General features: G+C 55.0%; 54 protein-coding genes and 3 pseudogenes. 32 read left to right on the forward strand and 25 right to left on the reverse strand.

The window, feature by feature from the left end:
• Positions 1-96: 96 nt before the first annotated feature.
• A complete protein-coding gene (locus tag ACR0AU_RS14805; protein ID WP_170733493.1) occupies positions 97-501 on the reverse strand; it encodes a DUF4345 domain-containing protein in 405 nt (134 codons plus the stop codon).
• Positions 502-529: 28 nt separating this feature from the next.
• Positions 530-1,357, reverse strand: coding sequence for an NmrA family NAD(P)-binding protein (locus ACR0AU_RS14810; protein ID WP_170733494.1), 828 nt, complete (start codon positions 1,355-1,357; stop codon positions 530-532).
• A 137-nt stretch (positions 1,358-1,494) separates the two neighbouring features.
• On the opposite strand from ACR0AU_RS14810, the gene ACR0AU_RS14815 reads away from it, so the two are divergent.
• Entirely contained in the window at positions 1,495-2,502 is a 1,008-nt protein-coding gene (locus ACR0AU_RS14815) for an AraC family transcriptional regulator (protein WP_170733495.1), read from the forward strand.
• Here ACR0AU_RS14815 and ACR0AU_RS14820 read toward each other — a convergent pair.
• Together ACR0AU_RS14820 and ACR0AU_RS14825 are read right to left on the reverse strand one after the other, a co-directional pair.
• A complete protein-coding gene (locus ACR0AU_RS14820) occupies positions 2,469-2,942 on the reverse strand; it encodes a GNAT family N-acetyltransferase (RefSeq protein WP_170733510.1) in 474 nt (157 codons plus the stop codon). The genes ACR0AU_RS14815 and ACR0AU_RS14820 overlap by 34 nt on opposite strands.
• 66 nt (positions 2,943-3,008) lie before the next feature.
• Positions 3,009-3,656 carry a class I SAM-dependent methyltransferase gene (locus tag ACR0AU_RS14825; RefSeq protein ID WP_170733496.1) on the reverse strand — a complete coding sequence of 216 codons (648 nt, stop codon included), beginning with the start codon at positions 3,654-3,656 and terminating at the stop codon, positions 3,009-3,011.
• A gap of 96 nt (positions 3,657-3,752) precedes the next feature.
• On the opposite strand from ACR0AU_RS14825, the gene ACR0AU_RS14830 reads away from it, so the two are divergent.
• On the forward strand, positions 3,753-4,076 hold the full coding sequence (locus ACR0AU_RS14830) for a LysR family transcriptional regulator (protein ID WP_480795850.1): 324 nt from the start codon (positions 3,753-3,755) through the stop codon (positions 4,074-4,076).
• Here ACR0AU_RS14830 and ACR0AU_RS14835 read toward each other — a convergent pair.
• Positions 4,058-4,765: pseudogene (locus tag ACR0AU_RS14835) on the reverse strand (IS6 family transposase). The gene ACR0AU_RS14830 and the pseudogene ACR0AU_RS14835 sit on opposite strands and share 19 nt — an antisense overlap.
• A 63-nt stretch (positions 4,766-4,828) precedes the next feature.
• Between ACR0AU_RS14835 and ACR0AU_RS14840 the strand changes: the two are divergent.
• The 4 genes from ACR0AU_RS14840 to ACR0AU_RS14855 all read left to right on the forward strand — a co-directional run bounded on the left by ACR0AU_RS14840 (position 4,829) and on the right by ACR0AU_RS14855 (position 7,700).
• Positions 4,829-4,966, forward strand: a complete 138-nt coding sequence (locus ACR0AU_RS14840; protein WP_480795851.1) for a hypothetical protein — start codon at positions 4,829-4,831, stop codon at positions 4,964-4,966.
• Between the two features lie 15 nt (positions 4,967-4,981).
• Positions 4,982-5,734 carry an ABC transporter permease gene (locus tag ACR0AU_RS14845; RefSeq protein WP_480795852.1) on the forward strand — a complete coding sequence of 251 codons (753 nt, stop codon included), beginning with the start codon at positions 4,982-4,984 and terminating at the stop codon, positions 5,732-5,734.
• Between the two features lie 82 nt (positions 5,735-5,816).
• Positions 5,817-6,773 carry a substrate-binding domain-containing protein gene (locus tag ACR0AU_RS14850; RefSeq protein WP_480795853.1) on the forward strand — a complete coding sequence of 319 codons (957 nt, stop codon included), beginning with the start codon at positions 5,817-5,819 and terminating at the stop codon, positions 6,771-6,773.
• Positions 6,774-6,932: 159 nt separating this feature from the next.
• A complete protein-coding gene (locus ACR0AU_RS14855; protein ID WP_480795854.1) occupies positions 6,933-7,700 on the forward strand; it encodes an IclR family transcriptional regulator in 768 nt (255 codons plus the stop codon).
• A gap of 64 nt (positions 7,701-7,764) precedes the next feature.
• Here the strand turns inward: ACR0AU_RS14855 and ACR0AU_RS14860 are convergent, their stop codons facing one another.
• The 4 genes from ACR0AU_RS14860 to ACR0AU_RS14875 are packed head-to-tail and all read right to left on the reverse strand — an operon-like array spanning position 7,765 to position 12,882.
• Complete coding sequence (locus ACR0AU_RS14860) at positions 7,765-8,709, reverse strand: ABC transporter substrate-binding protein (protein ID WP_170694956.1); 945 nt, start codon at positions 8,707-8,709, stop codon at positions 7,765-7,767.
• 47 nt (positions 8,710-8,756) lie between these two features.
• Positions 8,757-9,764: an ABC transporter permease gene (locus ACR0AU_RS14865; protein ID WP_480795855.1), complete on the reverse strand. Its 1,008-nt coding sequence runs from the start codon at positions 9,762-9,764 to the stop codon at positions 8,757-8,759.
• Complete coding sequence (locus tag ACR0AU_RS14870) at positions 9,761-11,287, reverse strand: sugar ABC transporter ATP-binding protein (RefSeq protein ID WP_480795856.1); 1,527 nt, start codon at positions 11,285-11,287, stop codon at positions 9,761-9,763. The genes ACR0AU_RS14865 and ACR0AU_RS14870 overlap by 4 nt, the downstream gene beginning before the upstream one ends.
• A 41-nt stretch (positions 11,288-11,328) precedes the next feature.
• Positions 11,329-12,882 (reverse strand): UxaA family hydrolase, encoded by a 1,554-nt coding sequence (locus tag ACR0AU_RS14875; RefSeq protein ID WP_480795857.1) that lies wholly within the window; start codon positions 12,880-12,882, stop codon positions 11,329-11,331.
• 84 nt (positions 12,883-12,966) lie between these two features.
• Here ACR0AU_RS14875 and ACR0AU_RS14880 point away from each other — a divergent pair, with 84 nt between their 5' ends.
• From ACR0AU_RS14880 to ACR0AU_RS14915, 8 genes are read left to right on the forward strand one after another with little or no spacing between them, the layout of a single operon-like run.
• The gene (locus ACR0AU_RS14880; protein WP_480795858.1) at positions 12,967-13,704 is read left to right on the forward strand and encodes a GntR family transcriptional regulator; all 738 of its coding nucleotides are present in this window, start codon (positions 12,967-12,969) and stop codon (positions 13,702-13,704) included.
• Positions 13,701-14,753: an aldo/keto reductase gene (locus tag ACR0AU_RS14885; protein WP_480795859.1), complete on the forward strand. Its 1,053-nt coding sequence runs from the start codon at positions 13,701-13,703 to the stop codon at positions 14,751-14,753. Before ACR0AU_RS14880 ends, ACR0AU_RS14885 begins: the two co-directional genes overlap by 4 nt.
• Positions 14,743-15,171: an RbsD/FucU family protein gene (locus ACR0AU_RS14890; protein ID WP_480795860.1), complete on the forward strand. Its 429-nt coding sequence runs from the start codon at positions 14,743-14,745 to the stop codon at positions 15,169-15,171. The genes ACR0AU_RS14885 and ACR0AU_RS14890 overlap by 11 nt, the downstream gene beginning before the upstream one ends.
• Positions 15,168-16,049 (forward strand): amidohydrolase family protein, encoded by an 882-nt coding sequence (locus ACR0AU_RS14895; RefSeq protein WP_480795861.1) that lies wholly within the window; start codon positions 15,168-15,170, stop codon positions 16,047-16,049. Before ACR0AU_RS14890 ends, ACR0AU_RS14895 begins: the two co-directional genes overlap by 4 nt.
• Positions 16,000-17,112, forward strand: a complete 1,113-nt coding sequence (locus ACR0AU_RS14900; protein ID WP_480795862.1) for a fumarylacetoacetate hydrolase family protein — start codon at positions 16,000-16,002, stop codon at positions 17,110-17,112. The genes ACR0AU_RS14895 and ACR0AU_RS14900 overlap by 50 nt, the downstream gene beginning before the upstream one ends.
• A 12-nt stretch (positions 17,113-17,124) precedes the next feature.
• Positions 17,125-18,627: an aldehyde dehydrogenase (NADP(+)) gene (locus tag ACR0AU_RS14905; RefSeq protein ID WP_480795863.1), complete on the forward strand. Its 1,503-nt coding sequence runs from the start codon at positions 17,125-17,127 to the stop codon at positions 18,625-18,627.
• Between the two features lie 8 nt (positions 18,628-18,635).
• A complete protein-coding gene (locus ACR0AU_RS14910) occupies positions 18,636-19,391 on the forward strand; it encodes an SDR family oxidoreductase (protein ID WP_480795864.1) in 756 nt (251 codons plus the stop codon).
• 18 nt (positions 19,392-19,409) lie between these two features.
• Entirely contained in the window at positions 19,410-20,252 is an 843-nt protein-coding gene (locus ACR0AU_RS14915; RefSeq protein WP_480795865.1) for a fumarylacetoacetate hydrolase family protein, read from the forward strand.
• 174 nt (positions 20,253-20,426) lie between these two features.
• On the opposite strand, the pseudogene ACR0AU_RS14920 reads toward ACR0AU_RS14915, so the two are convergent.
• Together ACR0AU_RS14920 and ACR0AU_RS14925 are read right to left on the reverse strand one after the other, a co-directional pair.
• Positions 20,427-21,134 (reverse strand): annotated as a pseudogene (locus tag ACR0AU_RS14920) (IS6 family transposase).
• 412 nt (positions 21,135-21,546) lie between these two features.
• Complete coding sequence (locus tag ACR0AU_RS14925; RefSeq protein WP_480795866.1) at positions 21,547-23,214, reverse strand: tetratricopeptide repeat protein; 1,668 nt, start codon at positions 23,212-23,214, stop codon at positions 21,547-21,549.
• 439 nt (positions 23,215-23,653) lie between these two features.
• Here ACR0AU_RS14925 and ACR0AU_RS14930 point away from each other — a divergent pair, with 439 nt between their 5' ends.
• On the forward strand, positions 23,654-24,151 hold the full coding sequence (locus ACR0AU_RS14930; RefSeq protein WP_480795867.1) for a hypothetical protein: 498 nt from the start codon (positions 23,654-23,656) through the stop codon (positions 24,149-24,151).
• A 236-nt stretch (positions 24,152-24,387) separates the two neighbouring features.
• Here the strand turns inward: ACR0AU_RS14930 and ACR0AU_RS14935 are convergent, their stop codons facing one another.
• Positions 24,388-25,266 (reverse strand): LysR family transcriptional regulator, encoded by an 879-nt coding sequence (locus tag ACR0AU_RS14935; protein ID WP_480795868.1) that lies wholly within the window; start codon positions 25,264-25,266, stop codon positions 24,388-24,390.
• Between the two features lie 166 nt (positions 25,267-25,432).
• Here ACR0AU_RS14935 and ACR0AU_RS14940 point away from each other — a divergent pair, with 166 nt between their 5' ends.
• From ACR0AU_RS14940 to ACR0AU_RS14965, 6 genes are all read left to right on the forward strand, one after another.
• A complete protein-coding gene (locus ACR0AU_RS14940) occupies positions 25,433-26,047 on the forward strand; it encodes a nitroreductase family protein (protein WP_480795869.1) in 615 nt (204 codons plus the stop codon).
• A gap of 9 nt (positions 26,048-26,056) precedes the next feature.
• Positions 26,057-27,025, forward strand: a complete 969-nt coding sequence (locus ACR0AU_RS14945; protein ID WP_480795870.1) for a DMT family transporter — start codon at positions 26,057-26,059, stop codon at positions 27,023-27,025.
• A 46-nt stretch (positions 27,026-27,071) separates the two neighbouring features.
• Positions 27,072-28,145: a DoxX family membrane protein gene (locus ACR0AU_RS14950; RefSeq protein ID WP_480795871.1), complete on the forward strand. Its 1,074-nt coding sequence runs from the start codon at positions 27,072-27,074 to the stop codon at positions 28,143-28,145.
• A 46-nt stretch (positions 28,146-28,191) separates the two neighbouring features.
• The gene (locus tag ACR0AU_RS14955; RefSeq protein ID WP_480795872.1) at positions 28,192-28,680 is read left to right on the forward strand and encodes a hypothetical protein; all 489 of its coding nucleotides are present in this window, start codon (positions 28,192-28,194) and stop codon (positions 28,678-28,680) included.
• 241 nt (positions 28,681-28,921) lie between these two features.
• Complete coding sequence (locus tag ACR0AU_RS14960; RefSeq protein WP_480795873.1) at positions 28,922-29,353, forward strand: carboxymuconolactone decarboxylase family protein; 432 nt, start codon at positions 28,922-28,924, stop codon at positions 29,351-29,353.
• Positions 29,337-30,239 carry a sigma-70 family RNA polymerase sigma factor gene (locus ACR0AU_RS14965; protein ID WP_480795874.1) on the forward strand — a complete coding sequence of 301 codons (903 nt, stop codon included), beginning with the start codon at positions 29,337-29,339 and terminating at the stop codon, positions 30,237-30,239. Before ACR0AU_RS14960 ends, ACR0AU_RS14965 begins: the two co-directional genes overlap by 17 nt.
• Positions 30,240-30,408: 169 nt before the next feature.
• On the opposite strand, the gene ACR0AU_RS14970 is transcribed toward ACR0AU_RS14965, so the two are convergent.
• Positions 30,409-30,690 (reverse strand): winged helix-turn-helix transcriptional regulator, encoded by a 282-nt coding sequence (locus ACR0AU_RS14970; protein WP_113788289.1) that lies wholly within the window; start codon positions 30,688-30,690, stop codon positions 30,409-30,411.
• 125 nt (positions 30,691-30,815) lie between these two features.
• Between ACR0AU_RS14970 and ACR0AU_RS14975 the strand changes: the two genes are divergently transcribed.
• Complete coding sequence (locus ACR0AU_RS14975; RefSeq protein ID WP_480795875.1) at positions 30,816-31,736, forward strand: SMP-30/gluconolactonase/LRE family protein; 921 nt, start codon at positions 30,816-30,818, stop codon at positions 31,734-31,736.
• Positions 31,737-31,827: 91 nt separating this feature from the next.
• On the opposite strand, the gene ACR0AU_RS14980 is transcribed toward ACR0AU_RS14975, so the two are convergent.
• From ACR0AU_RS14980 to ACR0AU_RS15015, 8 genes are all read right to left on the reverse strand, one after another.
• Positions 31,828-31,986 (reverse strand): hypothetical protein, encoded by a 159-nt coding sequence (locus ACR0AU_RS14980; protein WP_480795876.1) that lies wholly within the window; start codon positions 31,984-31,986, stop codon positions 31,828-31,830.
• Positions 31,987-32,028: 42 nt separating this feature from the next.
• On the reverse strand, positions 32,029-33,375 hold the full coding sequence (locus tag ACR0AU_RS14985; protein ID WP_480795877.1) for a dihydrolipoyl dehydrogenase family protein: 1,347 nt from the start codon (positions 33,373-33,375) through the stop codon (positions 32,029-32,031).
• Between the two features lie 270 nt (positions 33,376-33,645).
• A complete protein-coding gene (locus tag ACR0AU_RS14990) occupies positions 33,646-34,305 on the reverse strand; it encodes an FMN-dependent NADH-azoreductase (RefSeq protein WP_480795878.1) in 660 nt (219 codons plus the stop codon).
• Between the two features lie 31 nt (positions 34,306-34,336).
• The gene (locus ACR0AU_RS14995; protein WP_480795879.1) at positions 34,337-34,516 is read right to left on the reverse strand and encodes a hypothetical protein; all 180 of its coding nucleotides are present in this window, start codon (positions 34,514-34,516) and stop codon (positions 34,337-34,339) included.
• A gap of 97 nt (positions 34,517-34,613) precedes the next feature.
• Positions 34,614-35,540, reverse strand: coding sequence for a transcriptional regulator GcvA (gcvA, locus tag ACR0AU_RS15000; protein ID WP_480795880.1), 927 nt, complete (start codon positions 35,538-35,540; stop codon positions 34,614-34,616).
• A 517-nt stretch (positions 35,541-36,057) separates the two neighbouring features.
• Entirely contained in the window at positions 36,058-36,645 is a 588-nt protein-coding gene (locus ACR0AU_RS15005) for a hypothetical protein (RefSeq protein ID WP_480795881.1), read from the reverse strand.
• The gene (locus ACR0AU_RS15010) at positions 36,633-37,340 is read right to left on the reverse strand and encodes an IS6 family transposase (RefSeq protein WP_480795882.1); all 708 of its coding nucleotides are present in this window, start codon (positions 37,338-37,340) and stop codon (positions 36,633-36,635) included. The genes ACR0AU_RS15005 and ACR0AU_RS15010 overlap by 13 nt, the downstream gene beginning before the upstream one ends.
• A 41-nt stretch (positions 37,341-37,381) precedes the next feature.
• The gene (locus tag ACR0AU_RS15015; RefSeq protein ID WP_480795883.1) at positions 37,382-38,935 is read right to left on the reverse strand and encodes an adenylate/guanylate cyclase domain-containing protein; all 1,554 of its coding nucleotides are present in this window, start codon (positions 38,933-38,935) and stop codon (positions 37,382-37,384) included.
• Between the two features lie 313 nt (positions 38,936-39,248).
• Here ACR0AU_RS15015 and ACR0AU_RS15020 point away from each other — a divergent pair, with 313 nt between their 5' ends.
• Positions 39,249-40,586, forward strand: coding sequence for an adenylate/guanylate cyclase domain-containing protein (locus ACR0AU_RS15020; protein WP_170802298.1), 1,338 nt, complete (start codon positions 39,249-39,251; stop codon positions 40,584-40,586).
• 313 nt (positions 40,587-40,899) lie between these two features.
• Here ACR0AU_RS15020 and ACR0AU_RS15025 read toward each other — a convergent pair.
• Positions 40,900-41,605: pseudogene (locus tag ACR0AU_RS15025) on the reverse strand (IS6 family transposase).
• A 267-nt stretch (positions 41,606-41,872) separates the two neighbouring features.
• The gene (locus ACR0AU_RS15030) at positions 41,873-42,358 is read right to left on the reverse strand and encodes a hypothetical protein (protein WP_480620923.1); all 486 of its coding nucleotides are present in this window, start codon (positions 42,356-42,358) and stop codon (positions 41,873-41,875) included.
• Positions 42,359-42,627: 269 nt separating this feature from the next.
• On the opposite strand from ACR0AU_RS15030, the gene ACR0AU_RS15035 reads away from it, so the two are divergent.
• From ACR0AU_RS15035 to ACR0AU_RS15070, 8 genes are all read left to right on the forward strand, one after another.
• Positions 42,628-43,074 (forward strand): universal stress protein, encoded by a 447-nt coding sequence (locus ACR0AU_RS15035; protein ID WP_058283451.1) that lies wholly within the window; start codon positions 42,628-42,630, stop codon positions 43,072-43,074.
• A 349-nt stretch (positions 43,075-43,423) separates the two neighbouring features.
• A complete protein-coding gene (locus ACR0AU_RS15040; RefSeq protein WP_058283450.1) occupies positions 43,424-44,209 on the forward strand; it encodes a formate/nitrite transporter family protein in 786 nt (261 codons plus the stop codon).
• Between the two features lie 296 nt (positions 44,210-44,505).
• Positions 44,506-45,045 carry a SnoaL-like domain-containing protein gene (locus tag ACR0AU_RS15045; RefSeq protein WP_480795884.1) on the forward strand — a complete coding sequence of 180 codons (540 nt, stop codon included), beginning with the start codon at positions 44,506-44,508 and terminating at the stop codon, positions 45,043-45,045.
• Positions 45,046-45,392: 347 nt separating this feature from the next.
• Positions 45,393-46,388: an HlyD family secretion protein gene (locus tag ACR0AU_RS15050; RefSeq protein ID WP_058283448.1), complete on the forward strand. Its 996-nt coding sequence runs from the start codon at positions 45,393-45,395 to the stop codon at positions 46,386-46,388.
• Positions 46,385-49,081: a ribosome-associated ATPase/putative transporter RbbA gene (gene rbbA / locus ACR0AU_RS15055; RefSeq protein ID WP_480795885.1), complete on the forward strand. Its 2,697-nt coding sequence runs from the start codon at positions 46,385-46,387 to the stop codon at positions 49,079-49,081. The genes ACR0AU_RS15050 and rbbA overlap by 4 nt, the downstream gene beginning before the upstream one ends.
• On the forward strand, positions 49,082-50,200 hold the full coding sequence (locus tag ACR0AU_RS15060; RefSeq protein WP_480795886.1) for an ABC transporter permease: 1,119 nt from the start codon (positions 49,082-49,084) through the stop codon (positions 50,198-50,200).
• Positions 50,201-50,396: 196 nt separating this feature from the next.
• Positions 50,397-50,897: an Hsp20/alpha crystallin family protein gene (locus tag ACR0AU_RS15065; RefSeq protein WP_425078531.1), complete on the forward strand. Its 501-nt coding sequence runs from the start codon at positions 50,397-50,399 to the stop codon at positions 50,895-50,897.
• A gap of 150 nt (positions 50,898-51,047) precedes the next feature.
• Positions 51,048-52,622: a trypsin-like peptidase domain-containing protein gene (locus ACR0AU_RS15070; RefSeq protein WP_480686168.1), complete on the forward strand. Its 1,575-nt coding sequence runs from the start codon at positions 51,048-51,050 to the stop codon at positions 52,620-52,622.
• A 9-nt stretch (positions 52,623-52,631) separates the two neighbouring features.
• Here the strand turns inward: ACR0AU_RS15070 and ACR0AU_RS15075 are convergent, their stop codons facing one another.
• Positions 52,632-54,248, reverse strand: a complete 1,617-nt coding sequence (locus tag ACR0AU_RS15075; RefSeq protein WP_480795887.1) for an MFS transporter — start codon at positions 54,246-54,248, stop codon at positions 52,632-52,634.
• Positions 54,249-54,296: 48 nt separating this feature from the next.
• Positions 54,297-55,517: an APC family permease gene (locus ACR0AU_RS15080; RefSeq protein ID WP_480795888.1), complete on the reverse strand. Its 1,221-nt coding sequence runs from the start codon at positions 55,515-55,517 to the stop codon at positions 54,297-54,299.
• 263 nt (positions 55,518-55,780) lie between these two features.
• Between ACR0AU_RS15080 and ACR0AU_RS15085 the strand changes: the two genes are divergently transcribed.
• On the forward strand, positions 55,781-56,251 hold the full coding sequence (locus tag ACR0AU_RS15085) for a c-type cytochrome (RefSeq protein ID WP_082643718.1): 471 nt from the start codon (positions 55,781-55,783) through the stop codon (positions 56,249-56,251).
• Positions 56,252-56,366: the final 115 nt, after the last annotated feature.

Raw genomic sequence — 56,366 nt, forward strand, 5'->3', positions numbered from 1 at the left:
ACCAACAGGCTGAGAGGAACATCCCAAGCGGCTTTTGCCATCGCTCATCGGCAGTTCCAACGTCGACTTTTTCAACACTATCCGGACAAAGCCGTCTTAGGCCGGCGCTGCAGATTTCGCATTTCCACCGACAACCCACAAACACAACACCGCAAGCAAAACCTCTATCGCAAATGCGGCAAGAATGTTATCGGATGGCCAACCATCGAGGACGAAACTGATTGTTCTGCCCACGGCGAAAGCTGAGAAAACCGTAGCCCCAAGCAAGGCTGAGGCCTGGACCAACTTTTGGTAAAATGCTCCGCCTAAAATGATCAGGCCAAGTACCGAGAGGTTGGCAGCAGGTGCACGCAACTCACTCATCAGGTTTGGCTGCGGCGAGAGTACGATGCCGTAGTTGGCGTAGAAAGACTGTGGGTCCAGAGTGATGGCCAGACCTACGGCGAATGCAGTTAATCCGGACATGCCCAAGATAAGTCTGCCTCTAATTTCAAGTTTCATGTTTGTCTCCAATGTCCCTTGGCCTGGCTTATGCGGCTTTGGTCCACGCGCCAGACATTTCAGCTTTGTTTGCGAAGTCGGCGAAGTCGCGTGGCGCGCGTCCAAGCGCACGCTGGACCCCGTCCGCGAGGTTCGCATTGCGCCCGTCCAGCGTTTCACGCGCGATGTCCGTAATCACATCAGCCATCATCTCGCCATTCGCATGCGCGATTTCCGCGTGGAAGTCTTCGAATGAAATTGGCAGGTATTGCACAGTCCTGCCCATGGCGCGCGAAATCTCTGCGGCCATGTCGGCAAACGTCATGAGACGTGGTCCCGTGACCTCGTACAGTTCGCCATCGTGTCCTTCTTCTGTCAAAGCAGCTACGGCAACATCGGCGATGTCGTCCACGTCGATGATTGGTTCGCGTACATCGCCGGCGGGCATCGGCAAGACACCTGCCATGACCGGACCAAGCAATGCCCCTTCAGAGAAGTTTTGCGCAAACCATGCAGCACGAACGATAGTGAACGGAACTCCGGAATTGCGTACGACTGCTTCCGCTCGTTCCGCATGCAACTCGCCACGCCCGGTTAGCAGCACAAGACGCCGTAGTCCCTTTTCACGAGCCAATGCTGTGAACGCTTCGACTTGCTCAACCGCGCCTGGAAAAGCGATGTCAGGAAAGTAAGAAATATAAGCGGACGAGACGCCTTCCAGGATTGCGGGCCAGCTCTGCGGTTGGTCCCAGTCAAATGGCGTTTCACTGTTCCGCGATGCGCGCCGGACTGCCTGCCCTTTTTTTTCCAGACGTGTCGCGATCCGCGATCCGGTTTTGCCTGTTGCGCCAAGTACAAGAATGGGCTGCTGTATCATTGGTCATCTCCATGAGTTCACTTGATGGCCCGAAATTAGGCAATAAATAGAGATGTTCTATTCTTCAGAATCCGGAATTCTTATTCGATCGTCCAAAGTAAATAGACGAAGAGCTAAATTTCAGCCAAGGTCCCCACATGAACAAGGTTGAACCGCATGTCCCTGACCCAGATGCACTGGCACAGCCGATCGGCGATCCGCTGGGGGAAATCCTTCATTTACTTAAATTGACAGGTACATTCTATTGCCAGTCTCGCTTGACTGCACCGTGGGGCGTATCGATACCGGGATTTCCCGGCGTACTGAGCTTTGCGGTCATCACACACGGGCGGTGCTTGATGAAGGTCGGTGACGATGACCCGTTCGAGGTCGAAAAAGGCGATCTGGTCTTGATGACCAACGGAGCACCGGTCGGTTTCTTTAGCTCAGAAGACACGCCGCTTTTGTCGCTGGAGGAATTGCCCATTCGCAAGGTAACCGAGCTTTATGAAACACTGGAAAACGGCGGCGGCGGCGCGGAGACGGGCATCATGTACGGCTTGGTCCGAATAGATCACGCCGCCAGTGATATGTTGATGTGCTTGCTTCCGGATGTACTCAAAATCGACCCTTGGGAGGAGGACGCCGGAAGCTGGTTACAGGCAACTTTGCAATTCATCGCAAAAGAGGCGCGGGAATTGAGACCGGGCGGCGAAACCGTGATCACGCGACTGGCCGATGTGGTTGTCATTGAGGCCATTCGTCGTTGGCTGAACAGCGCACCCGATGCAGATCGAGGCTGGTTAAAAGCTGCGCGAGACCCGCAGATCGGGCGCACGATAGTCGCAATTCACCGTACGCCTGCTGCGGCTTGGACAGTCGAGTCTCTCGCGGAGGTTGCTGGTATGTCCAGATCCGCTTTCGCGGCACGGTTCACTGAGTTGGTAGGCGTTCCAGCAATACAGTATCTTGCAACGTGGCGTATGCACCTGGCCAGTGAAAGGTTGGTGTCCACCGATCAACCTATCTCGCAGATTGCTTCTGACATCGGATACTTGTCAGAGCCTGCGTTCAACAAAGCCTTCAAACGGGTATTTGGCGCACCACCGGGAAAAATCAGGAAGAACAGAGTTCACTCCGTATCCCGGCGAAACTTGAGAAACTGAGCATCTTCGTATTCGATCTCGCCGATGTGTTTGGCAACGAGTTTCCGGAGTGCACCCAGGTTTTTTCTACTTGGTGGCAGCAGAAACGTGACAAAGGGGATACGTTTGTCAGCGATCGCAAAGTCGATTGCCATTTTGGAAATCCGTTTCCCAAGTCCAAAGGCGTCGGGCCGCAAAACCAACCCAAAATCCCACTCGCCACCTTCTTTTTGAAAGCCCCCCCAACCAACATACCGGCCGCCTGACAAAAACGCCCAATGTCCAAGACCGTCCCGCGCCCAGTAGCCTTCCTTTTTGGCGATAAATTCTCTTGCGACCTCAACATTCCATTTGAACGTCAAAAGCGGCATATGCTCTGCTACCCGGGGGTCGGACATATGAACCGAAATGTCATTCGGGTCGATTTCCGAAAGGCGCGCAAATGAAATCCCATCTTTCATCATTGTACTCATTTGATGGCCCGAGATGTCCCTTGCATGCAAAGTAATTCTGGCGCGAATACTGTTTCACAGCTTTCTCGCGACAATGTACCGGCTCGGCAACAACCCGGCTTGATCCGCTGTCTCAACGATATCGAAGCCCGCACGTTCAATAGCGTGCTGGAGTTCAGCAACGGATACAAAATTTACGAACGGAGCTTTCCCGAGCGCCTGCATAATCGGGATCGCTATTCGGCTGATTATGCCATATTTGAACCCTCCACTCTCTGGAGCGCAGACGGTCTTGGAAATGAATACCCCACCGGGTTTTGCAAGGGTCGCAATGTGTTCGAGTGCATGGCCCATATCGGGTACAAGGTGCAGTAGATTATGTGCGAGGACAGCGTCGTAAGAACCGTCGTCAGGATCGTGCTGTAGAACCTCGGCCACTTTGAACGTGACATTCTCCAACTCTTCTTCAGCGAGTTTCTCGTTTGCGATTTCGATCATCCCCGGTGCGAGATCGGAGGCGGTGACTTGAGCCACATGCGGTGCCAGTAGCAACGCGGTTGACCCCGTTCCACACCCGATTTCCAACACACTGTCTTCGGCTTGCAGGTAGGACTTTGAACGTTCGAGCGTGTTCAGATACCCTTCCATGTTCCGGATAGGATCAGCCGCATATCTGCGCGAAATCTTGCTCCAGAACTCGGCATCATTGGACAATGCAGCCATCTTTGATCTCTCTTTCAAACTTTTCACAGCGGCCAGTAAATTAAAACGCGATTCTATGGAATTGCCAGATATTGCAGAACTGTTATGCATTAATGCATGAATTGGAACGCTATCAATTTCGATTGGAACCAGGCTCGGTCCTTTCTTGCAACGGCAGAAGAAGGTTCGTTTTCCGCGGCAGCGCGCGTGCTTGGGCAGACCCAACCAACCGTCGGTCGGCAAGTCGCCGCGCTGGAACAGGCGCTCGGCGTCATCTTGTTTGAAAGGGTTGGCAAGTCGCTTAATCTGACAAACGCTGGTGCTGAGCTGTTGGTACATGTCAGTGAAATGGCAATTGTTGCGAACAGGGGTGCTGTCAGACGAATTCGAACCAGTCTCAGTTTGCTGCGGAAACCGCGAACCTATCCGGAACAAAGTTGACGCCACTCGCTAAGAGCGGCGCTTCGTGTCAACTTGAAGGTGTCTCGGCTGGTCAGCGATCTTTCCTAGTTGAAGTGGTTGTAGACGGAGAAATGGACGGAGGCGAATTTCTGTCGACTTCGCATGCGCCTGAAACGTTGCATCGCGCGTTCGCGTCGTCGAAACGGCTGGTGCGAGTTCTCGACGCGGTTGTTGAGCCACCTTCCCGTCTTTTGTGTTTCGAGCGCGCCCATTTCTCTGAACGCAGCTCGATACGACGCGAAGCGATCGGTGACCACTTCGTCAACTTTACCGTGCCGCTTCATCAATTTCCTGAGGAATTTCAACGCCGCCTGCTTGTTTCGGCGTTTGGTAACGATTGCTTCCAGCACTTCGCCCTCATGATCGACGGCCCGCCAGAGGTAGTGTCTCTTGCCATTCACCTTCACGAAAACCTCATCCACGTGCCACTTCCATTTGGAGTATGCTCTCAATTGCTGAACACGCTTTCTTCGGATCTCAGAGGCAAACATCGGGCCAAATCTGTTCCACCAATACCGGACAGTTTCGTGACTCACGTCGATGCCTCGCTCGTGCAACAAATCTTCGACGTTCCGAAGCGAGAGCGGGAAACGGATGTACAACATCACTGTAAGGCGGATGATATCGGGACTGGTTTTGAAGTACTTGAAAGAGGCAGGTCTGGTCATGGACAGTAGCTACGTATCCGCCCTGCCCGTCTCAAGCCAAGTTCTTCTGACAAGACCCTTTTTGTGACCATCGCGGCCCTGATCTATTTCGTGCAAAGCAACCTGAACCGCACTTCTGAAACAGCAGCGACAACAAGCGCGCCGTCGCGGATGCTGAGCCGTCTGATCGCGGCTGCAATCGCAATTGGCGTGATGGTCTGACTTGCCGGACAGGTCATGCCGAAATTCGGTGTTATGGCCGTGCTGATCGTGGTGCCTTGCATCGGGGCCGTCATGGGCACGGTGAACGGAGCGCTGATCGTCTATGGCCGTCTGCAACCCTTTATCGTGACGCTGGCGATGATGGTGGGTGCGCTGGGTCTGGCGCGCGTCATTGCCGAGCAAGATACGGCTGTTTACCCGGTCTATACCGGCAGCAATGCGACGGAAAATTTCGAAGTGCTGCGTGTGTTGCTGTGGGGCGTCCTGCCCGTACCCGGGCTTTTCTTCCTTGGCGTCCTGTTGGTCTTTTTCCTGATCACGCGGTTCACCACCTTTGGCAGCTACCTGATGGCAATCGGCGGCAATGAAGAGGCCGCGCGTCTGGCGGGCATCAATGTGGGTCGCAAAAAAATCATCGCCTACGCGCTGGCCGGGGGCCTGTCTGCACTGGCTGGAGTGCTTTATGTGGCGCAATTCCGGCAGGGTAAACCGGATGCCGGATTGGGATTGGAACTGGATGCGATCGCAGCCGTGGTGATCGGTGGTACCAGCCTCATGGGCGGTCGTGGTGCCATCATGGGGACATTCGTTGGGGTGCTGATCTTTGGCTTCCTCAGCAACATCCTGCAACTCAATAACATCGACAGCAACACGCAGCTGGTGCTCAAGGGCATCATCATCGTGGTCGCCGTCCTGCTTCAGGAAGGGCGATTTGAAGAGATCTTTGTCATGGCGAAAGAGCGCCTCGGCAGAGGGAGGAGGCTCTGACCTCAAATCTTGAAGGACCAAGGTCAGAGCAATCAGAACGCGGGAATTTGGAGAAACCCGCATCATGACTAAGGAGTAGACTATGAAAAGAAGAACATTTGGCAAGGGCCTGATGGTCGCCACCGCGCTCGCAACTTCGTTTTCGGCCTCAATGGTACTGGCGGCTGACAACTATGTGATCGGATTTTCGCAGGTAACCACTGTTGAGCCCTGGCGCGTCCAGTTCAACAAAGACCTGCGTGCCGAGGCTGACCAGCACGATAATGTCGAGCTGATCATCGCGGATGCCAACGACCGCACCGAAAAGCAGGTGGCGGATGTAGAGAACTTTATCCGTCAGGAAGTTGACGCGATCCTGATCTCGCCCAAGGAATCCGCTGGTCTGACCGGTGTGGTCGAGCAGGCAGCCGACGCGTGCATTCCGGTCTTTGTTCTGGACCGCAACGTGGACACTGACAAATTCGTTCAGTGGGTTGGCGGCGACAACGAGCTGATCGGCCGCGAAGCCGGTAAGTTCGCGCTGGACCAGCTGGGCGGTTCAGGTGCGGCCAAAGGCACCATCATTGAAATCTGGGGTGGTCTGGGCACTCAGGCCGCGCATGACCGCGCCAACGGTTTCCACGAGGCCTTTGACGGCGAAGAAGGCGTGACCTTCCTGCTCGATCAGCAGTCGGGCGATTGGAAACAAGATCAGGCGTACGACATCATGTCGACCGCCCTGCGCAACTATGAAGACATCACCATGGTTTATGGCCACTACGATCCGATGGCCTATGGCGCTTATCTGGCCGCCAAAGACGCGGGCCGCGCAGATGACATAATCTTCATTGGTGTTGACGCCCTGCCAGGTGAAGGCGTGACCTGGGTTGCCAACGGCGAACTGTCGGCCACATTCCTGTACCCAACCCCGGGCGCCGAAGGACTGCGTCAGGCTCTGAAGCACCTGAAAGGTGAAGAAGTCCCAAAGTCGGTCGTCATGGGCACCGAGGCAATCACTGCCGATAACGCGGGTGAAATCCTGAAGAAGAACGGACTGTAAAAACCGATCAGACCGGTTTCCTTTCTCCTCCCTGTCGGGGTAGCCGGTCGGACACGCAGGGGCTTGCGCCCCTGCTGTCTTTTTTGAGAAAGCTTCGAAAAAAGGTGCCGAGAATGTCCGAGCAAAAAACGAAACTCCAAAAAATACTCCGCTCCCGCTTTGGAAAAGGGATTGGATATTCTTGAGTTTCTGTCTCTGTCGGATACTGCCCCTACCCTGTCTCAGCTTGCGCAGGGAATTGGCCGTTCGAAGAACGAAATCTTCCGCATGATGATCGTGCTGGAGGAACGTGGTTACATCGATCGCCAGGAAGGTGACCTGTTCAAACTGACCGGAAAGCTTGCCCTGTTGGGTGGAGACCGAACAGATTACAGCAAACTCGCAGAATTGGCTGAACCTTACATGAACCGTTTGGCCGAAGAAATCGAACTGTCCAACCACCTTTGGATACCCAACGGCAAAGACGAGCTGATTGTGATCAACAGTGTCTCATCGTCCCAGAACTACGGTGTCACGGTGCAGGTCGGTTACACAACACCCGTGTTTCCGACTTCGGCCGGGGCGTGTTTTCTTTCAGAAATTGCCTCACGTGAAGATCGCTTGGCTTATCTTTGCAAAATAGCACCGGAGGAAAACCCGGATTCTGTGCAAGAGTTTTCCGATCAAGCGGCAGTCTGCGCCGAACAGAATTACATCTCTCTCGGCAGTCCCGAGAGCAATGCCATAAGCGAGATTTCGACACCTATCCGTCATGGCTTGGGACAATCCGTTATCGCTTCGTTGACGATTCCGCATTTCGCTTCCGCCCTGATCGACAACCGTCGCGAATTTGTCATTGATGCACTAAAAACGACAGCGGCCCAGTTGCAAGCCAGCGTAGCGACCCGAATGCCCCTGCCCCGTACGCCTTGGTATCAATTCACCTGACAATCTGCAGATGGAACCATCCGGCCGGCCCAAAAGGCAGGCCGGACAGTATGAGTGGTTGTATTTAGTCGTACAGAACGGCCGAGATCTTCGGGTCGTCGATGTTTGAGGCATCGTAGTAGTAGAAGCCTGTGTCGATCAGACCAGGAACCTCTTCCCCGTTCAAAGCCGCAACCGCTGCCTTCACCGTCTCATAACCGATGCCCACAGGGTTTTGCGTAATGGCACCCGCCATCAAGCCGCTTTTGATTGCGTCTTTCTGGGCTTTGCCGCTGTCATAACCGATGATCACCAAACCCTCGGTGCCCAGCTCCTGAACGCCATTCACAACGCCGATAGCCGAGCCCTCGTTGGTGCCGAAGATGCCATTCAGATCGGGGTTTGCTGTCAGGATCGCCTTTGTGACCTCGGTCGACTTCAGGTGGTCGCCCTGACCGTACTGAACTGTGACAACTTCGATATCCGGGTACTTCTCGGCCATGCGATTGACGAAACCGTCGCGGCGGTCGATGCCGGTTCGGCTGGTCTGGTCATGCGCGACAACCGCAACTTTACCCTTGCCGCCGATTTTTTCGGCCATCTTGTCGGCTGCAAGGCCAGCCGCCGCCAGGTTGTCTGTTGTCGCAGTTGAAAGCGGGATGTCACTGTCAACGCCACTGTCGAAGGCGATGATCGGAATGCCCTTTTCATTGGCCTGCTTCAAAAGCGGAATTGCGGCCTGACTGTCCAGAGCAGCAAACCCAATGGCTTTGGGGTTGTTGGCCAAAGCGGCAGCCAGCATGTCGATTTGGCGGTCCACCATTGTTTCGTTATCCGGACCTTCGAACGTGATGGTGACATCAAACTCGTCTGCTGCCTGTTCGGCGCCGGACTTCACCGCTTGCCAGAACTGATGTTGGAACCCTTTGGATACCAGTGGAATGTAAATCTCTTCGGCTGCCGCCATCGAGGCGGGACCTGCCAGGGTGGCTGCGCTGAGCGCACCCAGAATGAAACGACGTGTTAACATGTTTTCTCCTCCAGTTGGTCGTTTTGGTCTTTGATTTAGTTGCTTGGTCATCCCGATTTCTTGCGCCGCGCCATGTCGGCATAGACGGCCAGAATGATGATCGCGCCGGTGACAACGGTCTGCCATTCCTGCGCGACTGACAGCACGCGCAATCCGTTGGTCAGTACAGCCATGATCAGGGCGCCGATCAACGTGCCCAGGATCGTGCCGCGCCCACCGGACAAAGACGTGCCACCGATCACCACGGCTGCGATCGCCTCCAATTCGTATCCCAAACCCAATGCCGGTTGCGCCGAGTTCAGGCGCGAGGCGATCAGGATACCGGCGATGCCGCAGATCGCTCCGGCCAGCGCATAAATACGCATCTTCCACATGTCGGTGTTCACGCCTGACAGGCGCACCGCTTCCTCGTTAGAGCCAAGCGCAAAGGTGTAACGACCCAGAACTGTGCGCCCCAGAATGTACGAAGCCGCGATGGCCACCAGGAACAGGATCAGCACACCGTTGGGGATGGGCAGTGACGGGAAAACCTCACCGATCAGCGACCCGCGCGAGATCTGGTCAAAGCCCGGCGTGTCATTGAAGTAGATTGGCCGTGTCCCAGAGATCACCAGCGACAGGCCTTTGAGAATCAGCATCATCCCAAGTGTGGCGATGAAGGGCGGGATTTTCATCTTGGCGACGAAAGTACCGGAGCAAAGCCCGCAGAATGCTCCAGCTGCAATGGCTGCGGCCACGCCTAACAGCAACGACATTCCCAAATATGTCAGCACCACGCCGGCGATCACCGCGCAAAAGGTCATCAGTGTGCCGACAGACAGGTCGATCCCACCGGTGATGATAACCAGTGTCGCGGCGACGGCCAGAACGCCATTGACCGATGTCGCCTGTAGGATGGCAATCATGTTCGACGTCTGCATGAAGTTGGGTGAAGCAATGGAAAAACCGATTAGCAGAACGATCAAACTGGCAAAGGCCAACAGCTTTTGATACGCGCCGCTGTCCGCAAGACCCGAGAGTGGCTTTTTCTTTTCGATGTCGGTTGCTGTGGTCATTGGACTGTCCCTGTTACCTGCATCGCCGCTGCACGTTGCGTGGCCAGATGCATGATGTCTTCCTGAGTGGTGTCTTTTCCGCCGGGCAAAATGCCGGTCAGCCGCCCTTCGCACATCACCGCGATGCGATGGCTGAGGCGCATGATTTCGGGCAGTTCAGACGAGATCACGATGATCGTCTTGCCCTGCCCTGCCAGTTCTTCCAGCAACTTGTAAATCTCGGATTTCGCGCCGACGTCGATACCGCGGGTCGGTTCGTCAAAGATCAGAATATCGCAGTCGCGCAGCAGCCATTTGGCGATGACAACCTTCTGCTGATTGCCGCCTGACAGTAGGCGAACCTCCTGCACATCCGATGGCGTTCTAATGCCCAATTGCTGGATGTAGCTTTTGGCGGTGTCGCTGATTTCACCATCGTGCAGAACCCCGCCTGCGCCGGTGAATAGGTCCATCGAGGCAAGCGCGATGTTGTCGCGTACATTCATACCAGTGGCGAGACCGAAATGCTTTCGGTCCTCGGACAAGTATCCAATCCCCGCTTTGACGGCGTCGGTGGGTGATTTGATCGACACCACCTGACCATGTACCCGGATTTCGCCGCAATCCTTGGGATCGGCCCCGAAGATAGCCCGTGCAACCTCTGTACGACCTGCGCCCATCAGACCGGCAAAGCCCAGAATTTCACCCTTTTGGACCGAGAAACTGACGTCCTGAATTTCGTTGCTCCGGCTCAGCCCGGTGACTTGCAAAGACATCTCCGCATCACCCAGGTCGGGCACGTCCAGCGGTTCTTCCTTGACCTCTCGGCCCACCATCATGGCGATGATCTGGCTGATCGGGGTTTCAGCAGCCCCAACTGTTCCGACATATTCCCCATCGCGCATAACCGTCACGCGATCCGAGATCTGCTTCAGCTCGTCCATCTTGTGGCTAATGTAAACGATGCCTACACCTTCAGCCTTAAGGCGGCGGATGATCACGAACAGCTCAGCAATCTCGGCGTCATTCAGGGCCGCTGTTGGCTCGTCCATGATGAGCACCTTGGACCGAAAGGACAGTGCCTTGGCGATCTCGACCATTTGCTGTTTTGCGATGGTCAGGCTGCCAACCAACGCCTTGGGATCAAGGCTGAGGTTCATCGAAGCAAAGATTTCGGCAGTCTGCGCATTCAGCGCCGCCTCGTCCAAACGGCCAAAGCTCTTACGCGGTTCGCGTCCGATAAAAATGTTCTGGGCTACAGTCAGGTCGTTCATCAGGCTCAGTTCCTGATGGATGATCCCAATACCTAGATCCTGCGCCTCGCGCGGGGTGGTCGGGCTGGCCTCGTACCCTTCGATCTTCAGCGTACCGCCATCGCGCTGGTAAATACCCGAGAGGATTTTCATCAGCGTGCTTTTACCGGCGCCGTTCTCGCCCATCAGTGCGTGAACTTCACCCGGTTCCAGATCGAACTGCACGGATTTCAGCGCGTGCACGCCGGGGAAGAACTTATCAATCCCCTCCATTTCGACCAATTTGTTCATTTTTCCTTCCATTTGCCCCTCTCCCCTTGGGACTGACGCGACTACATCACCGCGCCGATTTGCCAGGGGACGAATTCAACGCCCCCAAAGCCAAGTTCCTCGCTTTTGGTTTTTTCTCCCGAGGCTACGCGGATGAGCATTTCGAACAGCTCTTCGCCTTTTGCCTCGATGCTGACCCCGTCGGTCACGATGTCACCGCAGTTCAGATCCATGTCTTCGGCCATGCGGGCATACATTTCGGAGTTCGTGGCCAGCTTGATACAGGGTGTTGGTTGGTACCCTGAAACCGAGCCGCGCCCGGTGGTGAACACGATCAGGTTCGCGCCCGAGGCGACTTGGCCGGTGACAGAACATGGATCAAAACCGGGACTATCCATGAAAACGAACCCGTGTTTGTCCACTGTCTCACCAAATTTATAGACGTCGCGCAGAGGGGCTGTGCCCCCTTTGGCGACCGCCCCCAGTGATTTCTCCAGAATCGTCGTGAGGCCCCCGCGCTTGTTACCAGGGCTTGGATTGTTGTCCATCTCACCGCCGTTGCGAGCGGTATAGTTCTCCCACCAGTGGATGCGCTCGATCAGCTTTTCACCAACTTCGACCGTTTCGGCCCGCCGCGTCAGCAGATGCTCCGCCCCGTAAATTTCCGAGGTCTCCGACAGGATCGTTGTTCCGCCATGGCGCACCAGCAAGTCTGAGGCATATCCCAAAGCCGGGTTCGCCGTGATCCCCGAATATCCGTCCGAGCCGCCGCATTGCATGCCGACCGTAATGGCATTGATCGGAGCCGGAGCGCGTTCGGCTTGATTGGCCAGTTCGGCGATGCCTCGCAGTTCTTTGAGCCCCCGCTCGATTGTGCGCCGCGTTCCGCCCTCGTTTTGAATAGTCATGTAGCGCAGGGCACCGTCAGCGCGGATTGGACGACCGCCAACAAGGTCTGCGACCTGCATGACCTCACACCCAAGCCCAATCAGCAGAATACCCCCGAAATTCGGATGCTGTGCGTACCCGGACAGAGTTCGGAACAGGGTGGCATAGCCTTCATCCTTGCCGGACATTCCGCAGCCGGTCCCATGCACAATCGGCACCACACCATCGACGTTGGGGAAGTTGTCCAGTAGTCCAGATTTTTCCGTCGCCTCAGCGATGAAACGTGCCACCGACCCCGAACAGTTCACGGTGGTCAGAATGCCGATGTAGTTTCGGGTTCCCACCTTACCGTCGGTGCGATGGTATCCGTCAAATGTCCGCTCGTCAGTCAGAGCAGGCAGCGGCGCATTCGCGCTGGCATGTGCATAGTCCTGCTGATGCGCACCCATACCAAGGTTGTGCACGTGGATATGTTCGCCCGGCGCGATATCGCAATTGGCCTGTCCGATGATCTGGCCATAGCGAACAACATTTTCGCCAGCCCGGATTGATGACATCGCAATTTTGTGACCGCGGGAAACGGATGCAGCCAACGGCACCGGAACATACGCCGGTTGTTCACCCGCCTGCAGGTCGCGCAAAGCAATGACGATATTGTCCTGCGGATTAAGCTTCACGACGTCGCGCGTCGCCTCTTCCAAAACATCCATGCCGCCGTGTGCTTGCATCTCTTCCCCGCTTGCTTGGCCAATGTTGCTAAATCCAAAATCACCACTTGTCAACTAACATGTTAGAATGCTAAATTGCTTAGCATGAGCAAACACCAAGATATTGATGCTGCGCTGCTGCCCGAGATCACGACGATCGAAGGGCCGCTGACTCAACGGGTCCACCACTCTTTGAAACAGGCGATTCTCTCGCTTGATTTTCCTCCCGGGGCGAATCTCCGGAAGGCCGCAGTGTGCGAGAGATTGGGCGTATCTCGAGCACCTGTTGCCGACGCGATCGCGCGTCTGGCCTCTGAAGGGCTGGTGGATGTGGTGCCGCAATCCGGCACCCGCGTGTCCTATTTTTCAATGGATGAAATTCGCGAAGGCGTTTTCCTGCGTGAAGCGCTTGAGCTTGCAACCGTCGCCAAGGTCGCGCGCGATCCGACCGACGATCAGCGCAAACGGTTGAGCCGCAACATGCGTTTGCAGGAACTGCTGATCGAAGATGACGACATCCCCGGCTTTTATCAGGCAGACGAAGAGTTCCACGGCTTACTGATGGAGTTCACCGGTTTCCGCCGTCTTGCGGACGTTGCGCAAACCGTATCGTTGCAGGTCAGCCGCGCCCGTATGTTGCTGCTGCCGACACCCGGTCGAATAGCTGAGACTTTGGCCGAACACCGGGCGATTTTCGAAGCAATCAACAATCGCGACGAACAGGCTGCGCAGGACGCCATGCGCACCCACCTTGGGCAGTTGATGCCGCGTATCGAGCAGCTGGAACAGCAACAGCCCCATTTGTTCAACCTTACTCCACAGTCGAATAGCGAGGCAGGATGACCGTTTCCCAGACAGAATTACTGAACAACCGAACCACGCGGCCCGTTCCCCTGACCCGCATGGGGTTCGGCGGAGCGCCGTTGGGGAACCTGTACCGCAAAGTCTCGGACGAGGACGCGCAGGCTGCATTGCAAGCCGCCTATGACGCAGGCATCCGTTTTTTCGACACCGCGCCGCAATACGGGCTTGGCCGGTCAGAGCATCGGTTTGGGCAGGCGATCAACCGGTTCGGTCGCAAGAACATTCAGCTTTCGACCAAAATCGGGCGTTTATTACTGGATTGCAAACCGCCTGAAGTGACACCCGAAGCCTTTGTCGATGTGCCGCAGAAACGGATTGTGTTCGACTATACCTATGACGGGGTCATGCGGTCTTACGAGGCCAGCCGCGACAGGATCGGCGTTGCCAATTCTGACATTCTTCTGGTCCATGATGTCTGTGTCTTCAGCCAGGGCAGTCAGGAAATGTCGGACGCCAAGGTGCGCGAGCTTTTTGATGGTGGGGGTTACAAAGCGCTAACCGAACTGCGCGACGCAGGCGAGATCGCTGCAATCGGCGCGGGCGTAAACGAATGGCAGGTTTGCGAAAGGCTGCTTGGACTGGGGGATTTCGACGGGTTCCTGCTGGCCGGGCGCTATACGCTGCTGGAGCAGGAAGCGCTCGACAGTTTTCTGCCACTCTGTGAGCAGCGCGATGTCGGGATTATCCTCGGGGGGCCTTACAATTCAGGCATTCTCGCCACCGGAGCTGTACCCGGCGCCAAGTACAATTATGCAGACGCACCAAAAGACATTTTGGAACGGGTCCGTAAGATCGAAGCGGTTTGCGCGGCCCACAACACTCCGCTGATTGCGGCAGCGCTGCAATTTGTTCTGGGGCATCCATGCGTCAAAACAGTGGTGCCCGGGGCCGTCAACGCAGCAGAAGTCCAGTCCAATGTAGCATTGATGGAGCGCGACATTCCCCCCAGCCTGTGGTCGGACCTGCGATCCGAAGGCCTGATCCGACCCGACGCGCCACTGCCAAGCGAGACAGCTGATGCTGCGTAACATCGACCCGATCCTGTCGCCGGAGCTTCTATTTACCCTCAGGGCCATGGGCCACGGAGATGAGATTGTTATCGCAGATGCAAATTTTCCGGGCGCCAGCATGGGACCAGACTGCATCCGGGCCGATGGGTCTACGGCCAGTGAAATGTTGAAGGCCGTACTTTCTGTGATGCCTTTGGATACGTTCGTTCCTGATCCGGCGTTGACCATGCAGGTTGTTGGCGACCCGGAGGCGGTGCCTGACTCAGTCGCGGACTTTCAGCGCATCATCGACACGTCCGCCGACAACTCTGCCAAGGTGCTGGGCTTGGAACGGTTTGCATTCTACGACCGTGCGGCCAACGCCTTTGCAATCGTTCAGACCGGCGAGCGCAGGCTTTATGGCAACATCATCCTGAAAAAGGGTGTGATCGAATGAGGATCGACGCGCATCAGCATTTCTGGGCTTTGGCGCGCGGCGACTATGGCTGGCTGACGCCTGATCTGGACGCAATCTACCGGGATTTCACCCCGGACGATCTAATGCCCCTGCTAAAAGCTGCCGAGATTGACGGCACGGTCCTTGTCCAAGCGGCCCCTACTGTGGCTGAGACCGAATACATGCTCTCTCTGGCCGACCAGAATGCGTTCATCAAAGGTGTTGTCGGTTGGGTCAATTTTGAAGCCGATGATGTTGGCGCGCAAATTGCTGCTTTGGCCGCCCACCCGGCACTGGTTGGCCTTCGCCCGATGATACAGGACATCGCTGACCCTTTTTGGATGCTCGGCGACACGCTGACACCAGCTTTTAAGGCTGTCCAACGGCATGACCTTACATTCGATGCGTTGACCCTGCCCCAACATCTGGGCCCGCTCAGGCAACTTCTTGAACGTCACCCCGATATGCGCGCTGTCATCGACCATGGATCGAAACCGTTGATCAAAGACGCAATCCTGTATGATTGGGCTGACAACATGGCGGCCTTGGCTCGGGATACAAACGCATGGTGCAAGCTGTCCGGCCTCGTGACCGAAGCTGCCGCAGATTGGACGATCGAAGACCTGCGCCCCTATGTGGATCACCTGCTGAACACCTTCGGCCCGTCGCGTCTAATCTGGGGCAGCGATTGGCCGGTTTGCACCGTGGCCAGTAGCTACGAGCGCTGGTGTGAAACCACCGACACGCTCCTGAACCAGCTGGGCAACGACGAACGCCAGGCGATCATGGGTGGCAATGCCACGCGCGCGTATAACCTCAGGGAAAAAAATGACCATACCTACATTGGAACCAAACGGGCTGTGGCTCGGCCGTCTTGAGCGCGCGGGGGTTGGGCCCAGCGTGGTAACCCTGCGCAATGGGCAGGTTGTCGATATTACGTCAAAAACGGCACCAACCGTCCGGGACATTCTGGAACGCGAAGACGCGGCAGACTATGTGCGCAATGCACAAGGTGAAGAAATCGGTCCTTTTGACGCCGACCACCAATGGCTCGCGCCGTGCGACCTGCAGGCGGTTAAAGCCTGCGGTGTCACATTTGCGGGCTCAATGGTCGAGCGCGTGATCGAGGAACAGGCCGCAGGCGATCCTGCCAAGGCCGATGCGATCCGCACGCGCATCGGAGACCGGATTGGAGACAGCCTCTCGAACATTGTACCGGGATCGAACGCGGCCGCAGAGGTCAAAGAAGCACTGATCACCGAAGGTCTCTGGAGCCAGTATCTGGAGGTTGGGATCGGCCCCGATGCCGAGGTGTTTTCAAAGGCGCAGGTCCTTTCGTCCGTCGGGTTCGGCGCAGATATCGGGCTTCACCCGATCTCGACCTGGAACAATCCCGAGCCCGAAGTTGTTCTGGCCGTGACCTCAAAGGGCGAGATCAAGGGCGCAACATTGGGCAATGATGTGAACCTGCGCGATGTTGAAGGGCGTTCGGCCTTGTTGCTAAGCAAAGCCAAGGACAACAATGCCTCTTGCGCGATCGGGCCAATGATCCGGTTGTTCGATGATGGGTTCACTCTGGTTGATGTACGTCTGGCTGAACTGACGCTGACCGTCACCGGACCAGATGGGTTTGTTCTGAACGGCAGCTCATCGATGGCCCAGATCAGCCGCGATCCTGCTAATCTTGTGAAGCAGACCATCGGACGTCACCACCAATATCCTGACGGGCTGATGCTGTTTCTCGGCACGCTATTCGCCCCAACCCAGGACCGGGATACGCCGGGCGGTGGATTCACGCACAAACTTGGCGACGTTGTCACCATCGCCAATGCACAACTTGGGGCACTGACAAACACAGTGCGCCTGTCGACAGAATGCCCCGAATGGACCTTCGGGGCGTCACACCTGATGCGAAACCTCGCCCGTCGCGGCCTGCTGTAAGTGAGAACGAACATGTTGACTGGAAAACACCTGATCGCCGGCGAATGGGTCGGCGCAGATGCGACTTTTGCATCCGAACCTGCGCATGGACCAAGCCATGACTTTTCTGTGGGGACAGCGACATTGGTAAATAACGCAGTAGAAGCGGCCGAGGCAGCGTTTGCCACTTTCGGGTGGTCCTCGCGCGCCGAGCGCGCCGCACTTCTGCGCAAAATCGCGGAGGAGATTGACGCGCGTGGAGATGCCATTACCGAGATTGGTACTCAGGAAACCGGCTTGCCCGAGGCGCGCCTGCAGGGGGAACGTGGCCGTACCGTCGGCCAGCTGCGTCTCTTCGCCGATCACATCGAAGTGGGTAATTATCTGGACATGCGCCATGACCCGGCGATGCCGGATCGCGCACCCTTGCCCCGCCCCGACTTGCGCATGATCCAGCGCCCGCTGGGTCCTGTTGCGGTGTTCGGCGCGTCGAACTTCCCATTGGCCTTCTCGGTTGCTGGGGGCGATACCGCCGCGGCAATGGCCGCAGGATGTCCGGTTGTCGTTAAAGGCCATTCGGCCCATCCCGGCACGGGCGAGATCGTGGCGCAGGCCATCGACGCCGCCATCAAGGCGACCGGAGTTCATCCCGGAGTGTTTTCACTGGTTCAAGGCGGCAAACGGGACGTGGGCACGCGTCTGGTGCAACATCCTCTGATCCGGGCCGTAGGTTTCACTGGCAGCCTTGGAGGTGGACGCGCATTGTTCGATTTGTGCGCGCAGCGGGATGAACCCATTCCGTTCTTTGGCGAGCTGGGCTCGGTCAATCCAATGTTTATCTTGCCGCAGGCAGCAGCCGCGCGAGGGGCCGAGATCGGCACAGGTTGGGCCGCTTCGCTGACGATGGGCGCCGGTCAGTTCTGCACCAATCCCGGCATTGCCGTTATCATTGATGGGCCCGATGCCGAGGCGTTTCAGTCCGCAGCTGAAACCGGGTTGTCTTCGGCGGCTGACCAGACAATGCTGACCGATGGAATTGCGGCAGCCTATCGCGACGGCGTTTCGCGTATCGCCGCCGGAACAGGTGTTTCCAAGATCATGGGCACCAGTTGCGAGACACGCGATGCCGCGCCATACTTGTTCGCTGTTTCCGGCGATGACTGGCTGGCCGACCACAAGCTGCAGGAAGAGGTTTTCGGACCATTGGGCATTATCGTGCGCGTGAATGACACCTCTCAGATGCAACAGATCGCGCGCACCGTCGAAGGGCAACTGACCTGCACACTGTATCTGGACGCAGGCGACAAACCCGAAGCTCAGGCGCTGCTTCCGCTGCTGGAACGAAAGGCGGGACGTCTGCTGGCCAACAGCTTCCCAACCGGCGTCGAAGTCTGCGACAGCATGGTCCACGGCGGCCCCTACCCCGCCTCAACCAACTTTGGCGCGACCTCCGTGGGCACATTGTCGATCCGCCGTTTCTTGCGGCCGGTTTGCTATCAGGACATTCCAACCGACCTTCTGCCCGAGAACCTGTGAGGCAACCAATGACGACATTCGAACCATCCAACCGGCTTGCGGGCAAAACCGCTCTGATCACAGCTGCCGGGCAAGGCATTGGCCGAGCAACCGCTGAATTGTTTGTAGCCGAAGGCGCGCGCGTGATCGCCAGCGACATCAACGATGCTTCGCTTGCAGAATTAGGCGGTATCGCGGGTATCGAGCCACTCAAGCTGGACGTAACAGACAATGAGGCTGTGACCGCCGCTGTGGTCGACCTGCCGAAACTGGACGTTCTGTTTAACTGTGCGGGCTATGTTGCGGGAGGCTCAATCCTTGTGTGCAGCGAAAAGGACTGGGACTTCAGTTTCGACCTCAACGTCAAAGCCATGTTCAGACTGATCCGCCTAACCCTTCCGGGAATGCTGGAAGCAGGCGGTGGATCAATCATCAACATGTCGTCGGTCGCATCATCCATGAAGGGCGTGCCGAACCGATTTGCATATTGCGCATCAAAGGCAGCGGTCATTGGCCTGACCAAATCCGTGGCCGCCGATTTCGTAACTCAAGGCATCCGATGTAACGCGATTTGTCCCGGAACCGTCGACAGCCCCAGCCTGCATGACAGGCTGCGCGCCACTGGTGACTATGAACAAGCAATGACGGATTTCATTGCCCGTCAACCGATGGGTCGTATTGGTACAGCGGAAGAAATCGCAGAACTGGCTCTGTATTTAGCCAGTGATGCAAGCAAATACACGTCGGGTCAGCCTTTTGCCATTGATGGCGGCTGGACGATCTGAGCAGGAAGGAACCTTACAATGAAACTGCTACGTTATGGCGCCAAGGGCGCTGAAAAACCCGGTATTTTGGCGTCGGACGGCTCAGTTCGTGACCTTTCCGGCGTTATCGATGACATCTCGGGCGACACACTTGGCGAAACAGTTCTTGAGAAATTGCGGGCAACAGATGCGGACAGCCTACAGGTGGTAGATGGAGATCCACGCATCGGTCCTTGTGTTGGCAATGTCGGAAAATTCATCTGCATAGGTCTGAACTTTGCCGATCACGCTGCGGAAAGCGGTATGGAACTACCCGTTGAGCCAGTAATTTTCTTCAAGGCCACCTCGGCCATCATCGGTCCCAATGACACGGTCGAAATCCCGCGCGGATCGGTCAAAACCGACTGGGAGGTAGAGCTGGGCGTTGTCATAGGCAAAGAGGCCAAATACGTATCCGAGACCGAAGCCATGGACCACGTCGCCGGTTACTGCGTTGTGAACGATTTGTCAGAACGTGACTTTCAGCTTCATCGCTCGGGCCAATGGGTCAAAGGAAAGTCCGCGGACACCTTCGGCCCAATTGGCCCATGGCTGGTGACAAAAGACGAGGTCCCTGACCCGCAAAACCTGCCGATGTATCTTGAGGTAAACGGGCACCGCTATCAGGATGGGTCAACCAAAACGATGCATTTTGGGGTGGCAACCGTCATTTCGCATCTGTCGCAGTTTATGTCGCTGCAACCCGGGGACGTGATTTCGACAGGAACACCGCCTGGCGTGGGTATGGGGCAAGAACCTCAGACTTATCTGAAGCCAGGCGATACAATGGAACTGGGGATTGAGGGGCTGGGCGTACAGCGACAGGATGTCATCGCTGGATAGTGGAACCTCAGCCATTGCCTGCTGTATCTCGACGCCACAGGTTACGGCAGCGACAACCGAAGTGAATTCGACAAGAGCACCATCCCGCATCAACTTGACGAGGCGCCCGTGATGCCTTGAGGGTGCTGTCAGACAAATTCGAACCAGTCTCAGTTTGCCGCGGAAACCGCGAACCTATCCGGAACAAAGTTGACGCCACTCGGCGAGAGCGGCGGTGCGTGTCAGCTTGAAGGTATCTCTGCTGCTTAGCGATCTTTCCTGGTTGAAGTGGTTGTAAACGGAGGAATGGACGGAGGCGAATTTCTGCAAACTTCGCATGCGCCTGAAACGTTGCATCGCGCGCTCACGTCGTCGAAACGGCAGGTGCGAATTCTCGACGCGGTTGTTGAGCCACCTGCCCGTTTGCTGTTTTTCGAATGCACCCAGTTCTCTGAGCGCGGCTCTGTATGAGGCGAAGCGATCCGTGACGACGGTTTCCGCTTTGCCGTGTCGCTTCATTAACTTCTTGAGGAATTTCAGTGCTGCAGCCTTGTTTCGGCGTTTGGTGACAACGGCTTCCAGCACCTCGCCTTCATGATCAACAGCCCGCCAAAGATAATGCCGCTTGCCATTCACCTTCACGAAAACCTCGTCCACGTGCCACTTCCATTTGGAGAACGCGCGCAGCTGCTGAACACGCTTTCTTCGGATCTCAGAAGCAAACACTGGACCAAATCAGTTCCACCAATATCGGACAGTTTCGTGGCTCACGTCGATACCTCGCTCGTGCAACAAGTCTTCGACATTCCGAAGCGAGAGCGGGAAGCGGATGTACAGCATCACCGCAAGGCGGATGATCTCGGGGCTGGTTTTGAAGTATTTGAAAGAGGCAGATTTGGTCATGGACAAAAGCTACGAAAGCCCCCTGCCCGTCTCAACCCAAGTTCTTCTGACAAGACCATCCAGACGATTTCTACGATGAGTTGTTTGGTTGGAAACGCCAAACTGAGAGCAACCGTGATGATGTAACTCATTCCATTATGCGAGCCGATGCCAATGTCGGTTTGCACCACACAGCAGTTGTCGATCCATGGAGCCCAATTTGGGTTCCCTCTGTTCGGGTTCACTCTGAGTTTCTGCTGACGGGACGTGCCGCTAACATCTGAAAGGATCTTCCTGAGGGAAACGAAGATCCATGAATGACTATGCGGTCTTCAATGAATGTCTCTGTCATCGAGGGTGTTTTTCATTCGGCAGACAGGTTGCGGCAGCCCGTCGTTGCCAAGTTTTTAGCACGCGAAAACTTGGAACTGTATTATTCCGGCCATTCAGACAGAATGATCTTGTAGCTGGGGCTGTTTCGGTAGTCTGGGAACGCTTCTTCGATACTCGAAAAAGCAGAATTCGACGCCTCAACTTTTCCTAGACGCTCCAACGCAAGAGCCTCATGAATGCGACCCGGAAGAAATTGGGGATTTCTTGTCACCGTTCTCCGAAAATTAGACAGGGCTGTCTCGTAGTCGCCAAGCGCAAAGTAAGCCCGCCCGAGCGCCAGAGTGTAAGTTACGCTATAATTTGGATTTAGTTCAATCGCACGGTTGATTACGTTCAGAGCCCCTTCACCGTCTGATGCCGCGGAAAGAATCATTGATTTCCACAACAGTGCATCGGCAAAGCTCGGCTCCAGGGTGATGGCAGTTTCTACTGTTTTTTGCGCCTCGGAAAGTTCGCTGTGCCATCTCAGCGCCCAGGCAAGGTTCGCATAAGCCATTGGGAGGCGTTCATCGATCTTGATTGCTTTGTTCGCGTGGTCGACGGCACGATCGATTGTCTCGCGTTTGGAAGAGTTGATACCGCTGAGAAACGCAAATGTCAGCGCGCGGGCCTTCCAGGCATACGCCTCTGCGTAATCCGGGTCTGTATCAATGGCAGCCTGGAACAACGCGATGGCTTCGGTAACGCGCGCTGCATCAAGATGCCAAAATCGCTCCTGCCCGCGCAGGTATAGATCATGGGCCTCGACGCTGGCGGTGTTTCTATGTCCCAACCGTTCTTCTTCGGCATCGGTCAGAGCCACTTCCAAGGCACTTACGATCTGAGCGGTCACCTCGTCCTGAACATCGAATACGTCCGAAACGCCCCGATCAAATCGAGCGGCCCAGATGTGGCCCTCGGAGGCGACATCAATCAGCTGGGCCGTAATTCTCAACCTGTCGCCTTGCCTGCGCACGCTGCCCTCCAGAACGTAACGGACGTTTAGTTCGTCTCCGATCTCTCTGATGGTCACCTGCTTGCCCTTATAAACAAAAGTAGAATGTCGAGCGATGACGCGAAGCCCGGATATCACTGACAAATCCGTAATAATATCCTCGGTGATGCCGTCGCTGAAATACTCCTGCTCAGGGTCTGTACTCATGTTGTCAAACGGAAGAACCGCAACCGAATGATCGGCTGATGGAAGAGGTGAAGGCATTTCCCCAGCGTCCTGACTGAGCGCTGACCAAAGGAGAAAAGACACTCCACAAAGGACAGCAACAATAGCCAAGCGCATAAGATGTCGCGAAACGTTGAAAATACCTTTTCGATCAGAACGCCCATTCTGGTCCGGATCCTTTTTCAGACGTGTCGAGACAACCGGCACGTATCCACCCTTCGGCAAATCTATGAGGATCGGGTCGTTTTTGCCCTTCGTCGCATAATAGTCGGCAATCTTGGATCGCAACCGCCCGGCTTCGACCCGGACGATTGCATCCGTGGCCGGGTCAAAATCCTGTCCTCGATCAAAGACATCTATGCCGATGGAGAATTGGTTTAGGTCAGCATCCTTGCCTGCAAGTGACTGCTCAACAATGTATCGCAGGAATCTATTTTGCCGGTCGGCCTGCGCGAATGCCTTGAAGTCGAGAATGCGCTCCAGCTGCTCCCGAACTTCGTTGATGTCGATATTGTCAGAATTCGCGATCCGAGCCCCCTGACCTTCCACTCAGACAAACTATACCCCTCCAGTTGTCATGTGTCTAACGACGCCCCTCGTCGTTTCGACAGGTAGTCGATACCACTATCGACGCCTGTAAGGCATTATTTTTGAAAACTTATTGTGAGCGTTACATCGACTGGTAACCCCACGATAACTGTTACGTACTTCCGGGTTTCGGATTTTGTCCGCACCTTAAACCCAATCCAGTCAATGCATAGGAAAGGGTGACCAAATGACAGAAGCGTTTACTCGCACACGCAAGTTTCTAAAGCAGGTCGGATCCTTTCTTTCCGATTGGGACGAGGCCATCCACGCAGACCCTAAAGATCATTTGCTGTTTCGTATTCAGCAAATGGAAAGGCGTCTCGACAATTTGGAAGCGTCCGAAACCGCTCGCGCTGAACCAATCAACGTCAGGTGAGCCAAGCCAGAAAGGAACCAAAAAATGTCCGTTGACCAGATTTTCCTGTTGCAGTTCGCTCTCAGCATAGTGGTCTGTACCCTTGTCGCGATCCGAATTTCTCCGGCATTGAACAAACTTGAGTGGTCAGATGCCATGTTCTGGCTGACAGTTCCTCATGCGCTCCGGCATCTAGGGCTGGTTTTCCTTGTTCCCGGTGTGGTCGCGGAATCGATGCCCGGTGGGTTCGCAGCGGAGGCAGGCTACGGAGATCTGAGTTCGGCCGTTGCCGGCATATTGACTCTGATCGCTCTATGGCGAGGTTGGATTGTCGCTGTACCATTGTTGTGGGCGTTGAACATTGTAGGCGTCTTTGACCTTATGAACGCGCTGAGGCAGCTTGAGGCCGTTCCGCATTTCAACGCGGCCTGGTACATCCCGACCTTTGTGGTCCCGGTGCTTCTGGTCACACACGCGATGATGATTATTCGGCTGATCCGTCACGCGGCTGGGTCTCGATTGAGCGCTGGCCAGCCACAGTAAGGAAATCTACTGTATCGGTGAAACCAGGAAAAGGACGTGCATCCGTCAGGATGCGCGTCCCAGCCTGGGCCTGCCTTCCGACTTTGCTGGAACTTAGCCTGATTGAATGCGCCCGATTTAGCTCCAATGGTGAGGACGCAACGATGCCTCCTGAACAATTCCGTCCGTCAACGCAGCGCGGTCCACGACTAGCAGTGAAGTGGGTCAGCGCATTCGCGCGCCAGAAGCGGGCGCTTCTATCCCTGAAGCTCTTCAACAAGAAACTCGAGAAACACCCGGACCTTCGACATTACGTAGCGCCGGGAGGGATAAACGGCGTAGAGTCCGGTTTCGTTCGGTGTCCAGTCGTCCAGAGCCGTACGCAGCCGTCCCGCGGCCAGATCTTCCGCGACATACATTCGAGGGACAAGGCTCAGACCGAACCCAGTGCAGAGAGCATCCCGGACCGCAAGACTGGAGGACACCTTGTAGCGACCGCGAACGGGGACTTTGACAGTTCTCTTACCCTGCATAAACGTCCATTGAACGGCATGGTCCGACAAGGTGAACTGGACGCAATTGTGCAACGCCAGATCCTCAGGTCGGGTTGGACAACCGTGCTGTTCGAAGTAAGACGGAGCCGCGCAGACGACGTGATCCATGATCATGAGCTTTCGCGCAATCAGTCCCGAATCTTCAAGATTGTCGCTCCCGCGCAGAGCGACATCAAACCCTTCTTCCACCAGATTGACTCGCCGGTCATTCAACCTCAGATCAAGCGTCAGATCGGGATAACGGTTGAGAAACTTCGGGATTTTTTCCGACAGGCCGATCAGCGTTACCGTAACCGGAGCGCTGACGCGCAACACGCCCGAAGGCGTATCCTGAATGGCCTGAAGTGTTGCGTCGGCTTCTTTCAAATCATCCAAGACTTGAACGACTCGCTCGAAGTAAAGCGTTCCGGCCTCGGTGAGACTCATGCGCCGGGTCGTGCGATTGATCAGACGCGCCGAAAGATGCCCCTCCAACTCGCCGACATTCTTACTGATGGCAGCAGGAGACAGGTTCAGCTTGCGCGCCGCTGCGGCGAAACTGCCGAGTTCGACCACGGTTCGAAACACGGTGAGGGCGGTCATTCGATCCATTATTATTCACTAACGATGAATTATGTATTCATCAATGGATATATTCTCCACCAAGTTATGCCGATGTATCTCCTGAGGCAGTAAGTTTGCGCAGCTGACGTCATCCACGGAACCACTGTCGGACGGAACGTCGGCGCAAAGGTAAAGGAGCCCCGCTATGCAGACCGCCAGAACCGCTGACCACCCCATTGACCCACGCTTTCTTGAACGCTGGTCCCCACGTGCCTATGACGCAAATCCCATGCCCAATGCTGACCTTCTGACCATCCTTGAAGCTGGCCGTTGGGCACCCTCGGCATTCAATGTCCAGCCCTGGCGGTTTCTGTATGCCCATCGCAACGACAAACATTGGACGGATTTCTTGTCGGTGCTGGACGCAGAAAACCGTCAATGGGCCGGATCGGCGTCGGCGCTGATCTTTCTGATCTCGGACAAGGTGATGCGCGCCGAAGAAAATCGGCCCGAGATGATCTCGAAATACCACAGCTTCGATGCTGGGTCCGCCTGGATGCAAATCGCGCTTCAAGCAACCGCGCTTGGCTACGCCGCCCATGCCATGGCGGGCCTCAATTTCGAACATGCGACCACAGTTCTGGGTTTGCCAGACCGGTTTCGACTGGAGGTGGGGATCACCATCGGTCGCGCCGCCGAGGCCCATCGCCTTCCACACGATCTGCGTGTGCGCGAGGTGCCGAGCAACCGGTATCCGCTTGAGCAGATCTCCTACCCCGGTCCCTACCCCGCCAGCTTTACCGCATTCGCAGCAGAATAGGAGGTTGCCATGTCCTTCGACCCAAACGCATCCGTCAAACCAGCGCTAGTCAGAGCCGATCTGCATGTTCACGGCCTGATGCTGGTTGCGACATTCCTGGTCGCGACGTCCTTTCCGGTTGTTGCCGCCATCACGGACAGTCTGGATAGTGTTGTGCTGACTTTTGTGCGGTTCGCTCTTGCGACATTGCTATTCGCTCCGCTGGTGGTGTGGCGCTTCGGCATCGTCCGTCCCAGCCTGCGCGACCTGTCGCGCTACAGTTTGCTCAGCCTTCTGCTGGTCACGTTTTTCTGGTGCATGTTTGCATCATTGCGGATGACAACACCCCTGAACACCGCAGCCATCTTTTCCCTGAGCCCCGTCATTACCGCGGGATTCGCGGCGATCCTGTTGAGAGAACGGGTGACCCTGCCCGCGCGTGTCGCACTGCCCGTCGGGGCAGCTGGTGCGATCTGGGTGATATTTCGCGGTGATGTCACGGCCTTGATGGCGCTTCAGATCGGCGCGGGGGATCTCCTGTTTCTTGCAGGCACCATGGCGCTAGCCGGATACAGCACGCTGGTCAAGGTCCTGCACAGGGGCGAGCCCATGGCCCGTATGACCTTCTGGATATTGGCCACCGGATCGATCTGGCTTTTGTTAGTGTCGCTGCACCGTCTTGGCAGTGTTTCCTGGGCCGAAATCCCGATCCGCACGTTGGCGGGCATCACCTATTTGTCGGTCTTCACCACCATCGTCACCTTTTTCCTGTTTCAGTGGAGCACAACCCACATCGGTCCGACCCGTGTGATGTCCTACACCTTCCTCAACCCAACCCTGGTGCTTGTGATCGGTTTGATGGCAGGAGACACCCTTCCACCCCTGGAAACCTGGCCTGGCATACTGATGGCGATCGCAGCTACAGTCATTCTCCAATCCGACTTCACCCGATGGTTCAGGTATATGAGACGGGGCATTCGGCCTGCCGCGCCGAGTTAAGCCAATCGAAATCAACTGCTTTCCTGGGAAACGAAAGGATCGCAACATGCCAAGTGTTCAACATCGTCTTTTTGCCACGATCCAGCGGCCCGCCCGCCAGTGTCTGACCAGTCCTGACCGGAAGAAACCAAGACCACCAGCATTTGGCCTCGTTGGATTGGTGGGCCTGCTGATTGTTCCGAATGTTGCGCAAGCGCATGTCCGTTGGTTTGTCGATCCCAACAGCCCCGAGGTTGCAACATTCGAGCCTTATTCTCTATTCGACCCCGCTGTATTGATCTGGATCGCGATCGCAACTGTCTTGATTGGAACTGCAATCTTCCTCGACTCTCGGTTGCCGACGGTTCCAGTCGCCAACACCAAGTTTCGCCATGACGTCATGGAACTGATGCGAATTCTCACCGGTGTATCCTTTCTGTTGACCGCGTATGACGGCGCGCTGGTCGCTCCTCACTTGCAGGCCCAGGGCGGGTTTGGGCTGTTTCTGGTGTTTCTGCAGGCCGGGATCGGGATTCTCTTGCTCAGTAACCACTTCCTGCACCATGCCGCGATCCTGATGCTGATCCTGTTCATGGGTGTGATGATCCAGTTCGGCGTCGTTCGGTCGTTCGAATACATCAACATCGTAGGTATCGCGCTCTTCCTGCTCTTCAATTATTTCCCGACGGATGAATTGCGCGCAAAACTGAAGCCATATTCCGTAGACATGCTGCGGATATTCACCGGTCTTTCACTGATCATGCTCGGTATTTCTGAAAAGCTGCACGGTGCCGCGCTCGGCCAGGCATACCTCTCTGAATATCAGTGGAACTTCATGCAACTGCTTGGCTTCGACTGGTTCAGCGACAAGCTCTTCGTTCTTTCTGCAGGATTCATGGAAGTCGTATTCGGGATCATCTTGGTTCTGGGCGTTGTCACCCGATTGAACATCCTCGTTGTTGCCGGTCTGATGCTAATCTCCAACGCTGTGTTCATTTTGCAAAACGAACAGGACGAAGCGCTGAAGGAATTGATTGGCCACCTGCCCATCATAGCCACCGCGCTGATCCTGCTGCTGTTGGGATACGGGCAACGGCTGAAGATCACGGCGCGAAGATCTGCCAAGATCGCAGCGTCCTGATCTACAGGTCGGGTTCGTCAGCCGCACATCTGTTTCGGAGGCTACGATGAAACTACCCAGAAAACTTGAAATCCCGCTTATGTACGTCCTCTATTGGACCCTCGGTTGCCTGTTTCTTGGCATACTGTTCGCACCTGCGGTCAGAACCTTTGACGCTGATCCATCTGTGGACCGTGCGCATGACCACGCCCATCTTCACAGCCAAGTCGAGGTTGATCCAGAGAACGCACCGGAAGTGTCAATCGAAGTTGTGAAGGACGCGCTCGTCGGTTGGAATGTCTATGTCGCTGTCGAGAACTTTCGGTTTGCACCTGAGCGGGTCAACCAAGCCAACATACCAAACGAAGGCCATGCCCATCTCTATCTGAATGGCAAAAAGGTCACGCGGCTCTACGGAACCGCGTTTCACATGTCGGGATTGCAACCGGGGGAGAACGTCGTCTCGGTCAGTCTAAACGCGAACGACCATTCTGAACTGGTGTTGGGGGGCGAACCAATTGAGGCTGCATCGTTGGTCGTTGTGGGAGATGAATAAAAGGTTCTGTCGCAACGGTGTTTTTCCAACCGCTTCGGCACTTTCTTCGCCCCACGCGACATTGACACCTCAACAAGCTGTAGCGCGGCCTGTTGGGAGCCGCCACTTAAACCTGAAACTGTTAGTGACGAAAGAATAATGTCTTTCATTTCAGATGCATGGCAAAAATACGCGCCAACGCGTCACAATAGGTGGCCGTGAATCGTCATCAAAGTAGAACATCAACGATAGGAATGAGACAATGACGAGTTCAAACGCAATCAAGTATGAAACCGCAATCCCGGATGTCCTGCAAACACTCGCGGCCGTTCATGACGTTCTCGATGGCAAGGGACTTGATCCAAAGCTGCGCCATCTTCTTCGGCTGCGGGCCTCGCAGATCAATCGCTGTGGGTTCTGCGTGAAGATGCACACGATTGAGGCGCGGCAAGATGGAGAAACCAGCGATCGGCTTGACCGGGTTATTGTCTGGGACCATGTCCGGGACTTCTCTGAGGCGGAACAAGCGGCACTGGAATGGACCGAAGCTCTGACAATCCTTGACCCGAAGCTGGACTTTGGACCCATTCGCGCGAAACTGCGAAAGCACTTCTCGGATGCTGAGATCGGACTTCTCACGGCTGAGATAAGCATGATCAATCTCTGGAACCGGATCAATGTCTCCAAACACTGAGCTTGCACAGGCTGAGGTCCTCTTTTTTGAGGATCTCAGACCCCGCCTCAATGGTCTGGCTTATCGCATTTTAGGCTCGTTCAGCGACGCAGAAGATGCGGTACAGGACACATTCCTGAAATGGGCCAGCACCGATCGATCGGAAATCGAGAACACCCAAGGCTGGCTTATCTCGGCCTGTACACGTCGCTGTCTCGATATACGGCGAACAGGAGACCGGGCACGGATGGACTATGTCGGCGCCTGGTTACCTGAACCCATTCAGGTGGCGGTGCCGCCCGAGGCCGAGACGCGGGTTGAGCTGGCCTCATCCCTGTCGATGGCGTTCATGATGATGCTGGAGCGACTGACCCCAAAGGAACGCGCGGCCTACCTGCTGCACGACATCTTCGATCTCTCTTATGGCGAAATTGCGGAGACCCTGGACATATCCGAACCCGGCAGTCGAAAACTGGTGTCTCGAGCTCGTGCAAGTGTAAGCAAATCGAAGACCCGCCACGCAACACCAGAACCGCGCCAGGAAGAGTTCCTGACGGCGTTTCAATCAGCCGTGGAGACCGGCGAGCTCGGTCCTTTGGCCCGAATGCTGGCTCAGGATGCAAGGTTGAGCACCGACGGTGGTGGCAAAGTGGCGGCGATACGCGACCCGATTGTCGGTTGCGATGCGATTTGCGATTTCGTCTCTCGCAAATTGCGGCGCTATTGGGCAGAGCTTGGCTGGACGCGGGCAGATCTGAATGGGTCGCGCGGCGTTCTGATCAAGGTTGACGGGCAAACAAGCTCGGCTGTCTCTGCAACCTTTGACGAGGCTGGGTTCGTTCAGGAAATTCTGATCGTGCGCAACCCCGACAAGCTGCACAACCTAAATTCGGTGCAGGTTCACTAATCCAATCAGCCGCTCATGGCCCGAAGGAGACATCTGGCAGACCACTTGGATGCAGCGGTCGAACCCGCAAAGCAGCTGTTCGCTGTATCTGCACGAACTCAGCGGTGACAGAGAGCTGGATCGCAGGACAAACCGAACCTTCAATCTATGATTCTGAGCGTCCGCTCTCCTATTCCTGAGCGTGTAAGTGTTTTGCCCATTCCTTACTGAAGTCTCCGAGTGGGCAAAGATGATCATAGAGGTGTTGTCCCAGATCAGTCGACGCATATCCTTCAGCAACGCGATGAACAAATCCCGCCGCTTGAAGCTCTTTCAGTCGGGTGTTGAGTGCCGCAGGTGAGATTGTTTCGCATTCTTCTTGCAGCTTTCGGAATGTGCATGGGCCAGCCTCGCTCAACGTCCAAAGGACTCCCATAGCCCAGTGGCGTCCAAGCAGGTCGAACAGAGCCATAATGGGTGCGCCGCTTTTTGAACCACGAACAGGCTGACCTGGTATCGGTATCTTAGTCACTTGCTATACTTTCTGTAGCAACCTATATTGCTATGTAATTTGTAGCAACCCAAGTCGATATTGCAATGACCAAGACAGACACCTACGAAATCCGTGATGATCGGTTCAAACGCAGCATCAAACTGGATGAGCCGATCGACCAAATCTGGACAGGCGGCAAATGGACAGAGGGACCGGTGTATTCTCCGACGTTCAGATGCCTGATCTGGAGCGACATTCCCAACGATCGACGGCTCCGCTGGGACGAACTGACCGGAGCAGTCGGAGACATCCGCTCAGGCCTCGGATGCTACACGAATGGCTCAACGCTCGACCGGCAAGGGCGGATCGTGGCTTGTGAGCATGGGACGCGCAGTGTCACCCGGATTGAGCATGATGGGTCGGTTACGACTCTGGCCAGTCATTTCGAGGGAAAGCGGTTCAACAGCCCCAACGATGTAGTGGTGCGATCAGATGACACGATCTGGTTCAGTGACCCAGCCTACGGAATCGAGTCTGACTACGAAGGGTTTCAGGCAGACCCAGAGCTTGACGGGGAGCATGTCTATCGTCTCGATCCGGCCACCGGCGATGTCACACAAGTGACTACTGACTTCGCCTGTCCGAATGGACTTGCATTTTCGCTGGACGAGCAAACGCTGTATATCGCTGACAGTGGTGGCACGCGTTACGCAAGCGGAGAGCATCATATCCGCGCGTTCTCCGTTAGTGCAGACGGCAAGCTCTCAGGCGGGGATGTCTTTGCTAAATGCGAAGAAGGCGTCTTTGACGGATTTCGGCTCGATACCCAAGGCCGTATCTGGACGAGCGCAAAGGACGGCGTTCATTGTTACCACCCGGATGGCACGCTGCTGGGCAAGATTTTCGTCCCAGAAGAAGTCTCGAATGTTTGCTTTGGCGGGCCCAAACGCAATCGCCTGTTCATTACCGCCTCCACAAGCGTATATGCAGTCCTCCTACCAACAACTGGCGCTTTTCTGTTCTGATGGCAGAGGCTACTATGCTGAAGGCCTTAACGGGCCGCGGATTTCGTCTTGTCCAAGGCGCATAATTGAGAGTTACCAATACCTTCGGCTCTCAGGTAATCGATGCGCGGGCGTTCATGGCTGATGACATCGACTTAACTGCGTTCTGGGCCAGCAAGGCAATACGGTATCCGTCCCGTGCAAACCGGCGGGCAACCGATGCTCCGGCTCCGTAACCTACACCTGTAATCAGACAGACTTTATCGTTCATAGTGGCTCTCCTTTGGGAAGGATCAGCTTGTATCAAGCTGCTCTAAATCAAGGATTTCATATCCGCAGCGAAGGTCGGAAACGCATAAAGCGAGGACTTGAGATCGCTGGCAGAGATGCCGTGACGCATGGCCATCGCAAAGAGATGAATCAGTTCGTCACCGTGATGGCCCAGAATATGAGCACCCAAGACTTGATCGGTACTCTTGTCGACCAAAACTTTGGACCAGGCTGCCGTTTCCGCGTAGGTCTTGGTGGAAAACCAACCGGACATATCAGACACCGTAAGTGAGACATCGAGACCCTTTTCCCGCGCTTCGGCTTCAGTCAGGCCCACGGTGCTAAGCGCTGGAATGGTGTAGACGGCGCTGGGGATCACGCTGTAATCCGGCCTTTTAGTCGGTCCATGCACGATGTTGTGGCCGACAATCTGACCCTCATACGTTGCGATGGGGGATAGTTGAGCGGAACTGGTGACAGCATCGCCCGCAACCCAGACTGAAGAGTTGGAGGTGGACCGCATCGTATCGTCGATCAGAATGCGAAGTCCGTCATGCCCGACACCGGCGACATCGAGGTTAAGCCCGTCGATATTGGCGACGCGGCCTGCGCCGTTGACGACCCGCTCGGCTAAAAGACTTTGGTTTCTGCCGTCATGTTCGAATTCAACACGCAACCCGTCGGCAGTCTTCTCGATTGCCGTCACCGATACTCCGGTTTTGACCGCTACGCCCAGTCGTTCGGTTTCCACTTGCAGAGCCGATACGGCGTCACTGTCCATACGTGGCAGCAACTGTGGCAACGCTTCAAGGATTGTCACCTGCACTCCGGCTCGCGCGTAGATATGACTGAACTCCATGGCAATGACGCCGCCGCCAATGAAGACAACTTCTTTCGGCAATGTCGCATCGGAAAGAACTTCGTCGGACGTGATCATGTGCTCGGTGCCGGGGATAGGCAGAGGCCTTGGCTTCGATCCTGTTGCGATAACGATGTCCTTGCCATGTATAATCTGACCGTCGACCTCAACCTCGTTCGGCCCGATAAAACGCGCAGTGCCTCGAAAGACATCTCCGCGTTTTTCGGCCAGCCCCTGCATGGCTTCAGGGATGAAACTAATCAGATTCTTCTCTCGCTCGATCAGTTTCGCCCAATTGAGCTTTGGCTTGCTGACGTCGATCCCGTGGATGGGTGCTTGTTCGATCTCGTGCATTGCATGGGCAGCTGCCACAAGAACTTTTTTTGGCGTGCAGCCGCGATTGGGGCAGGTCCCGCCAAAATCGCGCGCTTCGATAAAGGCAATGGATTTTCCGGCTTCATGTGCCACGGAGGAAACACCGAACCCTGCATTGCCCCCACCAATAATGATCACATCGTATGACTCGCGCATATTGTTACTCCTCTCGTTCTAATTTCCGATTGCGGGTCTTTGTCTATAGAGATCACATGGCGGAACCGAAGCATTCGGTGTGGATTTGCTCGGCGGGAACGCCTTGGCTTTCCAGGTCAGCCTGCACGTTGCCCATGAAACTGACTGGTATGCACAAAAAGTAATGCGCGTCAGATTTTTCGATCAGTCGAGCAAGCAACGCTCCGGTGAAGCGTCCCCGGGAATTGTAGTCGCGGCCATAGATATCTCCAGTTGCCGGTCTGCTAACGGTTAGGCAAGCTCACGCGCAATATGACGTGCCCGCGCCTGAGCTGAGGCAACCGAAGCTTTGTGACGCTCATCGGCAAATTCCTGATACTCGGCCGCAGCTTCGAACATGCGTTCTGCGCCCAGGTACTTGCGCAATGTGCTGATATGCGCAGAAAGGTGACCCGAGTCATTGCGAATCCCACCGTTCTCAAAGCCGAATTCGCCAGCAGATGTCAGCAGCACCAGTGTTTTTCCGGACATGATCGGTTCCAGAGGGAAGTCGCCGCGCGCCAAATTAAACGTAAATGTCTTGTTGATCCGGATGATCTGATCAAACCAAGCCTTCAGGGCTGCGGGCATGCCGTAGTTGTACATGGGCGTCGAAATCAGCAGGATGTCGGAGCGGTCGAGCTCGTCAATCAGCGCATCAGACAAGCTGACCAAAGCGTTCTGTTCAGGAGTGCGTTCCTCTTCCGCAGTGAAAACGGACGCAATCCAATCGTTGGAAATAAAGTCCGGCGGGGTCATTCCGACGTCACGCAGAATGATTTCGACGTCTGGATCAACTGTTTTCCATTCTTCTACGAAACTATCCGCCAAAGCGCGGGAAATGGAGTTATAGGCCGCAACAGGGTTGTCGGTGCGGCGTACGCTGGCGTCAATTCTCAGGATTGTGGTCATCTTGTCACCCAGTCAGTTTGCAATGAACCATTCAAAGGTGAAGCCAGGGACGCACAGGTACAAATGAAGAGAATTCTGAATAGAGTGAAATGACCTCAGCCATCTCTAATCGCCAAAAAATTTCTTCTCGAGATGAGACGCCGTCGGCAGAGACCGTGCTGTCCAGTGTTTGATTAAAACCATCGGGTTGGGAAGGGTCAAAACTTTGCATGCACAAGAACTCCTGATTAGGGGTTCAGAAACGCATGCTTCTCGGCAATTTAGAAATGACAAAAATTCAAGCGACGGATTAGATCGTTGCGGACGCGCTAATCTTCAAAAAACCTTTGACCGACGGCGCTGTCGCGAAACTCATCTGCTTGATCCAATAGCCATTCTCGGAACACACGAACGCGTGCACGATTGGCGTAAGTCTCCGGGCAGACGAGAAAATAGCTCTTGTTCTTCAATGCCGTGTCAAAGGGGGCGACCAGCATATTACGTTCCAGAAAACGCGCGGCGGCCAAAAGGCTGACCAGGGCCACGCCATGACCATCGCTTGCCGTAAGCAAGCAGATATGTTCCTCGGAATAGGTGACATAGGGCTCGACATCACCAGTCTGCAAGCCAGCCGCGTCCATCCAGCGCTCCCAACTCGGATCCGCATCAGAAAACCCGCTCCATTGGTATTCGATCAGACGAGACTTCAGAAGATCTTCGGCGGAACTCAGTGACTTCGCCTTTTCCACGCTGCAGACAGGTGCCACCCAGTCATTCAAGACCCAAGCCACATTGCTGTCAGGATAATCGCCAAAACCATACCGAATGGCCACATCCACATCGCTCGACTTGAAATCCACCAGTTGATCGCAAGACAGAACCTTTACCGAAATCTCCGGGTATTTCTCGTAAAAACTTCGCAGCCGCGGGCTAAGCCAGTTGGCGGCAAAGGACCCGGTTGTCGAGATTGTCAATGTGCCCGCAAGGTCGTCTTCCTCCAGCGCGAGAGAGGCGGCTTCGATGTTCTTGAAGGCCTTAATGATGTGGGGCGCGTAGTTGGCCCCATCTTCCGTCAGTTTCAAGGCGCGGGTCAGCCGGTGAAACAGGGGCACCCCAAGTTGATCCTCCAGCGATTTGATCTGATGGGAAATTGCAGTCGGAGTGACGCATAGTTCATCGGCGGCATCCTTGAAACTCAGATGCCGACAGGCCGCTTCGAAGGCCTGAATACTTTTCAACGACGGTATCTTCGCCATGACGCGCGGCTTTGCTCTCCTGATGTGACGCTATTTCGTCGCTCTACTCTAACCCGATTGCCAGTTGACATGTGGGCGAAATTCTCACCTGTGAGGTGAAAACATCTAATTTGAGAAGATAGAAGAACAAGGTAGAGCATTCGGTTCTTCATGTCTGAAATCTCCTGCGTGCGGACTGTGTCTGCAATGCGGACGAAGCCGCCGTAATCTCAATGGTTGTTAAGGACCGGTCGCAGCCCAAAGCGGACATGCTCAACCCAATGGCGGGTGGATAGCGGTCATTCGCCGCGCCTCTCACCAACGTCCGCAATGCAGAGCCTGCTTTTCGAAGTAATTCGACGGCAGAATTCTCCGAGACTTAATACACGGCCGGTCCTGGCCTCGCCATCACCAAAAATGCCTTTATCGGTGTGAATGCGGCGGACAAGCGGATTGGGCATTCAAACGCGGGTCTCCGGCATCAAGGGACGGACACCGATCGAGGTGATCTTCATGGTGCCACTTCTGTTAATCAGGATTAGTTGAACTCTGTCATATCCACCTTACGGCGGGCCATGGCATGGAAATTCTCCATGGTGAACTCCACCTCCTCACCGGTGGTCCAGTCAAAAAGAGAGCGTTGGACCTGCGTCAACGGGCCTTCGTAAACATGGATGGCCAGGCTTTGCTCGTCGTCTGCCGTGATCGCGTGGATCGCATCTGGACCAAGGCGCACGACGTCACCCGCCCTGACAATTTTGTTGCCGCCATGGCGCAGCTTGCCGGGTTCGCGCTTGTACAGCACCTCGACCTCGGCGCCACGATAAACGGCGATGTGCACCCCCATGCAATGTTCGTGAGGGACGAAAACCACATCTGAATTGTAGCGGCACGTCCAGATCGAAGAGGTTTCATCCTCGAACACCATCACCTCGTCTTCGTCCAATTTGGCGATGGCATCGGCCAGATCTTCTTTGCGCGACTGGCTGTCTTGCAGCGCCTCGCGAATGGCCGCGATGCGGTCTTCGGACGCAGCAACCCCGCGAATAGTCCCGACAAGGGTGCTGTCAGACGAATTCGAACCAGTCTCAGTTTGCTGTGGAAACCGCGATCCTATCCGGAACAAAGTTGACGCCACTCGACGAGAGCGGCAGTGCGTGTCAGCTTGAAGGCGTCTCGGGTGGTGAGAGATCTTTCCTGGTTGAAGTGGTTGTAAATGTAAGAATGGACGGCTGCGAATTTCTGTAAACTTCGCATGCGCCTGAAACGCTGCATTGCGCGTTCGCGTCGTCGAAACGGCAGGTGCGAATTCTCGACGCGGTTGTTGAGCCACCTGCCCGTATGCTGTTTTTCGGTCGCACCAAGCTCTCTGAGAGCAGCCTTGTAAGAAGCGAAGCGATCTGTGACGATCTCTTCGGCGCAACCATGCCGCTTCATCAATTTCCTGAGGAACTTCAGTGCCGCAGCTTTGTTTCGGCGTTTGGTGACAACGGCTTCCAGCACCTCGCCTTCGTGATCAACAGCCCGCCAAAGATAATGCCGCTCGCCATTCACCTTTACGAAAACCTCGTCCACGTGCCACTTCCATTTGGAGAACGCGCGTAGCTGCTGAACACGCTTCCGCCTGATCTCAGCAGCAAACATAGGGCCAAACCTGTTCCACCAATATCGGACAGTTTCGTGGCTCACGTCGATGCCTCGCTCGTGCAGCAGATCTTCGACATTCCGCAGCGAGAGCGGGAATCGGATGTACAGCATTACCGCTAAGCGGATGATCTCGGGACTGGTTTTGAAGTACTTAAAAGAGACAGGTCTGGTCATCCCTAAACGCTACGCAACCGCCGTGCCCCGCTCAAGCAAAGTTAATCTGACAAGACCGCGATCAGCATGAGATGACTCATTACGAAGTTTGAACGCACAGATAAGGCATTTCGGCAAGCCTTAACGGATTCTTCATAGCGCCCAAGATGGAATAGTGCACTTGCTTGAGCGAGATAGGCAGCATGGCGCAATGGATCGTGCGGGCTGAAGTCCACAGATTGAGTTGCGTGGCTGAGTGCCTCCTCGGGGCGATTCAGCAGAAACAGGTTGATGGACGCCAGCATGTGAACCGTTGCGGCGTTTGGGTTCTGCTCGAGAGCTTGTTTAAACGCAACACGCGCGCGTGGTAAATCCCGCGCCAGCATTGAGATTGAATGCGCAGCATACGCCAGTGCGATCCCGTCTGCACGATCGCTAAGTAGCACCCGTTCGGCTGCTTTTACGGCCTCCTTCGGCCCTTCGCCAATAGGCTCAAGCCCTTGGACCATGCGTTGAATATGCAACCAAGCCAACAAACCTGATGCGGACGCATATTCCGGGTCGCGACCCAGTGCGAGAGTCGTCAGCCCTATGGCCTCTCGATTGTCTTCATCCGTCAATAGATGGAAGTGCGATTGCGCTCGCAGGTAAAGTTCATAGGCTTCCAAATTATCCGTGGGTTTCGCGCGCGCGCGGTTTGTTTCGGCGTGCCGTAGCGATGGCTCAATCGCTGTAACGACTTCCAGCGTGACTTTGTCTTGAAGGTCGAAAATATCATCAAGTACGCCGTCAAAGCGTTCTGCCCAGAGATGACTGCCGTTTTCCGCATCAATCAACTGCCCAGTAATGCGGACGCGTTGACCTGCTCGTCTGACCGAGCCCTCGAGAACATAGCGCACTCCAAGTATGCGACCAACTTCGCGAATATCCGTGCTTTTGCCTTTAAAAGTGAAGGACGAATTTCGGGCCACGACCATCAACCAGCGGAAACGAGACAACTCTGTGATGATGTCTTCTGTGATTCCGTCCGCAAAGAATTCCTGTTCGGGATCATCAGACATATTGTCGAATGGAAGCACTGCAATCCCAGGTCTAGCATCCGTTTTTTGCGATAGGTTGGCTGAAGTGCCTTTAGGCCAGCACCAAACACCAATGCGGCGCGTGATGTTTTTGAGTTCCGCATGCTCACCGCCGTCGAACTTGGATGCGTCGCCTCGGTCAAGACTGTTGTGAGATGTATCCGACAACAATACCTGATCTGGCTCGGCCATTGCTTCGAGACGAGCGGCGATATTTATTCCATCCCCAAAAATGTCGTCGCCTTCGGTGACAACCTCGCCGGTATGAATGCCAATTCGAAGCTTGATACTGTCTGGTTTCTGAGCAGACTGTATTGCAATAGCGCAATCTGCAGCGTCTGATGTGGACTTAAACTCGGCGATCCAACCATCGCCCAAGCTTTTGATCATTGTCCCGCCATGGGCTTTCAGAAGCAATTGGAGCGTATCTTCACGAAATGATCGGAGCGCACTAATCGTACCTTCCCGGTCATAATCCATCAGTGCTGAGTAGCCGACAATGTCCGCCGCAAGCACCGTCGTAAGACGTCTGTCCATTCGTTCCCCCTGTTTTAAGGAACTTAACGCGACACTCGACTTCTGTCAGCCCGACAAGGTCGCCTTTTAACGTCACCTTCGGGCTCGATGCGGCCATTGACTGCACTCGGCATGAGCGGCTGCTTCGCCGGAAATGCAGACCTCCGGTTTTTACCTGATTATTACAATCCTTGCATGACGCACGTTGCGCTCAACTAAAGAGATCATTGACCGATAGGCCAATCGAACTTCAATATGATCATGCGCTGGCTCCGTCGGAACCACATTCAAAATATGGGCGGAGTATTGGCCAGAGAACGACTGGGAGGGGCGCATGACTGCCAATGTGGAGACCCTTTTCACCGAAAGCGACGGGCTATCCATCGCCTATCAAGTTTGGGGCGATGGGCCGCGCAATCTTGTGTTGGTCCCCGGAATGATTTCGCATCTGGAAGCGTCCATGGAAAATCCGGGCTACCTGCAGTGGATGACAGCTCTCAGCTCGGTGGGAAGATTGGTGACCTTCGACAAACGCGGCAACGGCATGTCAGACCGCATTCAGGGGACACCAACCCTTGAAGAGCGCGTCATGGATATAGAGGCTGTGATGGATGTCACTGAAATGACCTCAGCCACGGTCATTGCTTTCTCCGAGGGGGCTTCACTTGCCTGTGTCTATGCCGCGATGCGCCCCGAGCGCGTCGAACGTCTGGCTTTGTGCGGCGGGTACGCTCAAGGCCGTCTTACTCGTGGTTACCTGACCCCTGAAAGCCTTAAATCCGCGTTGAAACAGTTTCGAGAGAATTGGGGGAAGCTCTATAAACCTCACCCATTCTCGGCTTTTGGCCCAAGTGAGGACGATGCCGAAGCTCAGGAAGCATGGGCGCATTTCCAAAGGATGAGCGCGACCCCTATTACAGTCGCCAACCTGTTCGAATTGGCTGCCCGGATTGATATCCGGGAATTGCTGCCTTCTATTTCACAACCCACGTTGGTCATACATCGCGAATTTGAAGAACCCAACGGGGCTGATTGCGCCAAGGATTTTCTACGTTTGATGCCATCCACTAAATACAAAACCATACCCGGCCATGAGCATGTGCCATGGGAAGGCGACGTGGACAGCTATGCGGCTGCAATCGTCGAGTTTGTCACCGGCGAAGCATCGGCGACGATCCAACCCAAGCGCACCCTTGCTACCGTTCTGTTCTCAGATCTCGTCGCGTCCACCTCACAACAAGCACGTATCGGTGATGAGAATTGGCGTGACCTTATGAACCGCCACGATGACGTCTGCGCAAACCAGATCTCTCGACACGGCGGTCATCTGGTGAAATTCACCGGCGACGGCGTGCTGGCGACGTTCAGTTCTCCTACAAGTGCGCTGGCCTGCGCTGGTTCTTTACGTGAAGCATTGTCTGCAATCGACCTTAACGCACGCTTCGGCGCTCACACTGGTGAGATTGAAATTCGCGGCGAGGATATCAGCGGCCTTGGCGTGGTCATAGCTGCTCGGGTGATGGGCCAAGCCCAGGAAGGACAGGTTTTGGCCTCCGATCTCACGCGGCAACTGATGCTTGGTGCGCCGTTCGAGTTTCAAGACTGCGGTAAGCACGAGTTGAAGGGCGTTCCAAATTCTTGGAGACTGCACGCGGTCAGCCCTACGAACTAAACAACTCGGAACGCTGGCCTTGCCTACTGGTCTTTACCACGGAATCCGATTGTCGGCTTTGGGCTCGGTGCCGTCGTTCGCCAAATTGTGGTGAGTGACCGCTTTGCGTGCCGTTACCCGTGCTGCACCACCGGAATGTGAATGGAGCGGCCTTTGCGCCGATGGGCCTGTCGTTGAGTTGCTACAGAATTGGTGCATGATGGTGCTCAGTTTAACAGCCTTGGGAGATCGATGTGGTTTGGACCAGAAGAAGCTTTTTTGGTGCTGTCAGACAAATTCGAACTAGTCTCAACTAGGCCAGTAGAGCTGTCCTTCATGCCGCGCCAAGTTCGCGCCACTCGGCGAGAGCAGCGGCGCGTGTCAGCTTGAAGGTGCCTCGGCTGGTTAGAGATCGCTCCTGGTTAAAGTGGTTGTAGACGGAGGAGTGGACGGCGGCGAATTTCTGTAAACTTTGCATACGCCTGAATCGCTGCATCGCGTTCTCTTCGTCGGAACGGAAGGTGTGAGTTCTCAACCCGGTTGTTAAGCCACCTGCCCGTCTTCTGCTTTTCCGTCGCACCGAGATCTCTGAGCGCGGCTCGGTATGACGCGAAGCGATCGGTGACAACTTCATCCGCAGCGCCGTGTCGCCGCATCAATTTCTTGAGAAATTTCAGTGCTGCCTGTTTGTTTCGGCGTTTGGTGACAACGGCTTCAAGCACCTCGCCTTCGTGATCAACGGCGCGCCACAGGTAGTGCCGCCGACCGTTTACCTTTACGAAGACTTCGTCGACATGCCACTTCGACCTTGAGTATGCCCGCAATTGCTGGACCCGTTTTCTGCGAATTTCCGAGGCAAACATCGGACCGAACCTATTCCACCAATATCGGACGGTTTCGTGGCTGATATCAATGCCACGCTCGTGCAGCAGGTCTTCGACATTCCGCAATGAAAGCGGAAAACGGATGTAAAGCATCACCGCCAGGCGAATGATCTCAGGGCTGGTTTTGAAGTATTTGAACGAGACGGGTTTGGTCATTGCCAGAAGCTATGCGACCACCCTGCCCCGCTCAAGCAAAGTTCCTCTGACAAGACCCTTGTGACATCGTTGATAAAACGAGCAATCTTGGCAGTCTGACCTTCAACGGTGCCGTAGGCAATCAGCACTGTCATTTCGATCCTCCCGTAAATCGATCCGAAAAGCGCGCCAACTATGCCGAAACCGTTCGCTTCAGCCCTTGATCTCAATCAAAAGTGACTGTCTTGCCAAGTTTTTTGGACGCGGGTGCGGCGTCGTTTGGTCGGCTCATGCGGTTCTGGAAAGCGCTACAGCTATCGCCAGCCAAAATCCAGTGCGTATGGTCATTGCACCGACGGTTCGCCATTCAAACGGCGTTCCAAACAGTGCCACTAATATCAGAACAGCGAACACAAGTAGTGTAGATAAGCCCATCACCCAGGCAATTCGAGTTGCCCAGGTTGTTGATTTAAAGAGCGCGATTGCACCAAGCAAATAGACAAATCCAGCCAGGAAATTGAACCAAAGCACGAATGGAACTGCATCTCCGACTGCATCTCTGGCAGCAGCACCCCCGAACAGTGCCGTTCCGCCGGAGAAAATAGTAAGAAGACCAAAGAGTGCTGCGGCTATTGCAACTGGGCGAACCCAAGGCGAAGAGGAAGGCATCGTCGTTTTCCTCTGGAATAAGATTGAATTTCGTGTCGTAAGCAATCCGCCGTCATCGCCAAACGAACTGAAACGCACGTCCATAGTAGCAATTTTTCTCGCCATTACCCTTGATCTTTATCGTTGGGCTAAATTGATACCCATTGAAAAAGCAGCGTTTGCAGGAGGTATTTCGCAATAAATATGTGCTGTTTCCTCTTTGGGATGAACCGTTTGCAATTCCAACGATTCTTAAAGTTGGTTCGGTTACCGTGAATCTTCTGGAAACGAACGGACGACAACGCTCGAATTTGCAGCGAAAAGTGTTGATTTGAGTCAATGCTAGTTGCTGCAAGTTCACCCATACTGCCCCCTCACAAAGGAGGGAGTGCGACATGTTCAAAATAATTGTGGTTGGCTTGGATGGATCAGAGGCGTCAGAAGCAGCTCTACGCGTTGCCTGTGATATCTCAAGCAAATATGGCTCCCAAATTCACCTTGTCCATACACCTCAGCCGCAAACCGTGGCTTTCGCAATGGGCGCGGTTGCTGGCTATCACGCCGTCACGACAATGCCTTCAGACGAAGAGGTTCAGCAGGCAGCAGACAAAATCATTTCCGCGGGTAAAGAGATTGCCAAAGAATACAATCAGACAGTTTCGCAAACACATACCCAACGCGGTGATCCGGTCGACGAGATCATCGCATGCGCCGAGCAATGCAAAGCTGACCTAATTGTGACGGGCCGCCGCGGATTGGGAAGCATTGGTAGCCTGATTCAAGGGAGCACCTCTCAAGGCATCAGTCGGAATGCCACTTGTGCGGTTTTGACCGTTGCCTAAATTTCAAACTTGGTCCCAATCGGCACGAAAACGATGACGATCAATAAGCTCAGCATTGAAGCCTCGTGACAAAACTAAGGTTCGATGGCTACTACGTGATGCTGAACTCCCGGCCGTGAAAACGGAGTCTGACATCCACTGCTTCATGACGGTGACACGAAAACGGATGCTGAAACCGAGGTCATGGGTGCCTGTGGCGATGACCGGCGACCAAACTGTGTTAGGCGAAACGACCCGAACTGTGGTGGAATAGATAAACTTCCCCTTTTTATTTGTGCTTTGGTTCAAGGTCAGAAGATAGGCTGTACAATCCCTGATACGTAGATCCGTGGTAACTTTGGAGCCCGACATGAACACCCCGTCCCTGTTCGACGCTCATAAACCCTCTGAAATTGCGACATTAGTTGAGACTGCTGGGGTCACAAAGGCAAAGTTGCGAATGGCACCCATGTTCGTTCTTGCGATGCTGGCCGGGGCATTCATAGGGTTTGGCGCAGCGGCCTATACGATGGCGGTTACTGGCGCAGACAGCGCTGCAGGGCCGATCCGCGTTCTGGGTGGCGCGGTGTTTTCCCTGGGCCTTATCCTGGTGATCGCAGGTGGTGCAGAATTATTCACCGGCAATGTTTTGATGGTGATCGCAGCGGTCGACCGCAAGATACCACTGCGACTGCTGTTTCGAAGCTGGGGTATCGTCTACGCCGGAAACTTCGTGGGCGCCCTCGGGCTTGCATTTGCCTTCTCTCTGACCGGCCTGCTCGAGGGGCCGATGGGCAATACCGCCGTGGTGATAGCCGATGCCAAAGCGGGGTTGGAACCGATGGAGGCCTTCGCCCGTGGCGCACTGTGCAACGGGTTGGTATGCCTTGCTGTTTGGCTGTCCTTTGCCGCCCGTAGCGTCGCCGGCAAGGTTCTGGCCGTTTTGTGGCCCGTCACTGCTTTTGTGTTACTGGGGCTCGAGCATTCGATTGCGAACATGTTTTTCTTTCCGCAGGGTTGGGCGGCGGGGGCAACTGTGCCGGTTTTTTCAGTGGCGACCAATCTATTGTGGGTTACCCTGGGCAACATTGTCGGCGGGGCGGGAGGAGTCGCCTTGGCCTACTGGTTTGCTTACCTTGGTGCTACTAAAGGGTAAGACCCACTTCTTCGATCACAGCGCCTGCCAGAGCAAAACGAACGGTTTCAGATGGTTTTGAAGGCGTTGTCTAATTGTGCAGCCCAGATCAAGCTTTTTCTGCACTTAGTAGTCTAAATGCCGGGAGCATGGTTGTCTTCGTGGTCGATATCGGTTGTCGCATGATGGTGCAACACGAGCGGACGCGGCACAGGCTTGCCTAAGTCCGCTGATTGGGATGCGAGCCGGTTGATCAGTCAGATATGAGAGTTGGATGCGGAGGTAACTCACCGACCTTGAGGCAAGGAGATGGCGCATTGGCTGATGACGGTGCCGGGAATTGGGCCGTTCTTTGCCACTGCACTAGTTGCCCTCTCGTTCCCGAACTGGATTCTTCGCCAACATCTAAATTCATTGATCCTCGTCAAGATTGGAAAAGGCAAGATGTGATACAGTTGATGCCTAAAATGAGGGCTATCATGGAAGAATTAGTCGAGATTGGAAGAACATTTGTTCAGGCGATGCGTGATCGCAGGGGCCTTGCAAATGTTGATGAAATGTATGCCGAGAACGCTCAATCCATAGAAGCGGTTGTGCCTCCGGTTCGACAGTTTCGCATCACCAAAGGCCGTGATGCTATCAAAGGGAAAAGAGAGGATTGGCTGGCAGCTCATGAAATCATCGAATTTGACGTCGATGGCCCCTATGTTCATCCCCCAAACCGCTTCAGTGTGCGATATAAGGCTGACGTAAAGCAGAAGGAAACTGGGCAACGTATCACCTTGAGTGAGATTGCAGTTTATTCAGTAGCAGACGGAAAGATTGTACTGGAAGAGTTCTTCATGTTGCCGAAGTAGGAGCGGCAACCCGCAATACTGACGCAGTGTTGGTTTCATCCGCACGCTGGAAGTATGACTTGTAAGTGCTTTGACACGATGGATGGACAATTGGGCATTTGTTTCGATCGCGTGATGCTTGCCCATGCGCAACAATTCCGTCAGTTCGGCGCAACCGAAATCTAAAGTCACGCCGTGGAATCCGCATTGAGCTATTGATGCGGGTTAACAATCAGACTGCTGCGCCGGTTTTCTACCCGAGTTTGGCCTGAACAACCCTCTAAAGGGCTCTGTTTGATCCAAAACAAAGCGTTATGCGGGGTTTGAGATAACGTCACCTAGTAGCTCTAACCGCGGTACGCCAGATCATGAAAAAGAATGTGCGCGCAATACTGATCGTCGTAATGCTCCTTCTCGCAGGTGCGGCGTTGTACATATTCGTTTCAGAAGACAGCAGTGAATTGCCAATTGGATTTGTACAGGGCAATGGACGGATAGAGGCCGAACAAGTGGAAATTGCCCCCACCTTCGCAGGGCGGGTTGCACAGGTTTTGTCGGCAGAAGGCAACTTGGTTGTTGTGGGTGAACTGTTGGTCGAGATGGACACCGATGAACTGTCTGCAGCGCTTGATCGCGCCAAAGCCGAAGTAGCATTGGCGCGTCAAGCCAAGGCCGAAGCCGAGGCTGTTGTTGTCCAACGAGAAAGCCAACAGCGTCGCGCGGCGCAGGAACTGGAACGGGCAAAGGCACTGTTGGCCGGTCAAAACATTTCGATGACAGTCTTTGAAGATCGCGAAACCGCATTTCAGGTTGCCGACGCCGTTCTGGGTGCCGCCAAGGCCCGGGTTGCAACCTCGGACAGCCAGATCGCGGCTGCCGAAGCCGAAGTGCGCCGGATCGCCGCCCAGATCGAGGATGCTTCGCTTGTTGCCCCTATGCCAGGGCGCATTCTTTACAGACTGGCTGAGCCCGGTGAAGTTGTTGGCGCAGGGGAGCCGATCCTTACACTTCTCAGCTTAGAGAACGTCTATATGGACGTGTACCTGCCCGCACGCGAAGCGGGGTTGCTGCCCATCGGGGCTGAGGCGCGCATCGTACTTGATGCCTTGCCGGATTTTGCCGTTCCTGCAACCGTCACTTTTGTATCCCCCGAAGCCCAGTTCACTCCGAAGCAGGTAGAGACATTGAGCGAGCGTGAACAGTTGGTCTTTCGCGTTCGGGTTCGCATTCCTGAGGATCTGATCACAGAACGGATCGAACATGTGAAAACCGGCCTTCGCGGTATCGCTGTGATCAGGCTTTCTTCTGACAGTGTATGGCCGGAATATCTGGAAAGGCGGATTCCACCCGAATTGTTCGAATGAATTCCCAGGCGGGCCCATCTGATTTCTGCGTCAGTGGTGTCACGCATAAGTATCGCCAGCGGACAGCACTCGATAACCTGTCGCTTAACCTGCCGGTTGGTCAGCTTATTGGGCTGATCGGGCCTGACGGGGTTGGCAAATCAACGCTTTTGGGATTGATCACCGGCGCGAAGAAGCTTCAATCCGGCACAATCAATGTTCTCGGAGGCCCAATCGACGACCGCGCCCATCGTCACCATATCTGCCCTGCGATCGCATTTATGCCGCAGGGATTGGGCCGTAATCTCTATGCAGAATTGTCGGTGCGCGAGAACCTTGAGTTCTTTTCGCGTTTGTTCGGACAGGGGCAGCAGGAGTGTGACATCCGGATCGCAGCATTGCTGTCGGCAACCGGGCTTGCGCCTTTCTCTGATCGACTGATGGGAAAACTCTCGGGCGGCATGAAACAGAAGCTTGGGCTGTGTTGTGCACTGATCCATGACCCTAAGCTTTTGGTTCTGGATGAGCCGACCACCGGCATCGACCCACTGTCGCGGCGTCAGTTCTGGGCGCTGATCGACGCGGTCCGAGAGGCTACTCCCAACCTCTCCATACTGGTTTCGACAGCTTATATGGAAGAAGCCGAACAATTCGACTTTATCGTCGCGATGGATGCCGGGCGCGTGCTTTTCCATGGTTCTCCGGCAGAATTGAAGGGGGAAGCCAGCGATCTTGAAACGTCCTACCGGCGGTTGCAGGCGCACGGAGATCCCCTGATCGCACCAAGGAAAGCGCCCACACATCACCGTGAGGCAGACCCAGTGATCACGGCACGTGGATTGACGCGGCGCTTTGGCGATTTCACGGCAGTCAATAACGTCGAATTCTCGATTAACCGTGGTGAGATTTTCGGCTTCCTCGGGTCGAACGGCTGCGGCAAGTCGACCACCATGAAAATGCTGACAGGCCTTCTGCCCGCGAGTGACGGTGAGGCGTTACTGTTCGGAAGACCGGTTGATGCACGCGACCTGAGGATGCGTCGCGAGATTGGCTATATGAGTCAGGCATTCTCGCTTTATGGCGAGTTGACCGTTCGGCAGAATCTCCAGCTACATGCCCGCATCTTTGCAATCACGGACCGCGATAGGCGTATCGATGAACTGGCGGAACGCTTTGGCCTGATTGCACAAATGGACATGCTGGCCACGGCGTTGCCACTTGGCATCAAGCAACGTCTTTCCCTGGCCGTCGCTGTGATCCACCGACCTCGCGTGCTGATCCTGGATGAGCCAACCTCGGGGGTGGACCCTGAGGCGCGCGACTCGTTTTGGGCGTTGCTGATTGAGCTTTCGAGAGATGAAGAAGTGACGATTTTCGTCTCGACCCATTTCATGGCCGAAGCAGAGCGCTGTGATCGGGTGTCGTTCATGCACGCGGGCCGTGTTCTGGCTGAGGGAACACCGGATGAGTTGATCGCCGGGGCACAGGTAGACAGTCTGGAAGAAGCATTTGTCACGGTATTGAAGGCAGCTGACCCTCCGGCACCGGTAAAAGCTCCTGAGGCATCGGTTCATGCCCTTGATGACAGCGCTGGCGGGGGTATCAGGCGCACACTGGCATACACGAAGCGTGAAACCATCGAGATTTTGCGCGACCGCGTGCGTTTGGCGTTTGCGTTCCTGGGCTCGGTGATCCTGATGCTGGTCTTTTGCTACGGGATTACGCTGGACATCGAAGAACTGGATTTCGCGGTACTGGATTTGTCACAGGGGCCAGAAAGCCGCGCCTACATTGCAGAGATTTCAGGATCGCGCTACTTCAACCCAACGCAGCCACTGACGAGTATCGATGAGGGCCATGAACGGCTGGCCCGAGGAGATGCCTCGCTGGTTGTCGAACTCCCACCTGACTTTGGGCGCAAGATCCGCTCTGTTGAAGCAACGGACGTGCTTGCAATTGTGGACGGCGCAATTCCGTTCAAAGGCGAGACTGTAGAAGGCTATGTGGCGGGGCTCCACAATACCTTTTTGGCGGCAATGGCCCGCCAAAAAGGTGTGCATCCGGTCGAGATCGCCCGTATCGAGCCACGCTTCAGGTACAATCAGAGTTTCGAGAGTATTGCCGCAATGGCCCCGGCCATGCCTGCGATCCTTTTGATAATGTTACCGGCAGTTCTGATGGCGGTTAGCGTCGCACGTGAAAAAGAGTTGGGAACAATCACCAATTTCTATGCAACGCCAACGACGCGGCTTGAGTTTCTGGTTGGCAAGCAAATCCCTTATATCGCAATCGCGTTCGCCAATTTCCTGCTCTTGGCCGGAATGACGGTCCTTGTTTTTGATGTACCGCTCAAAGGCAACCCGGTTCCCCTGGCGATTGGCGCGTTGCTGTATGTCTGGGCGACCACATCTTATGGGCTGCTCATTGCGACCATGACCTCAAGCCAGGTGGCCGCTACCTTCGCGACCGCGACCGCCTCGGTCGTACCGACCATTCAGTTCTCGGGCCTGCTGCAGCCGGTTTCAACGCTTGAAGGCGGTGCGCAGACAATCGGATCGCTCTGGCCGTCATCCTATTTCCTGCACCTGAATGTCGGTGCCTTCACCAAAGGGCTGGGCTGGGATGCGCTTGCCCCCGATCTTCTCGCACTAGCCTGTTTCGGGCCGGTGCTGACGTTGATCGCTGCCCTTTTACTTCGAGCGCAGGAGAAATAAATGCAACGGTTGTCCTGCATCTTCTGGCTTGGCTTGAAAGAAATGATGAGCCTTCGGCGTGATTGGGTGATGATGGCGCTGCTGTTCTGGTCATTCACGCTGGCACCCGTGATGGAGGCGACGGGGGTTTCGAACTCGGTCAACAATGCCTCCATTGCATTTGCCGATGAGGATGGCTCGCCCCTTTCACGGTCTCTTGCCACGGCGTTCTTCCCTCCGGAGTTTCAACCCGTTGTCCAGATCGCACCGGGTACCGGAGCCGAAAAGATGGATGCCGGGCATTTCCTGTTTGTGGTCGCGGTGCCACCAGGGTTCGAGAAAGATGTTCGCGCCGGGCGCACGCCGGAAATTCAGGTTCTGATTGATGCGACGGCGATGGAACAGGCCGGGATTGGCGCAAACTATATCGTCAATATCCTCAGCGCCGAGATCCGTCGCTTTGCCATTGGTGCGGACCTGGCTGAGTCATTGCCCGTCGATATCATCATGCGCAGTGCGTTCAATCCCAACCGTGATACTGTTCGTTTTGCCGGCATCGTGGCGCTCATCGGCCAGATCATGTGGCTGACCACGATCCTCACCGGTGCCGCGATGATCCGCGAGCGTGAACATGGCACAATCGAACATCTGCTTGCGATGCCGCTTACCCCGTTTGACATTGCGATGGCCAAGATTTGGGCAAACGCAGCGGTGGTTCTTGTCGCGGCCGCCTTATCGCTGACCTTTGTTATGCAAGGTTTCCTGGGGATCAACATCGCGGGGTCGAAGGTGTTGTTTCTTTTTGGCACCGCGCTGTTTCTTTTCACAGCAACCGCACTTGGGGTATTTCTTGCAACGATTGCACGCTCAATGGCGCAATTCGCACTTTTGGTAATGCTGACAGTCCTTCCGATGCTGATGCTGTCGGGAGGTGAGACACCGATCGAGGGGCAGCCCGACTGGCTTCAGGTCGGAACATCGATCCTTCCGTCCCGCCATTACATGTCCGCCAGCCAATCCATCATCTTCAAGGGGGCGAGGTTTGAGACGGTCTGGCCAGAGTTCTTATGGATGGCGTTACTCGGCGCAATCCTTCTGGCGTCCAGCCTGATGCTTTTCAGACGCTCGTTGGCGCAATAGAGTCAGATCAGTTTACCCCTTGGCCTGGACGTATGACCGGTAATGCGCCTTGTTTCATTCGGAATGCCGATACGGCCGGGATGTCCTTTTGGCGCGTTACCGAGGACGCTTGCTTGCGCAAGATCAAGGTAATTAGACGAGTTTTTTGCCATAATGCAGCCTCCCCCCAATCGCACCGAAGGAGGAGGATCAGAAAATGCTTGAAGACAAAAAACCACAACTGTTTGCTGGAACACATCCGCTCTCTGATAATTTTCGACGCGAAATGGAATCCATGATGTCGCGCTTTTTCGGGGGCGCAGCGCCATTCCTGCCGCTGGAAACAGCCGCGCAACGCACGGGCTTCCCGTCGTTGGACATGACGGGTGCGATTTCGCCGGCGATTGACATCCACGAAACGGATACAGCGATCGTTCTCACGGCTGAATTGCCGGGTCTCGAAGAAGACGACGTCGAAGTCGAAATCAAAGACCGTAGATTGACGCTGCGGGGCCAGAAGAATGTTACGCATGATGACACAGGCGATCTGCGCGTTAGCGAGAGAAGCTATGGCAGTTTCACTCGGACAATGACGCTGCCTGATGCAGTCGATATCGAGGAGATTTCCGCTGCGTTCGACAAAGGTGTCCTGCACGTCACGATGCCGAAAACCGAACCTCAGGATCCCAGCCGGAAGATCAAGGTCTCATCGAAATAGGCGCAATGGAGGCGCACACGCAACCTTCATGGTCCGGGCAGCATGCGCAGACCCTTGGTGTTCTTAAAACGAGCACACTATTGCCCACCATAGCGGTTTCACTGCTGCGCATGATAATGTGCCAATAGGGCTAGAGTACTGAGATGGACAATGCGGACGCCGGACAAAAGCGATGTGGAAACTGAAACGGGCGATGTCCGTGCATTTCTGGAGAGCTTGACGGGGCCGTCCCGCGGAACCGTTACCTGGCTTGTCGGCAACGCTTTGGCTGCTTCGGTGGGTCCTGATCGTATCCTGAAGTTCAGGCGAAAAGAGGATTTGCCCCCGCATGACGAAGACGTGGCAACGATTCAGTGGTCGCAAGGCGGTTACGCGCTAAACGCTTTGCCTGGCCGGGATATCTGGGTCAATGGTCAAAAAACTGCTTCGGCAGTTCTTGGGCATGGCGACATGATTGAGTTCGGTGCAGAGGGGCCCATGTCGCGCTACAGGGTGTGTGACCACTCATTCCCGGCACATCACACGGTCGAAGATATAATAAGTGACGCTTATGTGTATGCGCGCTCCAGCCGACGACCCTTCGCCAGAAAAATGTCCGGTGCGCTGCGCGAAGGCGGGCGTCGGCTGACATCACAAACCACGGTTTTGTTCAGGGTTACCGTTATCGGTGTGCTTCTTCTGATCTTTGCCTTTGGCTATTTGCTTTTTCAGAACGATCGGAAGCTGGCGGACAGCCTTAAACAGGAGTCTCTCAAGATCGAGGCGGTTGCTGTCATGCTTACGCAGACGCGAGAAGATGCACTGACGGCGGATGATCTGGTCGCGCTCAGAGAAGCGTTTGACAACCAGGTGATTTCCACCGAGCAGCGCCTTGGCACTTTGGAAGAACGCGCTGGTGCGTCAAGGCGAGTTATCACAGCCTCGACGCGATCTATTGCCTTTATCCAGGGTGCTTACGGATTGCGACAGACCGAAAGCGGCAAATTGCTGCGGCATGTGCTTGGCCCGGACGGGGAGAAACTAAAAACTCCATTCGGAAAACCATGGATTGAGCCAGATGCGGAAGGCGCGCCGGCAGAATTTCAGTTCACCGGAACCGGGTTTCTATTGCAGGACACCTCTCTTTTGGTGACCAACCGTCATGTCGCCTTGCCCTGGACGACCGGGGATCGGGCGCAGGCCCTGAAGGCAGCAGGGCTTGAAGCCGAGATACTTAGCCTGCTGGCTTATCTTCCAGAACAATCCAAGCCAATGGAAGCGGTATTGCTTAGGGCAAGCAAAACGGCCGATCTGGCGCTTCTGTCCGTTGATGCGAACCGTGTTCAAGGGCTTGGACTCTCACTGGCACCTCAACCGACGCGAGCAGGTGAAGAAGTTTTCTTGCTTGGATTTCCGACTGGCCTTAAGGCCTTGATTGTGCAGGCTGGGCCGGATTTTCTGAAAACGCTTGAGAGAGACGGCGCCGTCGATTTCTGGACTATTGCAAAACACCTTTCAGAGCAGAACAAAATCAGGCCTCTGGCCAGCCGGGGGATCGTCGCCCAGACCAGCCCCGGTGCAGTCGTTTATGATGCTGAAACCACAACCGGCGGAAGCGGCGGACCTGCCCTTAACCGAAACGGCGAGGTGGTTGCTATCAATGCCGCGATCTTACCCGAATTTGGCGGCTCGAATATTGGCGTTCCGGTGTCACACCTCAAGATACTTCTCGATGAAAGCGATTGATCCGCATATTCAATCGCGCGTCTGATAAGGCGAGTTTTGCACCAGAAAAACCACAACCAGTGGGATGATGACAGAGATCAAGCCCACGGTAATCAGCAAGTTCCCCAAGTGGCTATAGTCAGCGACGGAGGCAACAGTACCCGTTCTGGGATCGGTAACCGCGCGGGTAACGGTAAAGATCTGATTCAGGTATTTTGTACCGAGACTGCTTGCTGACAATGCCATGTTGGTGAAAGACGCCATGACCGCAAAAAAGGTAGCCTTCAGATGTGTTGGGGCGTTGCGCGCGATCCAAGCCAACATTGGGACCATCGCGATCTGACCCAGCGGTGACTCAACGGCTGTGTCAAGAATGGCGATAAACCTTGCATCCACGACCCCACCTGTGCGCGCGGCCGTCCATTCATGCACCCCGTAGTACAAGGCAAGGTTTGGCAGGGACAGCACTCCGGCGGCAATCGTGAGTAACACTACAACCTGCGCAATCGAACGACTTGCCATAAACGGCCTGAGGATAATCAGGCCAAGCAAAGCAAGTAGTGAGGTCAGAAACGCTAGAATGGCCAGGAACTGTTCGTCAAACCCAAGCTCGTCGATCTCGAACCAGGTCAGGCCCGGTCCTGGCAAGGGAACTGCTCGAAAAACGAAAATGATAGTTGCTGTCCCGATCAGAACTTTGGCCTGTTTCGACTCCAGCTCTCTCAGCAAACGCGACATGAGGTAGAGAATGACCGTGAGCGACACCCCAAAAACGGTCTCTTGCGCGAAGGCAAAATTTGCGGTTCCCAACACTATGCTGAGAACGACAAACGCAAGTCCGCCCAGCAGTATCGGCCACCTGACTTCGGTGGTTTGATCTGGTCTGTGCAGAAGGTGTCCTCGACGAACGAGGCGACGCTGTATCAGAGCGTGAAGAACCACTCCACTGACAGACAACAGTGGGATAGCCAGGGCAAAGAGATAGACCCGACCGTAGAGAACCAAACGATCGGCTTTCTCCAGATTTTCCGCCCCCGAAAAAATCCAGATGTTAACCGCGGCGACCCCTGCAAACCCGGATATGATCGCAATCCTGCCGAGGGTCTGCATGGTGGTGTGTCGGGCACGAACTTCGTCCTGAATAAACGCGCGTCCGTCTCGGTCCGATTGCGGCACTGCTTCGACTGTCATGGCGTCAGCAACGACATCCTGAATGGCATAACCTGAAGGAGCCAACATCAAGGCAACGACGTACCAATCCTCAAGTGGCATAATGCCGGCCATTTGGTCAGGCGCAGCCACAAGCCTGTACATGATGAGCAATGACGCCGTGATAAAGGATGCGCCAACAACAATCAGCAGGGATTTCCAGCGCCAGAACAGGTCAACCAGATGACCCAGCGGCATTTTTAGAATCCATGGCAACCCGGCCCAGAATGCCAATCCCGCAACAAAAGCGGCGGATAGATTCAGATAGTCCTTAAGAAAAAACGCACCGACGACGGATGTTAGCCCCGAAACCCCGGCCGCAAAGTAAACCATCAATGGTGGCAGGTAAGACCATTGCAATTGCGCGATCAGATCGACGAAAGTCCGGTGCCACCAGCCTGAAATCCGCCTTCCAAATGTTGATCGGTCAGTGTTCATGCGTCAGTCGGACCCCGTTCTGGTGACCCTGTGCTGTCGGTTTTCCTCTCAGAGAAATCCGGCACCAAAAAGCAGAGCGCTGGTCAGCACCCCAAGGATTGGTACAACAAGAGGTACGCGGAAATGTTCCCGAGTTGACCCCGGCCGGGACTTCAGCAATATCAGCGAGATGTTGACCAGAACAAACACTCCCAAAACGATCTGGGATGTGCGTTCCGCTAGTATGCCGATTGGCAAAGTTTGCGTCAGCAGAAGAATTATCACAACTACCAACAGGGTTGCGACGACCGGTGTATGGGTAACCTGCGGGACAGTCGCCAGTATTTTCGGAAGATGATCCCGGTCGGCAAGACCATAGATCACCCGCGACGCCATAATCATCTGGATCAAGACGCCATTGACTGTTGCAACGACTGCGACTGCGGCGAACCCTTGTTTGATTACTTCGGGTGCGTCGAAGAAAACCAGCGTGAGTGGGGCGGCCGAGGTCGACAAGGTATCGATAGGAACAACGAGCAGGACCGTGATCGAGGTCGCTAGATACAAACCCGTCGCCAGAACGAGCGTCAAAAGGATAGCCTTTGGAATTGTGTGGGTTGGGTCTTTTACCTCTTCCGCGACGTTTGCCATGTCTTCAAAGCCGACAAAGGCAAAAAATGCCAGCAGAGATGCCGCCATAATACCGCGCCAGGTACTGAGCTCGAGTCCCGGAATCATCGCACTAATTTCATGGCCTTGCGGTTCCTGAACAGACATGCCCCAGCCAATCACAAAAAGAAGCCCCGCGATCTCGATGACCGTGATCACAGCTGCCACAAATACCGATTGTGTAATGCCCCAGATTGCAATCAGCCCCATGACCGACACAACGCCGATCGTAAGCAATGCGGTGCCAAGCCCCGTCAGGGTGTGAAGGTATGAGGCCGCCCCAATCGCAACAGCGGAGGCTGAAATAATCCCAGACGCAGCAACGGCAAGACCGATTAGAACCGCCATCCAGCCCCTTTGAAATCCCGCTTCAACGTATGCCGCTTCACCCGCGCTTACGGGATAGCGCGTCGCGAGTTCGGCGTACGACAAAGCCGTCAGCGAAACGACGAGCGCTGCAACAAGAAACGAAACTGCAGCATAAGGGCCCGCGGCCTCGGCGGTTGCGCCGACGAGCACATAAATTCCCGCACCGACGGTTACACCGAGCCCATATAAGGTAAGCAACGGAGTGGTGAGAGAACGTCGGAGTTTAGGGGACGGTGGATCAACTGTATGCATTCACCTCACTCCTTGATGGGCAATTGCCGGGTTATCGAAGCTGTGCCGCAAACAAGCACCCCGATGATAAACCAAGGGCTCATCACCGCTCATGCCGAGCTTCTTCTAAAACATTCATACTTTGATATGTAATTCTTTATTTGGCGTTGATCTATATCATCAGGCGCTAAGACTGATCAGAGAGGCGGATCCGAATGCTGCGACCGTCGTTTCGTGATGGTTTTTCCCAGCTGGTACTCAAAGGTTGAATATGAGCGAGATCAATGAAGCATTCATTCGATATCGCGTATTTTCAACTCGAAATGCTGATCTCGGAGGAGGAACAGATGCTAGTTTGTCGCGGACTTCTTTTGTCAATATTTGCTGCAAGTGCTGCACTGGCGCAGGATATTGACCTTCAAAATGGGCACGATCTCTACAGAACTTATTGTTGGCAATGCCATGGTTTTGAGGCCACAGGAGATGGTCCAATGGCGGAGATGCTGGCGATAAGGACACCTGATCTGACGAGGCTCGCGGCCCAAAACGACGGTGTTTTTCCGATTGAGGCGGTGGCGCGTCAAATTGATGGTCGCGCACCATTGCTCGCGCATGGTGGAGAAATGCCCATTTTTGGACCAGCTTTGGATTCGGATCAAAAAGTTGCGCTGACGATGCCTGACGGCCAACCGATGTTCGCAGGTGTGCCGTTGGCGAATGTGATTGCGTATCTTGAGGCTATACAGACTGAATAGGTTGGCACAAAGCCCACCCTTGGATTGCAGGACACCACTACCACGTTTGCCGGCGGTGGTTGATTTACATTAAGGCAAGTTTCCACGATCTCAGTTAATATTCAGCATTTAGAGA

It is taken from the genome of Ruegeria sp. CG1, assembly GCF_056537265.1.

Bases quoted from the DNA above. Each gene is read 5' to 3' on its own strand.
- ACR0AU_RS14955 (WP_480795872.1), top strand. From the start codon at position 28,192: ATGAAACTACCCAGAAAACTTGAAATCCCGCTTATGTACGTCCTCTAT.
- ACR0AU_RS14910 (WP_480795864.1), top strand. From the start codon at position 18,636: ATGACGACATTCGAACCATCCAACCGGCTTGCGGGCAAAACCGCTCTG.
- ACR0AU_RS14815 (WP_170733495.1), top strand. From the start codon at position 1,495: ATGAACAAGGTTGAACCGCATGTCCCTGACCCAGATGCACTGGCACAG.
- ACR0AU_RS14825 (WP_170733496.1), bottom strand. From the start codon at position 3,656: ATGGCTGCATTGTCCAATGATGCCGAGTTCTGGAGCAAGATTTCGCGC.
- ACR0AU_RS15060 (WP_480795886.1), top strand. From the start codon at position 49,082: ATGCAACGGTTGTCCTGCATCTTCTGGCTTGGCTTGAAAGAAATGATG.
- ACR0AU_RS15085 (WP_082643718.1), top strand. From the start codon at position 55,781: ATGAAGCATTCATTCGATATCGCGTATTTTCAACTCGAAATGCTGATC.
- ACR0AU_RS14930 (WP_480795867.1), top strand. From the start codon at position 23,654: ATGTCCGTTGACCAGATTTTCCTGTTGCAGTTCGCTCTCAGCATAGTG.
- ACR0AU_RS15070 (WP_480686168.1), top strand. From the start codon at position 51,048: ATGCGGACGCCGGACAAAAGCGATGTGGAAACTGAAACGGGCGATGTC.
- ACR0AU_RS15030 (WP_480620923.1), bottom strand. From the start codon at position 42,358: ATGGCGAGAAAAATTGCTACTATGGACGTGCGTTTCAGTTCGTTTGGC.
- ACR0AU_RS14980 (WP_480795876.1), bottom strand. From the start codon at position 31,986: ATGAACGATAAAGTCTGTCTGATTACAGGTGTAGGTTACGGAGCCGGA.
- ACR0AU_RS14880 (WP_480795858.1), top strand. From the start codon at position 12,967: ATGAGCAAACACCAAGATATTGATGCTGCGCTGCTGCCCGAGATCACG.
- ACR0AU_RS15040 (WP_058283450.1), top strand. From the start codon at position 43,424: ATGAACACCCCGTCCCTGTTCGACGCTCATAAACCCTCTGAAATTGCG.
- ACR0AU_RS15050 (WP_058283448.1), top strand. From the start codon at position 45,393: ATGAAAAAGAATGTGCGCGCAATACTGATCGTCGTAATGCTCCTTCTC.
- ACR0AU_RS14945 (WP_480795870.1), top strand. From the start codon at position 26,057: ATGTCCTTCGACCCAAACGCATCCGTCAAACCAGCGCTAGTCAGAGCC.
- ACR0AU_RS15035 (WP_058283451.1), top strand. From the start codon at position 42,628: ATGTTCAAAATAATTGTGGTTGGCTTGGATGGATCAGAGGCGTCAGAA.
- ACR0AU_RS14970 (WP_113788289.1), bottom strand. From the start codon at position 30,690: ATGGCTCTGTTCGACCTGCTTGGACGCCACTGGGCTATGGGAGTCCTT.
- ACR0AU_RS14805 (WP_170733493.1), bottom strand. From the start codon at position 501: ATGAAACTTGAAATTAGAGGCAGACTTATCTTGGGCATGTCCGGATTA.
- rbbA (WP_480795885.1), top strand. From the start codon at position 46,385: ATGAATTCCCAGGCGGGCCCATCTGATTTCTGCGTCAGTGGTGTCACG.
- ACR0AU_RS14845 (WP_480795852.1), top strand. From the start codon at position 4,982: ATGCCGAAATTCGGTGTTATGGCCGTGCTGATCGTGGTGCCTTGCATC.
- ACR0AU_RS14890 (WP_480795860.1), top strand. From the start codon at position 14,743: ATGCTGCGTAACATCGACCCGATCCTGTCGCCGGAGCTTCTATTTACC.
- ACR0AU_RS14960 (WP_480795873.1), top strand. From the start codon at position 28,922: ATGACGAGTTCAAACGCAATCAAGTATGAAACCGCAATCCCGGATGTC.
- ACR0AU_RS14895 (WP_480795861.1), top strand. From the start codon at position 15,168: ATGAGGATCGACGCGCATCAGCATTTCTGGGCTTTGGCGCGCGGCGAC.
- ACR0AU_RS14915 (WP_480795865.1), top strand. From the start codon at position 19,410: ATGAAACTGCTACGTTATGGCGCCAAGGGCGCTGAAAAACCCGGTATT.
- ACR0AU_RS14865 (WP_480795855.1), bottom strand. From the start codon at position 9,764: ATGACCACAGCAACCGACATCGAAAAGAAAAAGCCACTCTCGGGTCTT.
- ACR0AU_RS15015 (WP_480795883.1), bottom strand. From the start codon at position 38,935: ATGGACAGACGTCTTACGACGGTGCTTGCGGCGGACATTGTCGGCTAC.
- ACR0AU_RS15065 (WP_425078531.1), top strand. From the start codon at position 50,397: ATGCTTGAAGACAAAAAACCACAACTGTTTGCTGGAACACATCCGCTC.
- gcvA (WP_480795880.1), bottom strand. From the start codon at position 35,540: ATGGCGAAGATACCGTCGTTGAAAAGTATTCAGGCCTTCGAAGCGGCC.
- ACR0AU_RS15020 (WP_170802298.1), top strand. From the start codon at position 39,249: ATGACTGCCAATGTGGAGACCCTTTTCACCGAAAGCGACGGGCTATCC.
- ACR0AU_RS14975 (WP_480795875.1), top strand. From the start codon at position 30,816: ATGACCAAGACAGACACCTACGAAATCCGTGATGATCGGTTCAAACGC.
- ACR0AU_RS14990 (WP_480795878.1), bottom strand. From the start codon at position 34,305: ATGACCACAATCCTGAGAATTGACGCCAGCGTACGCCGCACCGACAAC.
- ACR0AU_RS14940 (WP_480795869.1), top strand. From the start codon at position 25,433: ATGCAGACCGCCAGAACCGCTGACCACCCCATTGACCCACGCTTTCTT.
- ACR0AU_RS14830 (WP_480795850.1), top strand. From the start codon at position 3,753: ATGAATTGGAACGCTATCAATTTCGATTGGAACCAGGCTCGGTCCTTT.
- ACR0AU_RS14810 (WP_170733494.1), bottom strand. From the start codon at position 1,357: ATGATACAGCAGCCCATTCTTGTACTTGGCGCAACAGGCAAAACCGGA.
- ACR0AU_RS14875 (WP_480795857.1), bottom strand. From the start codon at position 12,882: ATGCAAGCACACGGCGGCATGGATGTTTTGGAAGAGGCGACGCGCGAC.
- ACR0AU_RS14995 (WP_480795879.1), bottom strand. From the start codon at position 34,516: ATGCAAAGTTTTGACCCTTCCCAACCCGATGGTTTTAATCAAACACTG.
- ACR0AU_RS14935 (WP_480795868.1), bottom strand. From the start codon at position 25,266: ATGACCGCCCTCACCGTGTTTCGAACCGTGGTCGAACTCGGCAGTTTC.
- ACR0AU_RS14820 (WP_170733510.1), bottom strand. From the start codon at position 2,942: ATGAAAGATGGGATTTCATTTGCGCGCCTTTCGGAAATCGACCCGAAT.
- ACR0AU_RS14900 (WP_480795862.1), top strand. From the start codon at position 16,000: ATGACCATACCTACATTGGAACCAAACGGGCTGTGGCTCGGCCGTCTT.
- ACR0AU_RS14905 (WP_480795863.1), top strand. From the start codon at position 17,125: ATGTTGACTGGAAAACACCTGATCGCCGGCGAATGGGTCGGCGCAGAT.
- ACR0AU_RS14885 (WP_480795859.1), top strand. From the start codon at position 13,701: ATGACCGTTTCCCAGACAGAATTACTGAACAACCGAACCACGCGGCCC.
- ACR0AU_RS14950 (WP_480795871.1), top strand. From the start codon at position 27,072: ATGCCAAGTGTTCAACATCGTCTTTTTGCCACGATCCAGCGGCCCGCC.
- ACR0AU_RS15080 (WP_480795888.1), bottom strand. From the start codon at position 55,517: ATGCATACAGTTGATCCACCGTCCCCTAAACTCCGACGTTCTCTCACC.
- ACR0AU_RS14985 (WP_480795877.1), bottom strand. From the start codon at position 33,375: ATGCGCGAGTCATACGATGTGATCATTATTGGTGGGGGCAATGCAGGG.
- ACR0AU_RS15010 (WP_480795882.1), bottom strand. From the start codon at position 37,340: ATGACCAGACCTGTCTCTTTTAAGTACTTCAAAACCAGTCCCGAGATC.
- ACR0AU_RS14850 (WP_480795853.1), top strand. From the start codon at position 5,817: ATGAAAAGAAGAACATTTGGCAAGGGCCTGATGGTCGCCACCGCGCTC.
- ACR0AU_RS14870 (WP_480795856.1), bottom strand. From the start codon at position 11,287: ATGAACAAATTGGTCGAAATGGAGGGGATTGATAAGTTCTTCCCCGGC.
- ACR0AU_RS15075 (WP_480795887.1), bottom strand. From the start codon at position 54,248: ATGAACACTGACCGATCAACATTTGGAAGGCGGATTTCAGGCTGGTGG.
- ACR0AU_RS14965 (WP_480795874.1), top strand. From the start codon at position 29,337: ATGTCTCCAAACACTGAGCTTGCACAGGCTGAGGTCCTCTTTTTTGAG.
- ACR0AU_RS14860 (WP_170694956.1), bottom strand. From the start codon at position 8,709: ATGTTAACACGTCGTTTCATTCTGGGTGCGCTCAGCGCAGCCACCCTG.